Annotated in this window: 52 protein-coding genes and 2 pseudogenes (2 of these 54 cut by a window edge); 28 read left to right on the forward strand and 26 right to left on the reverse strand. The window is 64.2% G+C overall.

Going from position 1 to position 56,403, the window contains the following annotated elements; all coding sequences use genetic code 11:
• Together ABIG06_RS01575 and ABIG06_RS01580 are read left to right on the forward strand one after the other, a co-directional pair.
• Positions 1–462, forward strand: the 3' portion of a protein-coding gene (locus ABIG06_RS01575) for a pentapeptide repeat-containing protein (RefSeq protein ID WP_370133616.1). The gene continues 333 nt to the left of window position 1, outside the view; 462 of the gene's 795 nt are visible here — the last part of the coding sequence; its start codon lies off the left edge, out of view; its stop codon occupies positions 460–462.
• Between the two features lie 26 nt (positions 463–488).
• Positions 489–836: a hypothetical protein gene (locus ABIG06_RS01580; RefSeq protein WP_124161823.1), complete on the forward strand. Its 348-nt coding sequence runs from the start codon at positions 489–491 to the stop codon at positions 834–836.
• 20 nt (positions 837–856) lie between these two features.
• Here the strand turns inward: ABIG06_RS01580 and ABIG06_RS01585 are convergent, their stop codons facing one another.
• The 5 genes from ABIG06_RS01585 to ABIG06_RS01605 form a co-directional block, all read right to left on the reverse strand.
• Complete coding sequence (locus tag ABIG06_RS01585) at positions 857–1,066, reverse strand: hypothetical protein (protein ID WP_124161824.1); 210 nt, start codon at positions 1,064–1,066, stop codon at positions 857–859.
• Positions 1,067–1,253: 187 nt separating this feature from the next.
• Positions 1,254–2,123: a hypothetical protein gene (locus ABIG06_RS01590; protein WP_370133619.1), complete on the reverse strand. Its 870-nt coding sequence runs from the start codon at positions 2,121–2,123 to the stop codon at positions 1,254–1,256.
• A gap of 222 nt (positions 2,124–2,345) precedes the next feature.
• On the reverse strand, positions 2,346–2,426 hold the full coding sequence (gene pqqA, locus ABIG06_RS01595; RefSeq protein WP_012029362.1) for a pyrroloquinoline quinone precursor peptide PqqA: 81 nt from the start codon (positions 2,424–2,426) through the stop codon (positions 2,346–2,348).
• A gap of 218 nt (positions 2,427–2,644) precedes the next feature.
• The gene (locus tag ABIG06_RS01600) at positions 2,645–2,989 is read right to left on the reverse strand and encodes a hypothetical protein (protein WP_124161826.1); all 345 of its coding nucleotides are present in this window, start codon (positions 2,987–2,989) and stop codon (positions 2,645–2,647) included.
• Between the two features lie 139 nt (positions 2,990–3,128).
• Positions 3,129–3,521, reverse strand: coding sequence for a calcium-binding protein (locus ABIG06_RS01605; protein ID WP_370133622.1), 393 nt, complete (start codon positions 3,519–3,521; stop codon positions 3,129–3,131).
• Positions 3,522–3,862: 341 nt separating this feature from the next.
• On the opposite strand from ABIG06_RS01605, the gene ABIG06_RS01610 reads away from it, so the two are divergent.
• The 5 genes from ABIG06_RS01610 to ABIG06_RS01630 all read left to right on the forward strand — a co-directional run bounded on the left by ABIG06_RS01610 (position 3,863) and on the right by ABIG06_RS01630 (position 8,643).
• Positions 3,863–5,527 (forward strand): methanol/ethanol family PQQ-dependent dehydrogenase, encoded by a 1,665-nt coding sequence (locus ABIG06_RS01610; RefSeq protein WP_370133625.1) that lies wholly within the window; start codon positions 3,863–3,865, stop codon positions 5,525–5,527.
• A gap of 10 nt (positions 5,528–5,537) precedes the next feature.
• Entirely contained in the window at positions 5,538–5,894 is a 357-nt protein-coding gene (locus ABIG06_RS01615; protein ID WP_370133628.1) for a c-type cytochrome, read from the forward strand.
• 44 nt (positions 5,895–5,938) lie between these two features.
• The gene (locus ABIG06_RS01620) at positions 5,939–6,820 is read left to right on the forward strand and encodes a substrate-binding periplasmic protein (protein WP_370140758.1); all 882 of its coding nucleotides are present in this window, start codon (positions 5,939–5,941) and stop codon (positions 6,818–6,820) included.
• Between the two features lie 270 nt (positions 6,821–7,090).
• Positions 7,091–8,092 carry a Bug family tripartite tricarboxylate transporter substrate binding protein gene (locus ABIG06_RS01625; protein WP_124161830.1) on the forward strand — a complete coding sequence of 334 codons (1,002 nt, stop codon included), beginning with the start codon at positions 7,091–7,093 and terminating at the stop codon, positions 8,090–8,092.
• Positions 8,093–8,217: 125 nt separating this feature from the next.
• Entirely contained in the window at positions 8,218–8,643 is a 426-nt protein-coding gene (locus ABIG06_RS01630) for a hypothetical protein (RefSeq protein ID WP_124161831.1), read from the forward strand.
• Positions 8,644–8,682: 39 nt separating this feature from the next.
• Here the strand turns inward: ABIG06_RS01630 and ABIG06_RS01635 are convergent, their stop codons facing one another.
• Complete coding sequence (locus ABIG06_RS01635) at positions 8,683–9,651, reverse strand: helix-turn-helix domain-containing protein (RefSeq protein WP_370133631.1); 969 nt, start codon at positions 9,649–9,651, stop codon at positions 8,683–8,685.
• Between the two features lie 514 nt (positions 9,652–10,165).
• Here ABIG06_RS01635 and xoxF5 point away from each other — a divergent pair.
• From xoxF5 to ABIG06_RS01670, 7 genes are all read left to right on the forward strand, one after another.
• A complete protein-coding gene (xoxF5, locus tag ABIG06_RS01640; protein ID WP_124161903.1) occupies positions 10,166–11,971 on the forward strand; it encodes a lanthanide-dependent methanol dehydrogenase XoxF5 in 1,806 nt (601 codons plus the stop codon).
• A gap of 81 nt (positions 11,972–12,052) precedes the next feature.
• Positions 12,053–12,574, forward strand: a complete 522-nt coding sequence (locus ABIG06_RS01645) for a c-type cytochrome, methanol metabolism-related (RefSeq protein ID WP_370133634.1) — start codon at positions 12,053–12,055, stop codon at positions 12,572–12,574.
• A 60-nt stretch (positions 12,575–12,634) separates the two neighbouring features.
• On the forward strand, positions 12,635–13,744 hold the full coding sequence (locus tag ABIG06_RS01650) for an S-(hydroxymethyl)glutathione dehydrogenase/class III alcohol dehydrogenase (RefSeq protein ID WP_124161833.1): 1,110 nt from the start codon (positions 12,635–12,637) through the stop codon (positions 13,742–13,744).
• A gap of 33 nt (positions 13,745–13,777) precedes the next feature.
• Positions 13,778–14,341: an S-(hydroxymethyl)glutathione synthase gene (gene gfa / locus ABIG06_RS01655; protein ID WP_028177984.1), complete on the forward strand. Its 564-nt coding sequence runs from the start codon at positions 13,778–13,780 to the stop codon at positions 14,339–14,341.
• 606 nt (positions 14,342–14,947) lie between these two features.
• Complete coding sequence (locus ABIG06_RS01660) at positions 14,948–15,400, forward strand: (2Fe-2S)-binding protein (protein ID WP_124161834.1); 453 nt, start codon at positions 14,948–14,950, stop codon at positions 15,398–15,400.
• A gap of 1 nt (position 15,401) precedes the next feature.
• Positions 15,402–17,714 (forward strand): xanthine dehydrogenase family protein molybdopterin-binding subunit, encoded by a 2,313-nt coding sequence (locus ABIG06_RS01665; protein ID WP_370133640.1) that lies wholly within the window; start codon positions 15,402–15,404, stop codon positions 17,712–17,714.
• A gap of 54 nt (positions 17,715–17,768) precedes the next feature.
• Positions 17,769–18,029: a hypothetical protein gene (locus ABIG06_RS01670; RefSeq protein WP_124161836.1), complete on the forward strand. Its 261-nt coding sequence runs from the start codon at positions 17,769–17,771 to the stop codon at positions 18,027–18,029.
• Positions 18,030–18,134: 105 nt separating this feature from the next.
• On the opposite strand, the gene ABIG06_RS01675 is transcribed toward ABIG06_RS01670, so the two are convergent.
• The 4 genes from ABIG06_RS01675 to ABIG06_RS01690 form a co-directional block, all read right to left on the reverse strand.
• Positions 18,135–19,859, reverse strand: a complete 1,725-nt coding sequence (locus ABIG06_RS01675) for a methanol/ethanol family PQQ-dependent dehydrogenase (protein ID WP_370140759.1) — start codon at positions 19,857–19,859, stop codon at positions 18,135–18,137.
• A gap of 127 nt (positions 19,860–19,986) precedes the next feature.
• Complete coding sequence (locus tag ABIG06_RS01680) at positions 19,987–20,640, reverse strand: ubiquinol-cytochrome c reductase iron-sulfur subunit (protein WP_370133643.1); 654 nt, start codon at positions 20,638–20,640, stop codon at positions 19,987–19,989.
• 244 nt (positions 20,641–20,884) lie between these two features.
• Entirely contained in the window at positions 20,885–21,349 is a 465-nt protein-coding gene (locus ABIG06_RS01685; protein WP_124161838.1) for a group III truncated hemoglobin, read from the reverse strand.
• A 136-nt stretch (positions 21,350–21,485) separates the two neighbouring features.
• Positions 21,486–22,337, reverse strand: a complete 852-nt coding sequence (locus ABIG06_RS01690; RefSeq protein ID WP_370133646.1) for a 3-hydroxybutyryl-CoA dehydrogenase — start codon at positions 22,335–22,337, stop codon at positions 21,486–21,488.
• A 474-nt stretch (positions 22,338–22,811) separates the two neighbouring features.
• Between ABIG06_RS01690 and ABIG06_RS01695 the strand changes: the two genes are divergently transcribed.
• On the forward strand, positions 22,812–23,510 hold the full coding sequence (locus ABIG06_RS01695) for an ABC transporter permease (protein ID WP_370133649.1): 699 nt from the start codon (positions 22,812–22,814) through the stop codon (positions 23,508–23,510).
• Here the strand turns inward: ABIG06_RS01695 and ABIG06_RS01700 are convergent.
• On the reverse strand, positions 23,484–24,293 hold the full coding sequence (locus tag ABIG06_RS01700) for an extracellular solute-binding protein (protein ID WP_424578062.1): 810 nt from the start codon (positions 24,291–24,293) through the stop codon (positions 23,484–23,486). The genes ABIG06_RS01695 and ABIG06_RS01700 overlap by 27 nt on opposite strands.
• Positions 24,294–24,461: 168 nt before the next feature.
• Between ABIG06_RS01700 and ABIG06_RS01705 the strand changes: the two genes are divergently transcribed.
• From ABIG06_RS01705 to ABIG06_RS01720, 4 genes are all read left to right on the forward strand, one after another.
• Positions 24,462–24,749, forward strand: a complete 288-nt coding sequence (locus ABIG06_RS01705; RefSeq protein WP_370133654.1) for a hypothetical protein — start codon at positions 24,462–24,464, stop codon at positions 24,747–24,749.
• Positions 24,750–25,028: 279 nt separating this feature from the next.
• Entirely contained in the window at positions 25,029–26,138 is a 1,110-nt protein-coding gene (locus ABIG06_RS01710) for a hypothetical protein (protein ID WP_424578063.1), read from the forward strand.
• Positions 26,139–26,199: 61 nt separating this feature from the next.
• Entirely contained in the window at positions 26,200–26,478 is a 279-nt protein-coding gene (locus ABIG06_RS01715) for a Plug domain-containing protein (protein WP_370133659.1), read from the forward strand.
• 291 nt (positions 26,479–26,769) lie between these two features.
• The gene (locus ABIG06_RS01720; RefSeq protein ID WP_370133661.1) at positions 26,770–28,779 is read left to right on the forward strand and encodes a putative bifunctional diguanylate cyclase/phosphodiesterase; all 2,010 of its coding nucleotides are present in this window, start codon (positions 26,770–26,772) and stop codon (positions 28,777–28,779) included.
• A 2-nt stretch (positions 28,780–28,781) separates the two neighbouring features.
• On the opposite strand, the gene ABIG06_RS01725 is transcribed toward ABIG06_RS01720, so the two are convergent.
• The 8 genes and pseudogenes from ABIG06_RS01725 to ABIG06_RS01760 form a co-directional block, all read right to left on the reverse strand.
• A complete protein-coding gene (locus tag ABIG06_RS01725) occupies positions 28,782–29,501 on the reverse strand; it encodes an ABC transporter ATP-binding protein (RefSeq protein WP_370133664.1) in 720 nt (239 codons plus the stop codon).
• Positions 29,494–30,250, reverse strand: a pseudogene (locus ABIG06_RS01730) (ABC transporter ATP-binding protein). Before ABIG06_RS01730 ends, ABIG06_RS01725 begins: the two are co-directional and overlap by 8 nt.
• Complete coding sequence (locus tag ABIG06_RS01735) at positions 30,247–31,245, reverse strand: branched-chain amino acid ABC transporter permease (protein WP_370133667.1); 999 nt, start codon at positions 31,243–31,245, stop codon at positions 30,247–30,249. Before ABIG06_RS01735 ends, ABIG06_RS01730 begins: the two are co-directional and overlap by 4 nt.
• Positions 31,242–32,117, reverse strand: coding sequence for a branched-chain amino acid ABC transporter permease (locus tag ABIG06_RS01740; RefSeq protein ID WP_370133668.1), 876 nt, complete (start codon positions 32,115–32,117; stop codon positions 31,242–31,244). The genes ABIG06_RS01735 and ABIG06_RS01740 overlap by 4 nt, the downstream gene beginning before the upstream one ends.
• Before the next feature lie 11 nt (positions 32,118–32,128).
• Positions 32,129–33,370 (reverse strand): ABC transporter substrate-binding protein, encoded by a 1,242-nt coding sequence (locus ABIG06_RS01745; RefSeq protein WP_370133670.1) that lies wholly within the window; start codon positions 33,368–33,370, stop codon positions 32,129–32,131.
• A gap of 23 nt (positions 33,371–33,393) precedes the next feature.
• A complete protein-coding gene (locus tag ABIG06_RS01750) occupies positions 33,394–35,769 on the reverse strand; it encodes a xanthine dehydrogenase family protein molybdopterin-binding subunit (protein WP_370133672.1) in 2,376 nt (791 codons plus the stop codon).
• Positions 35,766–36,287, reverse strand: coding sequence for a (2Fe-2S)-binding protein (locus ABIG06_RS01755; RefSeq protein WP_370133674.1), 522 nt, complete (start codon positions 36,285–36,287; stop codon positions 35,766–35,768). Before ABIG06_RS01755 ends, ABIG06_RS01750 begins: the two co-directional genes overlap by 4 nt.
• Positions 36,284–37,144, reverse strand: coding sequence for an FAD binding domain-containing protein (locus tag ABIG06_RS01760; RefSeq protein ID WP_370140760.1), 861 nt, complete (start codon positions 37,142–37,144; stop codon positions 36,284–36,286). Before ABIG06_RS01760 ends, ABIG06_RS01755 begins: the two co-directional genes overlap by 4 nt.
• Positions 37,145–37,398: 254 nt before the next feature.
• On the opposite strand from ABIG06_RS01760, the gene ABIG06_RS01765 reads away from it, so the two are divergent.
• Positions 37,399–38,034, forward strand: coding sequence for a TetR/AcrR family transcriptional regulator (locus ABIG06_RS01765; protein ID WP_199751854.1), 636 nt, complete (start codon positions 37,399–37,401; stop codon positions 38,032–38,034).
• A 6-nt stretch (positions 38,035–38,040) separates the two neighbouring features.
• Here ABIG06_RS01765 and hutU read toward each other — a convergent pair whose 3' ends face one another.
• From hutU to hutI, 3 genes are read right to left on the reverse strand one after another with little or no spacing between them, the layout of a single operon-like run.
• Entirely contained in the window at positions 38,041–39,711 is a 1,671-nt protein-coding gene (gene hutU / locus ABIG06_RS01770; protein ID WP_370133676.1) for a urocanate hydratase, read from the reverse strand.
• A gap of 10 nt (positions 39,712–39,721) precedes the next feature.
• The gene (gene hutH / locus ABIG06_RS01775) at positions 39,722–41,281 is read right to left on the reverse strand and encodes a histidine ammonia-lyase (RefSeq protein WP_370133677.1); all 1,560 of its coding nucleotides are present in this window, start codon (positions 41,279–41,281) and stop codon (positions 39,722–39,724) included.
• Positions 41,278–42,492: an imidazolonepropionase gene (gene hutI, locus ABIG06_RS01780; protein ID WP_424578064.1), complete on the reverse strand. Its 1,215-nt coding sequence runs from the start codon at positions 42,490–42,492 to the stop codon at positions 41,278–41,280. Before hutI ends, hutH begins: the two co-directional genes overlap by 4 nt.
• A gap of 85 nt (positions 42,493–42,577) precedes the next feature.
• On the opposite strand from hutI, the gene ABIG06_RS01785 reads away from it, so the two are divergent.
• From ABIG06_RS01785 to ABIG06_RS01820, 8 genes and pseudogenes are all read left to right on the forward strand, one after another.
• Complete coding sequence (locus ABIG06_RS01785; protein ID WP_370133680.1) at positions 42,578–43,936, forward strand: formimidoylglutamate deiminase; 1,359 nt, start codon at positions 42,578–42,580, stop codon at positions 43,934–43,936.
• A complete protein-coding gene (gene hutC / locus ABIG06_RS01790; RefSeq protein ID WP_370133682.1) occupies positions 43,933–44,658 on the forward strand; it encodes a histidine utilization repressor in 726 nt (241 codons plus the stop codon). Before ABIG06_RS01785 ends, hutC begins: the two co-directional genes overlap by 4 nt.
• Before the next feature lie 105 nt (positions 44,659–44,763).
• Complete coding sequence (locus tag ABIG06_RS01795; protein ID WP_370133685.1) at positions 44,764–45,708, forward strand: ABC transporter substrate-binding protein; 945 nt, start codon at positions 44,764–44,766, stop codon at positions 45,706–45,708.
• Between the two features lie 63 nt (positions 45,709–45,771).
• On the forward strand, positions 45,772–46,545 hold the full coding sequence (locus ABIG06_RS01800) for an ABC transporter permease (RefSeq protein WP_124161858.1): 774 nt from the start codon (positions 45,772–45,774) through the stop codon (positions 46,543–46,545).
• Complete coding sequence (locus ABIG06_RS01805) at positions 46,542–47,327, forward strand: ABC transporter ATP-binding protein (RefSeq protein ID WP_199751857.1); 786 nt, start codon at positions 46,542–46,544, stop codon at positions 47,325–47,327. The genes ABIG06_RS01800 and ABIG06_RS01805 overlap by 4 nt, the downstream gene beginning before the upstream one ends.
• Positions 47,320–48,553, forward strand: a pseudogene (locus tag ABIG06_RS01810) (Zn-dependent hydrolase). Before ABIG06_RS01805 ends, ABIG06_RS01810 begins: the two are co-directional and overlap by 8 nt.
• Positions 48,554–49,599: 1,046 nt before the next feature.
• Positions 49,600–50,760: an MFS transporter gene (locus ABIG06_RS01815; RefSeq protein ID WP_124161861.1), complete on the forward strand. Its 1,161-nt coding sequence runs from the start codon at positions 49,600–49,602 to the stop codon at positions 50,758–50,760.
• 265 nt (positions 50,761–51,025) lie between these two features.
• Positions 51,026–53,869, forward strand: a complete 2,844-nt coding sequence (locus ABIG06_RS01820; RefSeq protein WP_370133688.1) for an ATP-binding protein — start codon at positions 51,026–51,028, stop codon at positions 53,867–53,869.
• Between the two features lie 122 nt (positions 53,870–53,991).
• Here ABIG06_RS01820 and msrA read toward each other — a convergent pair whose 3' ends face one another.
• The 4 genes from msrA to ABIG06_RS01840 all read right to left on the reverse strand — a co-directional run.
• The gene (gene msrA / locus ABIG06_RS01825) at positions 53,992–54,510 is read right to left on the reverse strand and encodes a peptide-methionine (S)-S-oxide reductase MsrA (protein WP_370133691.1); all 519 of its coding nucleotides are present in this window, start codon (positions 54,508–54,510) and stop codon (positions 53,992–53,994) included.
• Positions 54,511–54,650: 140 nt separating this feature from the next.
• Positions 54,651–55,073 carry an OsmC family protein gene (locus ABIG06_RS01830; protein ID WP_124161864.1) on the reverse strand — a complete coding sequence of 141 codons (423 nt, stop codon included), beginning with the start codon at positions 55,071–55,073 and terminating at the stop codon, positions 54,651–54,653.
• A gap of 114 nt (positions 55,074–55,187) precedes the next feature.
• Positions 55,188–56,036, reverse strand: a complete 849-nt coding sequence (locus tag ABIG06_RS01835) for an enoyl-CoA hydratase/isomerase family protein (RefSeq protein ID WP_370133694.1) — start codon at positions 56,034–56,036, stop codon at positions 55,188–55,190.
• A gap of 32 nt (positions 56,037–56,068) precedes the next feature.
• Positions 56,069–56,403, reverse strand: the end of a protein-coding gene (locus ABIG06_RS01840; RefSeq protein WP_370133697.1) for an epoxide hydrolase family protein. The gene runs 979 nt beyond the window's last position; 335 of the gene's 1,314 nt are visible here — the last part of the coding sequence; its start codon lies beyond the right edge, outside the window; its stop codon occupies positions 56,069–56,071.

Here is a 56,403-nt window from a genome sequence, read left to right on the forward strand (position 1 = left end):
GGCGCGAGCCTGAAGGGCGCCAACTTGTTCGCGTCAGAGATGGCACGTGCTCGCCTCGACGGCGCCGATCTGACTGGTGCGCGCGTCACGGCAGATCTCACCGGCGCGAGCATGGTCGGCACGTCGATCGCGAATGCGCATCTCGGTGCCGACATGCGCAACCAGTCGATGGGGCTGATGCGCGCGGTGCTGAGATCCGCAAATCTGGAACGGCTGAACGCGCGCAACGCCGATTTGTCACGCGTCGACCTTGAATTCGCGGTCCTCAGGGGTGCCGACCTGAGCGGTGCATCGCTGAAGAACGCCCAACTCGGCGGAGCCGACCTGACCGGCGCCATCGTCACCGACACCGATTTCGACGGCGCCGATCTCGCCTCGGCGAAGCTGATCGCGCCGAAGGGCCTTGACCGCGCCAAAAATTTCGACAAGTCAAAGAACCGCGAACGCCTGATCAGGGAATGACGGCGCGCCTGTGGGAGGACTGCTTGATGCGTTTGGTTCTGGCATTGATCGCGTTGTTGACGCTTGCCGGCGACGCCGCCGCGCAGGCCAAGGGCAAGGGCGTACGGCTCTGGAACCTGACGACCGAGACGATCTCCGGTTTCCAGCTCGCGCCGGCCGGCAAGACCGACTGGGGTCCGAACCAGTGCTTGAACGACAAGGACAAGGAGGTCGACCACGACGAGCGGCTGCGCATTACCGGCATCGAGCCGGGCCGCTATGACGCGAAGGTCAGCTATCCCAATGCGCGGCAGTGCATCGTCCGCGACATCGAGATCAAGGCGGATGCGGTGTTCTCGATCGCCGACAAGGATCTGAAGGACTGCACGAAGTAGCTCGAACCGATCCCTGCGCCTTATGCCCTGTCGTTCCGGTGTGGATATTCGCAGCGCCACCGCACCGCTTGCCACTTCGGATGCTCGCCGACCCATTGCGCGATATACGGTGGCGCGGCCATCACGCATTGGCGGGGCGACCCGGAATAGTTGAACACCAGATGCTGCTCCTCGCAGGTCGCAGGCGAGAGCACCGCACACACAGTCACCACCAGGTCAATCGGGTTCATGCCAGGATCCTCTCGCAAGGGGCGCTGGAGATTAGCACGAAAGATTACGTTGCAAAGGAGGGGAAGTTTCAGGCGGACGTGAGGAATGGCGACGGGAACTGCTTCCGCTCCTCGCTGCTCTGGCGAAGCAAAACGCCGAATTCTCCAGAGTCATGGCCGTGCTGTCCCCACCATGACGATCCCGCAGCTAGAAGTTGATCCCGAACACCATCCGGGCCTGGTGCCGCTCGAAATTGACGAGGTCGAGATTGCCGCCCGATCCGGCCGGACGCCCCCAAGCCTGCATGCTCCAGCTCAAGGTCAGCCGCGAGCGCTCGGATAGCTGAAAATAGGCGGTGGGGCCGACGAACAGGGCCTGGCCTGCAAATTCTCCGAGGCCGATCCCCTCATATTGTCGGAAATAGCGCAACTCCCCACCGAGCAGCACATTCGGCCGCACGCGCATCAAGCCGGCAAATGCCGCACCGATCGTTGAGCTCTTTTCGGATACCCCTCCGACCTCGAAGCGCGCCCATTCCGGCTGATAGATCAGGTTGAGGGCGCCGATGGCGAAGTTCGGGATAAGCTCGCGGTCGAAAGCTAGCGTGAACTCGGTGCCATACATTCGCCCTTTCGCGCCGCTGGTCTCGTCAGTGCGGTCGCCGTGCAGCTCGGCCGCGATGGTGAGGCCGAACGGCGCGCGGCGGCGATCCAGCAGGCGATAGCGCAGGTCGAGCGAGGCGCCCTGGAAGTTGAACTGGCGGCGGTCGTCGATATCAGGGACGCCGGTGATGTCGTGCAAGCTGGCGGTGCCGCCGAGCTCGATACGAAAATTCGGCAGTGGCACGATCTCGATCTCGACCTCGTGTTCGAGTGCGCGATAAGCCGCCCCGCCTTTGCCGACGCGCCCTGTCGTTTGGGTCTGGAATTCGCGCTCGCCGACATTGCCGACATCGGTGCCGATCATGAAGCCGAAGATATGCTCGGTATCGAAGCCTTCCTCGGCGCTGCTGCGTGCCGGCGCCAGCGCCAGCGCGCACCCGATCACCATCCAGAACTTACAGGTTCTTCCGCCCATCCCGTGCCCCGAAGGCGCGCGCCGCTCTAAACGGCAGCAACGCTCGCCGAGCATCAGCGTAACACACTGCCGCGGAGCATGGTCGAGATTCTCGTGGGGATTGAAGCCTGCACGTGCGGCTGCGCGTCAATCGCGAGGCACGGAGCGCCAGGTCGGGGCCGAAACCAACACTGCCGCGCCTTCGACGGCCTTCGCCATCGAAGCCGCGGCAGGTCGTCAGTCTTACTTGCGCGCAGCGCAGGCGTACATGTTGATTTCCATGCCCACCGGCACTTCCACGATCTTCGGAGCTTTCCAAGCCATTCGGGGTCTCCCAAGGTATTGAGCGCGACATCGCGCGGCGCAAAACGTAGGGCTGCCTCAGGTGCAGTTCAAGCCTCGATTCGACTGCCGAGCGCGTCTGTGTCGATTCTTCGCGGCTGCATTTCTCTCCCGGACAAAGCCACTTCCCTCTTGGTCAAACACGACCAGCGAGACAATAACTTGTGCAACGCACCGCGCGTCGAACGACAACGGCGCCGTCAGCAGCCCTTGTCGGCCATTTCGGCATTCGGCTTGGCGCCTTCGGCGCGCTGTGCCGCCGTCGGCTCACTCTGCATTTGCCGCTGCGCATCCTCGGACGAAGCCGGCGTTTCACCGCTCGCCCGATTCATCGTGCTGGTCGGCGGATGCTGGCTGGTATCGCTCGTCGAGCTGGACGAGTGCGATTGAGCGGAGCCCACGGTGACCGGACCAGAACCAGCATCCTTGTCGGTCTTGTCGGTGCTGGCGCTTCCGGTGTTGCACGGGCCGGCGATGGCAACGCCCGCGCTCAATGTCAGGATCGCGCAGGCGGTAAGAACGGAACGTTTCGTGTTCATCTGCATCTCCTCTTCGCCTGCCGCGCAGCCCCGGCGCCAGGCAGGACGTTGCGGAGAAAACAGGCCGAGCAGCCCGATGTTCCCGAGCGTCAGGCCGGAATGATCGCAAACACTGCCCTCGTCACGTCAGTTCCGATTGCGGCGCTCACCGCAGCAATTTCAGCAGGGCGCGACCTGGGCGCGAGTTCAGCTCCTTCGCATCCAGCGTTCCGTCCTTGTCGGGATTCGCCGCATTGAAGCGTTGCTCGACCACGGACAGATATTCGTCGATCGTAAGCGTGCCGTCATTGTCAGGATCGGCGGCGGCAAGTTCTTTCGTCGTCAGCCGCCCTCGCAATTCGCGTGCATCGAGCGTGCCGTCACGATCGGGGTCGAGCTTTGTGAACAACGCGGACGCCGCCTTCTTCACCTCGGCAAGATCGAGCGTGCCGTCATTGTCAGGATCGAACATCTTGATCGCGTCTCGGGGAGCCGGCCACGCCGGACTAGACAAGAATGCAATCGTGAGGGCAAGCGCAACTGGGCGAAACGAAATCATCAAGACCTCCCACACAGAGAGCCCCGGGTCGGGGCGGACAGAAACAAGATAAATCCACAAGCGCACGCCGGTTCAAGTCCAATTGCAACTTGCACGCGCCACAACTCGCGGAACACCTAACGTCCACCAAGGCCGCCGGCGTCCAGAGCCGCTTCATGTCGCGGAATTTCGCAGCGTCTCCGCGCAAGTTGGCGTTCCGTTGCGGTCAGGTTCTTGTAGAAGTGACTCGCTCCCCCGCCCGATATCGGCACGGCACTTACGACTTTCGTATTGACGAGTTTTGCTTTCGGGCGGAGTGTTGCAATCGCAGCGTCAAAAGGCGCGCATATTGGGAGGAACGGATGAAACGCTTTGCGATGGCCGCAGGCCTCGTCATGCTTGCGTCGACTTGTGCAAGCGCACAGACCACCGAGCAGCTGGTCAAGGGCGCGACCGACACATCGAATGTTCTCAATTACGGTATGGGCTACCATCTGCAGCGTTTCTCGACGCTGAACCAGATCAACAAGGATACGGTCAAGAATCTCGTCCCGATCTGGAATTACAGCTTCAATGACGATCGTAGTGAGGAATCCCAGCCCATTGTCTATCAGGGCGTCATCTACGTCACCTCGCACAATGCCACCATGGCAGTCGATGCCAAGACCGGCAAGCAGATCTGGAAGAGCAAGATCGAATATCCCGCCGAGACGCCCCGGATCGTCTGCTGCGGCATCATCAACCGCGGCGCCGCGATCCATGAAGGCAAGCTGTTCCGGACGACGCTCGATGCGAACGTGATTGCAATCGACGCGAAGAACGGCAAGGAGCTGTGGCGGCAGAAGGCGGCCGACATCAAGGAAGGCTATTCCATGACGGTGGCCCCGCTGGTCGCCGACGGCGTCGTCATTACAGGCGTCTCAGGCGCCGAGTTCGGCACCCGCGGCTTCATCGACGGCTGGGATCCGGCAACCGGCAAGCACCTCTGGCGCACCCACTCGATCCCTTCGCCGGACGAGCCCGGCGGCGACACCTGGAAGGGCGACACCTGGAAGCTCGGCGGCGGCTCGACCTGGATCACGGGCTCATACGATCCCGAGCTGAAGACTGTCTATTGGGGCATCGGCAATCCCGGCCCGTTCAATTCGGCGGTACGGCCCGGCGACAACCTCTATACCTGCTCCGTCCTGGCGATGGACCCCAAGACGGGCAAGATCAAGTGGCACTACCAGTTCTCGCCGAACAATCCGTTCGACTACGACGCGGTCGCAGAGATGGTCCTCGCCGACATAAACGTCGAGGGTAAGCCGACCAAGGTGCTGATGAATGCCAACCGCAACGGCTTCTTCTACGTGCTCGACCGCACCAACGGGAAGCTGCTCGCGGCCAATCCTTACGTGAAGGTCAACTGGGCGACCGGCATCGACATGAAGACGGGGCGCCCGATCGAGACCGACATTTCCAAGGACGCGCGGGAGGGCAAGAAGGTGACGGTCTATCCCTCCATCCTCGGCGGCAAGAATTGGGAGCCGATGTCGTTCAATCCGCAGACCGGCCTCGCCTATGCCAACACGCTCAATTTCGGCGGCAAGTACAAGGCGGAGCCCGTCACCTTCAAGCAGGGTGAATGGTATCTCGGCATGGACCTGACCGATCCCTGGGAGTTCGGGGACGGACCGCGCGGCTACCTCAAGGCGATCGACCCCATGACCGGCAAGTCGAAATGGGAAGCGCCGAGCGACATTCCACGCTTCTCGGGCGTGCTGTCGACGGCCGGGGGCGTCGTGTTCTCGGGCGCACTGACCGGTGAGTTCGAGGCCTTCGACGCCGATACCGGCAAGAAGCTCTGGCAGTTCCAGACCGGGTCCGGCATCGAGGGACAGCCAGTGACCTGGCAGCAGGATGGCGTGCAGTATGTTGCGGTGACGAGCGGCTATGGCGGCGTCTACTCGTTGTTCTCCGGTGACGAACGGCTGGCTCAGGTGCCGCCCGGCGGCTCGCTCTGGGTCTTTGCGGTCAAGCAATAACCACGACACGATGCTGAGAGAAGTATCACACAGGACGGTGGCGACGATCGCCACCGTCGCGGTGCTGACGGTCGCGCTTGCGGCGACCGTTTGCGCCGCGGATGACGCAACCGGCAATCCACTGCAGGCGCAGATCGACCACGGCAAGTCGACCTATGCCGCGAAATGCTCACACTGCCATGGCCCCAACCTGATGAACTCCGGTACCATCACGCCAGACCTGCGCGTCTTCCCCGACGACAAGACGCGCTTCGTGACGACGGTCAAGAACGGCAAGAACAACAAGATGCCGCCCTGGGGCGACATCCTCAGCGACGACCAGATCGGGGACCTCTGGGCCTTCATCTCCAGCCGGAGGAAGCCTTGAGGGGCCGGCGCGTTGCATGGAGCGTTGCGGCCTTTCTATCCACGATGGCGTCGGGCGCTTTTGCGGCAGACGATCCCCTGAAGATCTGCCTCGACGAAGACCGGCCGCCGCTCTCGGTGCATCACCGCGGTCAGCCGGAGGCCGGCTTCGACGTGCTGCTGGCCAAGGCGATGGCGGAGCGGCTCGGACGGCCGCTGGCGATCCAGTGGTTTGAGAGCAGGCTGGACGAGGATTCGAGCCCGCAGCTCGAAGCCAACGCGCTGCTCTCGGATGGGCGCTGCTCGCTCGTCGGCGGCTACGCGCTGACGCAGGATTCGCTCATCGCCCCCGGGATGAAGACGGCGCGCTTGCCGGATTTCGCCGGGGCCACACGCGACGATCGGCGGCGCCGCGTCCCGCTGGGCGTGCTCGCGCCGAGCCGGCCTTACGTCTATTCCCCGATGACGGTGGTGCTTGGGCCGAAGGCCCGCGGCCGCAAGATCGGCGACATCGGCGATCTCGCCGGCCTTCGTCTTGCCATAGAAAGCGGGTCGCTCGGCGACGCCATCCTGATGAACTTCGACAAGGGCCGATTGATCGACAGCATCACCCACCTCGTCCCCGGTCGCGACGACCTCCTCGGCGCGCTCCAGCGCGGCGACTATGACGCGACGCTGATCGATCTTGCCCGTTTCGACGCCCATCGCGCCGCGCACCCCGACACGGCGATCACGGCGTCCGGCTACTACTACCCGATCGGCGCCAATCGCGGCTATGTCGGGCTCGCCAGCGATGGCGCGCTGATCGAGGCCGTCAACAAGACGCTCGGCCAGCTTGCTGCCGAAGGCAAGATCGCCGAATTCGGCAAGCAGGCCGGCCTCACCTATCTGCCGCCGCGGGAGCCAGCGATTCTGGGCGACGTCTGGACGCAAATCATTCAGCGGTGATTGCAAGGGCGCTCATGTCCCGGACGGCAGGCAGTGACGCTCCGCAGGGCCTGCGGCGTCACGCTACGCATTTCGCTGCGGCCGACGCCACGCGCAGCAGCACACCGTCGTAGTCGCGTTGCGCCGGGTCCCTGCGGGCACGAATTCCCTGTGCGCTGCGTCCGCATCCCGGAGTGAAAGATGGATCCGATGCGCCAATCTGTCTCGCCTGCCGGGCATGCCAGGCGCCAGCATGATGCAGTAGGTTCCGCAAAAATCCGGGAGAGAATCATGTCCGCCAAACTCGATCGCCGCCACTTCATCGCCGCCGGTACCACCGCACTGGCGATGCCATTCGTCGCACGCGGCGCCTCGGCGCAAGGCACATCACAAGGCACCTGGCCTGCGCGGCAGATTCGCATGATTTGCAGCTATCCCGCCGGCGGACAGACTGACCTGCTGGCGCGCGCCTATGGCGAATTCATCTCCAAGCAGACCGGCAAGACCGTCGTCGTCGAGAACAAGCCCGGCGCCTCCGGCGCAATCGGCACGGCCGAGGTCGCCCGCGCGGAGCCCGACGGCCACACCATCCTGTGCTCGATCTCGACCACCTACATCATGAACCGGGTGGTGATGAAGAATCCCGGCTACGACATGGACAAGGATCTGATGCTCGTCAGCGTCATTCCGGGCGCCGGCCTGTTGCTGGTGGCGAACCCGAAGACGGGGATCAAGACGCTGGAGGATTTCGTCGCCTTCTCGCGCAAGAGCGGCAAGGTGAATTTCGGCACCTACAGCGCGGGCTCGGCTCCGCACATGACGATCAACGAGCTCAACAAGCAGTACGGCCTCAATATCGAGCCGGTCCATTATCGCGGCGAAGCGCCGATGTGGACTGGCATGCTCGAAGGCACGCTCGATGCCGCCATGGGTAGCTACACGGCCGCGCAGTCGGTCCTGCAAAGCGACCGCGGCACCGTGTTCGCCGTGCATTCGAAGAAGGTCGACGCGATCCCGAACGTGAAGACGTTGCCCGAACAGGGCGCGACGTCAAAGTTCTTCACCGTCAGCGGGTTCACCGGATGGGCCGTGCCGAAAGCGACGCCGCAGCCGGTAGTCGATCGCATCGCCGAGCTCTGCGTCGCCGCCAACAACGATCCGAAAGTGAAGGAGGTTCTCGCGACCTTCGTGCTCGAACCCGCAATCGGCTTCAAGGAAACCAATGCGCTGTATCAGCGCGAGCTGCCGATCTGGATCGAGAGCGCGAAGTCATTGGGCCTTGAGCCGGCCTGACCTTCACGCCATGGCCGGTAGGCCGGTTGCTCGCTTTCCGGCCCGGAGTCCGACCAAAGCCCAGTGTCGGAAGCGCGTTTTCCCGTTATGATTGTACCCTTCTGCGGACAAGGAGGGCCGATCCCATGACACCGGATGCCGTCGCCGTCGCCGTTATGATCATCCTGCTCTTTCCGATGAGCTATTTCACCCTGGCATCGCCGGCCTTCCTTCTGGTGAGGCTCGATATCCAGCCTGTCGCCCAATTGCTGCGCGGAATGTTCAACGCTCATTTTCTGGTCATGCGCGCCGTCGGCATCATCGGGACGGTGGCTCTCCTCCTCGATGGCCGCCCGCTTGCTGCCGTTGGCGTCGGCATGATAGCAGCCCTGGCGATTTGGGGACGACGCCGCTTCATGCGACGGGTAGACGACCAGCTCAGAGCGAGCGACGCCGGGGATGCCGATGCTGCACGACGGTTGCGCCGGCTGCACTGGAGCGTGATGCTGGGGAACGCGGTGCTGCTGGTCGCTTTGGTGGCCGGCATTCCCTACATCGCAACGTCGGCGTGAGCTTCAGCCTGCACCGCGCGCGTGGTTCGCTCAAGACGTCTAATGCCCGCCCGAATTCACGGTACCCTGCTGCGACTTATGGATCGAGGACGGCACCACGCCGAAATATTTCCGGAACACCCGGCTGAAATGCGACGAGCTGGAGAAGCCCCAAGAGAACGCGACGTCGGTGATGGTCTTGCCGGCGTGGGCCTCGAGTTCCTGGCGGCAGTTCTGCAACCGGGCCTGCCAGATGTAGTCGCTCACCGTGGTGCCGCGCTCCGAGAACAGCATGTGCAGATAGCGCTTGGAGCAGCCGAGCTCGGCCGAGATCTGGTCGATGCACAGATCCGGATCGCGCAAGTGCTCGCGGATGAAGAACTGCGCGCGCACATACATCGCCTCGGGCCCGACACGATCGAACATCGTGTCGGCTTCGCGCAGCGGCAGCAACAGCAGGTCGATCAGGGAATCAGCGACGCCGACCGCGCTGTTCGCTGACAGCTTTGCCGCCTCGTCGAAGGTCGCATGGACGAAATCATGGGCGATCCGCCCCGTGCCTGTCTTCGAGGACAGCTTGCAGGCGGGCATCCGCTGCGATGGGAAGCCGCGGTCGCGCAGCAGTGCCTTCGGCACGATCACCACGTCGTGACGCGTGAAGGCCGGGCTGATGATCGAATGCGGGCAGGAGACATCATAGGCGATGATGTCGCCGGGGTTGATTTCGATGTGGCGGCCTTCTTGTTCGAAATAGGACACCCCGTAGGTCTGGAAGTGGATCTTGATGTACGGGTGTTCGTTGGCCTTGGCGCGCGCCAGCGTGTGCGCGATGCGATGCTGGCTCACCTCGATTTGGCAAAGCTTCAGGCGCGAGACGCTGGTGTAGTCGATGCGACCTTCCAGCGAGGACGCTTCCAGTGGATCGACGTCGAAATGCCCACACAGGCTCGTCAGCCCGTCGATCCAGCTCTGGATCTGCCGCTTCGGCGTCATTCCGGTCGTCGAGAGCGTGTGAATTGTGTCGGACATTAATCCAGCCACTGGTTTGATCCGGAGATTCGACGCGAATCGCGACCAGCGCTGCCGGAGCCCTCAGCCGTGATTGCGCGACGTTTACCTCGAATTTGAGCGATCTTGTGGAACAAGCGCCACCGTTCCATTGCCACCCTTGAAGCCATAATCCTCCGCCTTAGTTGCAGCGCCGTCAAGGGGAACCTGAGCGTTGAGCGCGGCCCGCCGCGGCGCGGAAACAACTGAATTCGCTACTGCAAAATCAAAATCTTTGTCGCCGTGCGCTGTCGAGCAAACCGGCTTCTCTCTTGGGCAAGTTTCCCAATGGCGAAGGCGTTAGGGATTGCGGCAGGAACAACAAGAACGGGCCGCTCCTGCACGTGGACCCGTGGCTCTCATCAGGAGGAGGAAACAGCCCAGCATCGTTTCTGGTCCCAATCGTGACCGCCCTGCACGAGCAGAACGCCGGACGAGGAGCCCGGTGATTGAACAATGGTTCGGAAACAATAAACGAGACCAACGGAGGATGACTATGCGCAAGGTGCTACTGGCGACCTATCTCGGCTCCGCGGCGGCTCTCGCCGCTGGCAGCGCTGCAGCCAATGACGAGCTGATCAAGATGTCGCAGAACCCGAAGGACTGGGTGATGCCGGCAGGTGACTATGCCAACACCCGCTATTCCAAGCTGAACCAGATCAACGCTCAGAACGTCGGCAAGCTCCAGGTCGCGTGGACGTTCTCGACCGGCGTGCTGCGCGGCCATGAAGGCGGCCCGCTGATCATCGGCAACATGATGTACGTCCACACGCCGTTCCCGAACAAGGTCTACGCTCTTGACCTTTCCAACGAGAACAAGATCGTCTGGAAGTACGAGCCGAAGCAGGATCCGAACGTCATCCCCGTGATGTGCTGCGACACAGTCAACCGTGGCCTGTCATACGGAGACGGCAAGATCATCCTGCATCAGGCCGACACCAACCTCGTCGCGCTCGACGCCAAGACCGGCCAGGTGGCATGGTCGGCGACCAACGGCAACCCGGCGAAGGGCGAGACCGGTACTTCGGCGGCGCTGGTCGTGAAGGACAAGGTCCTCGTCGGCATTTCGGGGGGCGAATTTGGCGTGCAGTGCCACGTCACCGCTTACGACCTCAAGAGCGGCAAGCAGGTCTGGCGCGCCTACTCCGAAGGTCCCGACGATCAGATCAAGCTCGATCCCGTCAAGACGACCTCGCTTGGCAAGCCGGTCGGCCCCGACTCCTCGCTGAAGACCTGGCAGGGCGACCAATGGAAGATCGGCGGCGGCTGCACCTGGGGCTGGATCTCCTACGATCCCGCTCTGAACATGGTCTATTACGGCTCGGGCAACCCCTCGACCTGGAATCCGAAACAGCGCCCCGGCGACAACAAATGGTCGATGACGATCTTCGCGCGCGATGCCGACACCGGCATGGCGAAGTGGGTCTACCAGATGACGCCGCACGACGAGTGGGACTATGACGGTGTTAACGAGATGATCCTCACCGATCAGCAGATCAACGGCCAGAACCGCAAGCTGCTGACGCACTTCGACCGCAACGGCCTCGCCTACACCATGGACCGCGAGAACGGTGAACTGCTGGTCGCCGAGAAATACGATCCGAAGGTGAACTGGACCTCCGGCGTCGACATGAACAAGAGCTCTCCGACATATGGCCGTCCGAAGGTGCTCGACGCAGCTTCGACGGACAAGGCGGGCGAGGACGTCAACGTGAAGGGCATCTGCCCGGCCGCGCTCGGCACCAAGGACGAGCAGCCGGCAGCCTACTCGCCGGACACGCAGCTGTTCTACGTTCCGACCAACCATGTCTGCATGGACTATGAGCCGTTCAAGGTGAGCTATACCGCGGGCCAGCCCTATGTGGGTGCGACGCTCTCGATGTACCCTCCCCCGGGTGAAAGCCACATGGGCAACTTCATCGCCTGGGACGGCAAGACTGGCAAGATCGTGTGGTCGAACAAGGAGCAGTTCTCGGTCTGGTCGGGTGCGCTCGCAACGGCAGGCGGCGTGGTGTTCTACGGCACGCTCGAAGGCTACCTGAAGGCGGTCGACGCCAAGTCCGGCAAGGAGCTCTACAAGTTCAAGACTCCCTCCGGCATCATCGGCAACGTCACCACCTATGAGAACAATGGCAAGCAGTACGTTGCCGTGCTCTCCGGCGTCGGTGGCTGGGCCGGTATCGGTCTGGCGGCGGGTCTGACCGACCCGACCGCAGGTCTCGGCGCAGTCGGTGGCTACGCCGCCCTCAGCAACTACACGGCGCTCGGCGGCACGCTGACCGTGTTCTCGCTCCCGAACTAGGCCCTTCAGCATCGCTCCGGCGCGTGGATCACTCCACGCGCCGGCTCGTCTCCACCGAACGCCTGCCGAGGAAACAATCTCTTGCGTAAAATCTGCTTTGTCATTGCTGCCACGATCTTGGTCGCGTCCGGAGGACTTGCGGTCGCGGACGGCCCGGGCGACCCCACCGCCGTGAAGAAGGAAGACGACGGGAAGTGGCTCGATAAGGAGGGCAATCCCACCTACAAGATTTCGGCCGATGGCACCGTGGACTGGTTCACCTATTCCGGCTACCGCCGCTATCACTCCGACTGCCACGTCTGCCATGGCCCCGACGGCATGGGCTCCACCTACGCGCCGGCGCTCAAGGATTCGGTCAAGAGCATGAGCTATGGCGACTTCCTGGGCGTGATCGCCTCCGGCCGCAAGAACATCTCGACCGCGCAAGAGAACGTCATGCCGGCGTTCGGCGACAACCCGAACGTCGCCTGCTACATGGATGATCTGTACGTCTATCTGCGCGCCCGCTCCACCGAAGCATGGGGCCGGCAGCGTCCCGCCAAGAAGGAGGAGAAGACAGAGGCGTACAAAAAGGCGGAAGACGCCTGCATGGGTAACAAATGAACGTTACGAGGACTGCCGAGACCACGTCTTGGCTCCCTTCGAGATCTGAGGAGTCTGACTATGAAAACACGTGCCGCCGTCGCCTTCGAGGCTAAGAAGCCGCTCGAAATCGTCGAAGTCGATCTGGAAGGCCCAAAGGCCGGCGAGGTCCTGGTCGAGATCAAGGCCACGGGCATCTGCCATACCGACGCCTACACGCTCGACGGCTTCGACAGCGAGGGAATTTTCCCGTCGATCCTGGGACACGAAGGAGCGGGCATCATCCGCGAGATCGGCCCGGGCGTGAGCTCGGTGAAGCCGGGCGATCACGTCATCCCGCTTTACACGCCGGAATGCCGGCAGTGCAAAAGCTGTCTTAGCCAGAAGACCAATCTCTGCACCGCGATCCGTGCGACACAGGGCAAGGGTGTGATGCCTGACGGCACCAGCCGTTTCTCCTACAAGGGCAAGCCGATCTACCACTACATGGGCTGCTCGACCTTCTCGAACTTCACCGTGCTGCCGGAGATCGCGGTTGCCAAGATCCGCGAAGACGCGCCGTTCGACAAGAGCTGCTACATCGGCTGTGGCGTCACCACCGGCGTTGGCGCCGTGGTCAACACCGCCAAGGTCGAGCCCGGCGCCAACGTGGTCGTGTTCGGCCTCGGTGGCATCGGCCTCAACGTGATCCAGGGCGCCAAGATGGCTGGCGCCGACAAAATCATCGGCGTCGACGTCAACGACTCCAAGGAGGAGTGGGGCAAGCGGTTCGGCATGACCCACTTCGTGAACCCGAAGAAGATCACCGGCGACATCGTCCAGCATCTCGTCGGCCTCACCGACGGCGGCGCCGACTACACCTTCGACTGCACCGGCAACACCACGGTGATGCGCCAGGCGCTGGAAGCCTGTCATCGCGGCTGGGGTACCTCGATCATCATCGGCGTCGCCGAAGCCGGCAAGGAGATCGCCACCCGCCCGTTCCAGCTCGTCACCGGACGCAACTGGCGCGGCACCGCCTTCGGCGGCGCGCGCGGCCGCACCGACGTGCCGAAGATCGTCGACTGGTACATGAACGGAAAGATCCAGATCGATCCGATGATCACCCACGTGCTCAAGCTCGAAGAGATCAACAAAGGCTTCGATCTCATGCACGAGGGCAAATCCATCCGTTCAGTCGTCGTGTTCTAGCTCGAAAGACATCACACCAAGGAGGATCGACCCATGACTGTTGCACTCCATCCCTCGATCGACAACGGCATCAAACAAGGCAGCGGCAACTTCGCAGGCGGCACGCTGGTCTGCAAATGCACGGACCACCCGGTCAAGGTCGGTATCAAGGGCGACGTCGCCCACAACCACGCATGCGGCTGCACCAAGTGCTGGAAACCGCAGGGCGCGACCTTCTCCGTCGTCGCCGTAGTACCGCGCCAGAACGTCACCGTGCTCGAGAACGGCGATAAGCTCCAGATCGTCGACCCCTCAGCGGTGATCCAGCGCCACGCCTGCAAGGCCTGCGGCACGCACATGTACGGCCGCATCGAGAACAAGAACCACCCGTTCTACGGCCTCGACTTCATCCATCCCGAACTGTTCCAGGAACAGGGCTCGCAGGCGCCGCAATTCGCCGCCTTCGTCTCCTCGGTGATCGAATCGGGCGTGAAGCCCGAGCAGATGGCGGGCATCCGTTCGCGGCTGAAGGAGATCGGCCTCGAGCCCTATGACTGCCTGTCGCCGGCACTGATGGACGCGATCGCGACCCATGTGGCGAAAGCCAAAGCCGCCTGAGTTGGGCCGCCGAACCTTCGCCGGTCTCCCTATCCGCTCGCTGGCGCCTGTCGCTGCCAGCGAGCCGGACCGGTCGCCGTCCCGGGACCAGCGCGGCTATGCCGCCACCCGTATATATGAGGGCCGTCAGTTCCTCAGTCCTGGTCTCTGAATGACTGCGCAGGGCCGCTTCGTGCTTGAAGTTCGCGGTGCTTGCGTTTCTCCCTCTCCCTCGACTGAGGCATCCTGCTTCGTCCGCGCGGTCTTCCTGGCGGACGAAGCTTTTTTGGTTGGGCCCGTTGCGCAAGCGTGCCGCGCGATGACCGCGCCCTGCTTTTGACAAACCATCGATGCAATCTTTTCCCGGTGAGAACACTCGGCTGTGAACGCCGGGCCGGAGCGATCTCTGTTACGATCGCGCCGTCACGATGCCGCGCGAAATACAATCAATGAAGAACAAGACGGGAGGTATCGAAGACATCCAGACATCGCCATTGGCGTTCCTGCCCCTCCGGGATTTGCCCGCGCGGGATGACGGCGGAATGCGGCGAGACGACGCGCGAACCGTCGCCCACCGGCGTCGGCGAACTTTGAATTTGGCATGCTTATGAAGAGCGAGGGACGATCATGATCAAGGTGAAGATCAACGGCCAGGAACAGAGCTGGGACGGCGACCCGGATCTCCCGCTACTCTGGTTCCTGCGTGACGAGGCCGGGCTGACCGGCACCAAATACGGCTGCGGCCAGGCCCTGTGCGGCGCCTGCACCGTGATCGTCGACAAGGAGGCCGTGCGGGCCTGCATCACGTCGGTGAATGACGTCGCCGGACGCGAGGTCACCACGATCGAGGGATTGCATCCCAATGGCGATCACCCGGTGCAGAAGGCCTGGCGCCAGGTCAACGTGCCCCAATGCGGCTTCTGCCAAGCCGGCCAGATCATGCAGGCCGCAGCCCTCCTGATGGAGAACCCAAAGCCCTCGCACGACCAGATCCGCGAGGCGATGTCCGGCAACATCTGCCGCTGCGGCTGCTATCAGCGCATCGAGAACGCCGTCCATCTCGCATCGACGGGAGTGTGACATGAACTTCATCGACAATCACCGCAAGCTTCGCGGCTTCGAGAAGCATATCAGGGTCGAGAAGGTCTCGCGGCGCAGCATCCTGAAGGGGCTCGGCGTCACCGGCGGCTTCGTCCTCGCCGCCCCCGTGATGTCGCGCCAGGCGTTCGCCTATGAGACCGGCGCCGGCAAGATGCCGCACGGTGTCGTGGTCGATCCGCGCGTATTCGTTTCGGTCGCCCCGGATGGCATCGTCACCATCGTCGGGCACCGTTCGGAAATGGGCACCGGCGTGCGCACCAGCCTGCCGCTGATCGTGGCCGAGGAGATGGAAGCCGACTGGTCCAGGGTCAAGGTGCAGCAGGCTCATGGTGACGAGGTCAAGTTCGGCAACCAGGACACCGACGGCTCTCGCAGCACGCGGCACTATTTGATGCCGATGCGCCAGATCGGCGCCTCCGCCCGCACCATGCTGGAGCAGGCCGCGGCCAAGCGCTGGGGCGTACCGGCAACCGAGGTCAAGGCGGTCAACCACGAGGTCGTCCACAGCGCCAGCGGCCGCAAGCTGGGCTTCGGCGAGCTCGCCGCGGACGCAGCCAAGGAATCGGTGCCGAGCATCGAAGGTCTCAAGCTGAAGGACCCCAAGGACTTCCGCTATCTCGGCAAGGGGCAGGTCGGCATTGTCGATCTTCATGACATCACTACCGGCAAGGCGCATTACGGCGCGGACGTCCGCTTGCCCGGTATGAAATACGCCGTGATCGCGCGGCCGCCGGTGACCGGCGGCAAGCTGGTCAAGTTCGAGCCGGACGAGGCGCTGAAGGTGCCCGGCGTCGAGAAGGTGATGCAGGTGCGCGGCTGGCCGTGGCCTTCGAAGTTCCAGCCGCTCGGCGGCGTCGCCGTGATCGCACGCAACACCGGCGCGGCGATCAAGGGCCGCGATGCGCTGAAGCTGACCTGGGACGACGGCCCCAACGGCAAATACGAGTCCGTCGCCTATCGCAAGGAGCTCGAGGAGGCCTCGCGCAAGCCCGGCCTCGTCCTGCGCCAGGAGGGCGATGCGGACGCCGCCCTGAAGGGCGCCGACAAGGTCATCGTCGGCGAGTACTACATCCCGCATCTCGCCCATGTCAGCATGGAGCCGCCGGTGGCGGTTGCCGACGTCAAGGGCGACAAGGCGGAGATCTGGGCGCCAGTGCAGAGCCCCGGCGGCACGCGCGAGGACGTCGCCAAGACGCTGGGCATCCCCGAGGCGAACGTCACCGTCAACGTGACGCTGCTCGGCGGTGGTTTCGGCCGCAAGTCGAAATGCGACTTTGCGCTCGAAGCCGCGCTCCTGTCGAAGGAGCTCGGTGCACCGGTGAAGGTGCAATGGACGCGGGAGGACGACATCCATAACGGCTTCCTGCACACCGTCTCGGTCGAGCGGATCGAGGCCGGCCTCGACAAGAGCGGCAAGGTGATCGCCTGGCGCCACCGCAGCGTGGCTCCCAGCATCGCCTCGACCTTTGCCGCCGGCACGGTGCATCAGGCGCCGTTCGAGATCGGCATGGGTCTCGTCGATATGCCCTTCGAGATCGCCAACATCTCTTGCGAGAATCCGGAAGCGGCCGCGCATACCCGCATCGGTTGGTTCCGCTCGGTCTCCAACATCCCGCGCGCCTTCGCGGTGCAATCGATGGTCGGAGAAATCGCGCAAGCCACCGGCCGCGACCAGAAAGACATGCTGCTCGAGCTGATCGGCTCGCCTCGCATCGTCAAGCCGAACGTAAAGGACCTCTGGAACTATGGCGAGCCCCAGGAGAGCTACCCGATCGATACCGCGCGCCTGCGCAAGGTGGTCGAACTGGTCGCCGAGAAGGGCGAGTGGGGGCGCAAGGTGCCGAAGGGCCACGGTCTCGGCATCGCCGTTCACCGCAGCTTCGTCAGCTATATCGCGACCATCGTCGAGGTCGCCGTGGACGACAAGGGCAAGCTGACGGTGCCGCGGGTCGACACCGCGATCGATTGCGGCACCTATGTCAACCCCGAGCGCATCGCCTCGCAGATCGAGGGCGCTGCGATCATGGGGCTCAGTCTCGCCAAATACGGCGAGATCACCTTCAAGGACGGCAAGGTGCAGCAGAAGAATTTTGACGACTTCCAGGTCGTCAGGATGGACGATTCTCCTGTCTTGACCAACGTCTACATCGTGCCGCCCGGACCCGATACGCCGCCGAGCGGCGTCGGCGAGCCCGGTGTTCCCCCGTTCGCGCCGGCCCTGATCAACGCGATCTTCGCGGCGACGGGAAAACGCATCCGCGCTTTGCCGATCGGCAAGCAATTGGAGGCGTGAGACGGAACACAAGCGGCCTCACGCCGTTTGCATCGATCTGACAGGAGCAGTTCGATGACCAACATCTCAAAGGCGCTCGCAGTCTCATTGCTGTCGGGCGCCTTTCTTTTGCCGGCTGCGGGCGCATTCGCCCAGAACAATACCAGCCCGCCGACAACAGCGACGCGCCCCACGGGACCGGATCAGAACTCGCTTCCCAACGCCAATGCTCCGCCCGCGTCGACCACCCAGACCACGGGGCAGCACAATCCGGATCCGAAGGTTCGGGAGATGAACCAGAAGGAGAAGGACAAAGTCGAGCGCGCGGGCAAGTAGTGGTTTCGCGCCTGCGCACGACGCCCATACAAATACGGCGGACGTTTCCGTCCGCCGTATTCGCCACCCCCCTGCTGCTCCGCTTCTTTCGATCCGCCCGCGGAGCTATTTCTTCAGGGCGAACACCCAGATGACGCCACCCTGCGGCACGTTGGCTTCGATGCCGATATTGTTGGTCACGAGTGCATCCTGGATGCGCTGCGCGTCCACACCCCAGCCCGACTGGATCGCGATGTACTGCGTGCCATCGATCTCATAGGACACCGGCATGCCAACGATGCCGGAGTTGGTCTTCTGCTCCCACAGGAGCTCGCCGGTCTTGGCGTGAAAGGCTCGGAAGTTGCGGTCGTTGGTGCCGCCGACGAACACGAGATCGCCCGCGGTCGCCGTCACCGAGCCGAACAGCTGCGACTTCGGGAAGTTGTGCTGCCACACCTTCTTGCCGGTGGCGGGATCCCAGGCCTGAAGCTCGCCGAAATGATCCGCGCCCGGCTTCGTCTTGAGGCCGATGTCCTCCGGCTTGGTGCCGAGCCAGAGCTCGCCAGGCTTGAGCGGGACCTTCTCGCCGGTGAATCCGCCGCAGAAATTCTCGTTGGCGGGCACGTAGACGAGACCGGTCTTCTGGCTGTAGGCCGCCGACGGCCAATCCTTGCCGCCCCACAGCGACGGACAGAACTCGACGCGTTTCCCGATGACTGGCTTGTGCGCGGGATCCACGATCGGCTTGCCGGTCTCGTCGATGCCCTTCCAGACGTCGGTATAGACGAACGGCCAGCCTGCGACGTAGTTGATCTTGGTCGGCGTGCGCTCGAGCACCCAGAAGATCGCGTCGCGTCCCGGATGGACCAGGCTCTTGATGGTGCGACCGTTGCGTTGCAGATCGATCAGCATCGGCGCCTCGACCTCGTCCCAATCCCAGGAATCGTTCTGGTGATACTGGTGATAGGCCTTGATCTTGCCGGTGTCGGGATCGAGCGCGAGCACCGATGCAGTGTAGAGATTGTCGCCGGGATGGGTCTCGCCGGGCCACGGTGCCGCATTGCCGACGCCCCAATAGATCGTCTTGGTCTCCTTGTCGTAATTGCCGGTCATCCAGGCCGACCCACCGCCGTTCTTCCAGTCGTCGCCCTGCCAAGTGTCGTGACCGGGCTCGCCTTCGCCGGGAATGGTGTAGGTCCGCCACAACTCCTTGCCGTCCTTGGCATCGTAAGCCACGATATAACCGCGCACGCCGAACTCGCCGCCGGAGCCGCCGACGATGACCTTGCCGTCGACGATCAACGGCATCAGGGTCATGTACTGGCCCTTCCTGTAGTCCTGCACCTTGGTATCCCACAGCACTTTGCCGGTCTTGGCATCGAGCGCGACCACATGGTCGTCGGTGGTGGCGAGGTAGAGCTTGTCCTCCCACAGGCCGACGCCCCGGTTGGTCGGATGCAGCTGGAACAGATCGTCAGGAAGCTGCCGCTTGTAGCGCCAATATTCGTCGCCGGTCTTCGCGTTCAGCGCGATCACCTGCCCCATTGGGGTCGTCACGAACATCGCGCCATTGTTGACGATCGGCGGCGCCTGATGGCCTTCGACCACGCCGGTGGCAAAGGTCCAGACCGGCGTGAGGTTCTTCACGTTCGAGGTGTTGATCTGGTCGAGCGGACTGTAGCCCTGCCCGTCATAGGTGCGCCGATAGAGCATCCAATTGCTTGGCTCAGGATTTTCTAATCGCTGCGCGGTGACCGGAGAGTAATTCTCGATCGGACCTGATACGGCCGCGGTCGAGGCAAGACACGTGAAGGCGACGAAGCCGGACAGTAACCATTGCTTCCTGGTCATGGAAGTTTTCATGGACGTTCCCCTTTTTCATCCGTTTGAATTCTTGTTGTGAATTCTTGTCGTTCTTGTCGTCCGCCCATCGGCGGAGGCGGCCTCTCGTGACGCGGGCATGGCCCGCAACCGTCCATCATCCTGGCTGCGCGCCACCTACCTTTCCGACGAAATTGCCGGCGACCCTGAGCGATCCGTCAGCCAGCGTCAGAGGCAACGCCGCGAGCCGTCGCGGCGCCGGTCCGAACACGACCTGCGCGCCCGCGCGCGGGTCGTATTCGGAATTGTGGCACATGCACTTGAACACCTCCTTGTCGCCGACATCGCTCTTCACCCAGGCGGTGACAGGACAGCCCGCATGCGAGCAGATCGCCGAATAGGCGATAATGCCGTCGACAGCACGCGCGCGGGTCTTCTCGTCGAGCTCGGCGGGATCGAGCTTGATAATCAGGATCTCGTTGAGCCGCGAGGCGCTGCGCACCACCGATGTGTTGGGATCCTTCGGCCAGGCATGGAGCGGTGGCCCGCCGGCCTTTAGATCGGTTACGGTGATAATTTTCCCCTCTTGCTCGCCTTCGGAGAAAACGAGCAGATCGCCCTTCTGCGGCCGTTCGTCGGAGCCGGGCGGATCCTCGCCTGCACGCGCCGGCGGGGAACATCCGAGGCACGCGGTGGTCGCAAGGGCGCCGAGTAGCAGCGTCCGCCGCGTTTGCTCGGTGCCCGCGTCGGCTTCAGCTTCCGCAATGCTCTCGGATCGTGATGAATTGACGTTGAACTGTGCGCTTGACATGCCCGCTAGCAGGCGCTGGAACTCTGCCGAAAACAAGGCAAAGAATTGGCACTGCAGTGCATCAATATGGCTTTGCTCGCAATGATTGAGCGATACTGAACGCGTTCAAGCGCGTTTTCGCAAATTCTACATCGCATCACGCGAACAGCATGATGATTTTGCAGATCAGACCGATGACGTTGGAATTGGTGCAGCGCGCCATCGCGAATGCGAAGCGCACGTTTCTCAGGCAGGCATTTTGTATTCACGACCTGAGCACGTGACGCGGCGATGCGATACGACCCGCGACAGTCGCCGAAGCCATCTCGAAGCTGTCGGCGATACGACGCGCCCTGTCGATGAACAGCGCAGCCGCCGCGGGCGGGCAGACCTCGCGCGCGGTCTGCTCGAACAGATCAAGCCAGCGGTCGAAATGATCTCCCACCAGATTCAGCGGCAGATGCGCCCGCATCGGCGAGCCATGATAGCGGCCGCTCATCAACACCACCGAGGACCAGAAGTCCTTGAGCCTGGCGAGGTGCTCGTCCCAATTCTGCACGATGGCGAAGACCGGACCAAGTATCGCGTCCTCTCGCACGCGTCCGTAGAAGCGGGTGACGAGTTCCCCGATCATTTCATCGCTGATCCCGGTGCGCTCCATCGCATCCTGGGTCAACAGGTTCCGCCGCGCAACCGCAGCCTCGCGCTCGGCCTTCAGTCGATCCGACATGTCCCTTGCTATCCGTTCTATGTTCCCGCAGGCCGGTCGTTCAACAATGTCGGACAATTGCGCACGGCGTCTTTGTCGCAGCGCAAATTGCGGGATCTGGCGGCGGACGCTCGAGTGTCCGCCGCCGATGCCTTCATCAGGCGCTATAGGTGTAGAAGCCCTGCCCGCTCTTGCGGCCGAGATGGCCGGCATCGACCATCTCCTTCAGCAGCGGGGCTGGCCGGTATTTAGGATCGTTGAAGCCTTTGTAAAAGACCTCCATCACCGAAAGCATGGTGTCGAGCCCGACGAGATCGGCCAGCGCCAGCGGCCCGATCGGATGGTTGCAACCGAGCTTCATGCCGGCGTCGATTTCTTCCGCGGTTGCGATCCCCTCCTGGAGCGCGAAGATCGCCTCGTTGATCATCGGGCACAGGATGCGGTTGACGGCGAAGCCCGGGCTGTTCTTTGCCGTGATCGCCACCTTGCCGACGCGCTTGGCGAAATCCAGCGCCTTGGCATGGGTGTCGTCCGAAGTCTGCAAGCCCCGAATGAGTTCCAGCAGCGCCATCACCGGCACCGGGTTGAAGAAGTGCATGCCGATGAACCGGTCGGGACGGTCGGTCGCCGCAGCGAGCTTGGTGATCGAGATCGACGACGTGTTGGTCGCGACCAGTGTGCGCGGCGACAGCGTGGCGCAGAGATCCTTCAGGATCTTGACCTTGAGCTCCTCGTTCTCGGTCGCGGCCTCGATGACCAGATCGCAACCCGACAGCTTCGACCGGTCGGTGGTGCCGGTGATGCGCTTGAGTGTCGCCTCGCGGTCAGCCGCCGACATCTTCTCCTTCTTGACCAGCCGCTCGAGGCTGCCGCCGACGGTCGAGAGGCCGCGGTTCACCGCCGCATCGGAAATATCGACCATCACGACCGAAAGCCCGGCCGCGGCGCAGACCTGCGCGATGCCGTTCCCCATGGTCCCGGCCCCGATGATGCCAACGGTTTGGATCATTGCGTCACATCCTTCATCTTTGCGGGCGAACCAGGAGCGGCCCGGCCCATTGTTCCTGCATCAGGGTCTAGCACCACCACCTGGCGGGTGCGACCTGATCCTGCCCTTTCCTTAGTGCATCCACGGGCGGAATAAAGCCGTCCACCGCCGCGTCGCGCCGGGATGTGGGCTCTCCTGCCCGAAAGTGCCGGATTCTGCGCCCTGCGGCCCCAAGGCCCAGCGAAGGCCAGGCATCGGGCGCCCGATTCAGGGGGACAAAAGCGCACCCTGAGCGCCCCCCTGAATTGCAACCTCTTGATTGTGGCGACCGCAGCGGCCAGAACCGGCGCAGTTGCCATCCGAGGATTCCCGTGGAGGATCCGGCCTGCCGGCAAGGCGGGTCGAAGCTGTCAGGGGCAGGCTGCCGAGGAAGGATTTCGCGATGGACGTGACCAGGACCACCGGCATCGAGCCGACGCAACAGCGTCAGGCCGGATGAACGATTTCGCACGATCCATCGGTGCCGCTTTTACGCTGATCGGCGAAGCCGACGCCGAGCTGCTGGGCATCGTCGCATTGTCGGTCCGGGTCAGCCTGACCGCCAGCATCGTCGCGCTCCTGATCGGCGCACCGTTCGGAGCCCTGCTTGCGATCACCCGTTTCCGGGGGCGTCAGGTTATCATCATTCTGACCAATGCATTGCTCGGCCTTCCGCCGGTCGTCGTCGGGCTCGCCCTCTATCTCCTGCTGTCGCGGTCCGGCCCGCTCGGGGCTGCGGGCTTGTTGTTCACGCCGGCTGCCATGGTGATCGCACAGACGCTGCTGGCCACGCCGATCGTGGTGGCGCTGGTGCATCGGCCGGCAAGCCTGCTGTGGGCGGAGTATGGCGACCTGGCGCGGATCGACGGACTGTCGGCGCTGCGCAGCATGGCCCTGCTGTTCGCGCTCGGCCGGACCTCGTTGCTGACGGCCTTTCTCGCGGCGTTCGGGCGCGCCATTGCGGAAGTCGGCGCGATCATCATCGTCGGCGGCAACATCCGCGGCTTCACCCGCACGATGACGACGGCGATCGCACTGGAAACAAGCAAGGGCGACCTGCCGCTGGCGCTCGGACTGGGGCTGATCCTGCTCGCGCTCAGCGTTGCAGTCTCGACCATCGCCTTCGTGCTAGTGGGACGCGTTGGGGAAAAATAGCTGCTCGCCGCCGACCTTGTACCCGGCGATCGCTTCCTGCCCCTTCGGCGAAACCAGCCAATCGACGAAGGCCTGTCCGTCCTTCGCCTTCACACTCGGATGCTTTTCGGGATTCACCAGCATGACGCCGTACTGGTTGAACAGCCGCTTGTCACCCTCGGTCAGGATAGCGAGCTCGCCACGGTTCTTGAACGATAGCCAGGTGCCGCGATCCGACAGGAGATAGGCGTTCGACGAGGACGCCATGTTCAGCGCCGGGCCCATGCCCTGACCGATTTCCCGATACCAACTGTCCTTCCCGGCGCCGAGGTCAACGCCCGCCTCTTTCCAGAGCCTCAGCTCGGCCGCATGCGTGCCGGACTTGTCGCCGCGCGAGATGAAAGTCGCCTTTGCCGCCGCGATCTTGCGCAGCGCCTCGACCACATCCTTGCTGCCTGATATCCGCGCCGGATCGCTTCTGGGCCCGATGATGACGAAGTCGTTGTACATGACGTCGAACCGTTTTACGCCCTGCCCTTCGGACATGAACTTGTCCTCGGCGGGCCTGTCATGGACGAACACCACATCGGCATCCCCGCGCCGTCCGATATCCAGCGCCTGGCCGGTGCCGACGGCGACGACCTTCACGCTGATCCCCTCGGCCTTCGAGAACAGCGGCAGCAAATGGCCGAACAGCCCCGACTGTTCCGTCGAGGTGGTCGAGGCCACGGTGATGGTGCGATCCTGTGCGAATGCGATGGTGGACCAGAGCAGAACCGCTCCAATTGTGGCAAGCTTCCTCATGCGCCGTCCTCGACCAGACAATGACAGTTCTGAATAGCCGCTGGCGACGACGACGGGAACCCCTTGGACAGGTCCGCAACGAATATTGACGCGAGGGGCTGCGCGCGTTGCCAGGAACGTCGGCGGCGCGGGCCGGCTGTCCGGAGATGTAACGTCAAGGAGAATCCGATGAAGAAGATCATTCTGGCATCCGCATGCATCATGGTGCTGGCGACAGGTGGCGCCTTCGCGCAGACACAACCCGTCCCCGGCGCACCCGGTCAGAGCGACGTCGGCCCCTCGTCGCGAGGCCCGGCGACCAAGGGAATGACGACCGGACGTGCATCGAACATGCAGAACGAGGCCAGCGACAGCAAGGGCGCGCAGTCGCCATCCGCCGGTGGCAGCAACAGCAACAATATGGGAAGCCAGGCCGGCGGCAGCGCAGGCTCCGGCGGCGCCGGCTCCGGCAAATGAACCAAGGATCGAATATCCCGGGAGCGGAGGGCTATCCCTTCTCCAAGCAGCGCGTCGATTGGAGGAATCGCGAACCGCATTCACAAGGCGGGGTGCAAGTCACCCCGCAGAGCGGATGCGTGATGTTCTGCAATTGGTCCTCCCTACATTGACACGGGCGTGACGGCCGGGGCAGGTTTTCTCATTGCTGGCGAATCAGCGATTGCCTCACGCCGAGTACCTCTTGGACAACTCCCAGTGCTTTCGAGACTGATATCGCTGCTGCGCCGCATCCCCGCGGTGAACTGGGCGTTTACCCGGCTTCGGCCCTTGCCGCACGGCGGCAGCAGTGACGTCGCTCCGATCACTACAGACGCTTCGCCCGCCATCATCGAAGAGGTCGCGGCCACTGCTCAAGCTCCAATTGCCGAGATCAGTACCGTCCCGGGGCGCGACGACGCTGCCCCCGCCACCCAAGCTCCGGTCGCGGAGAACGATACGGCTGTGTCGGTCGTCGCGGAGAATTCGTCCGACGATATCCGTACCAGCGACGGCTCATCTCCGGAGAGAGTGGCGGACATGGACGCGCCCGCGCCGCCGCCCGTCGCCGAGGAGGTGTTGGCTTCATCGCCCGACGCGGAAAACGAGCCGGTTGCGGACGCTGATCTCGCCATCATTGACGATGCATCGCCTGCCGAAATCGATTCCGTCGCCGCGGAAGAGGTTGTGGTTTCATCATCGGACGTCACGACCGCTTCGACTGACGTACCTGATGCCGTCATCGAGGCTGCCCCCTCGTTCAACGTTTCCGCCGAGGTCGAAACGGTCGCCGTCGATGCAATCCCGGTCCTCCTCGGCGATGCCAATGGCGTCGCGCCTGACGTTTCTGAAACCAGAACCGACAGCGACCCAGCGCTCGTCGTCGAGGTCGCGCCAGCCCCTGTAAACGGTGTTCCACTCGTCACAGCCGTTGCACCGGCGGCCAACGAGTCAGGCAGCGTTGTCATCGAGATCGAACCGGCTCCGGCGCTCGGGTCTCCTGCTCTGGAGATCCGCAGCGCACCGAAAGCTCGCGCGAGAGCCCCGGAACCCGGCGATCGCGCCGCGCTGATCCGGCAACGCTGGGCGGAGACCGGAATCAGGATGTGGAATCCGCGACTTCACGGCACCGGCGAGGCCGCGCTGAACATCCAGGGAAGCGTCGGGCTGCTGCCGCCGGCGCCCGGCGAGACAATGCCGCGCTACGACAAGCTGGAATTCAAGATGCTCGGCGGACAGATCGTCTGTGAGGGCGTCATCGTCGAAGCGCCTGCGCAAGGGAGCCATCGCAGCTTTACGCGACTCGCCGAGCCGCGGAACATCGACCGCGTCCGCGAACCGACGCGGGAGCGTCAGGCCGTTCTCGCCTGATCCTTTCTTCTGGGAACGATCCCGATGTGCTAGGCTGATGTCCCGACATGGGAGATCGCACATGCGCGCAAGGCCGTTGCTTCTGGTCGTGATCGCCTTCTCCATCTCACAGCCAGCGCTCGCCGCGGGCAAACGACCGCGTCCTACAGCGACGGCCGTTCCCACCACCGATCCGGCTGCGCCCTACAAGGCCGATCGGCTCTCTTCCTCGCGCGGAGAGACGATCCTCGACACGCCCGGCCAGACCACCGTGCTGACGCGGCAGGTCCTCGACGACATGAACGCGACCAGCCTGAGAGGCGCCATGCGCTCGACCGCCGGTGTGACGATCGGGCGCTGAAGCATACACGTTCGAGCGACGGCAACGCCCGACCACAACGACAAGCACCTGGACGCGCGCACTAGCCAGCACCATGGTTAGCAGGCTGTAGCAGCGGCGGACAGCTTGGCCGAGAACGCTGCCCTTGGCGCTGATATCCTTAACGCGGCCTCACCAATTGCACGGGCCGGAAAGTCCTGAGGTCGCGCGCAACCTGTGCTGGCACTCCGCGCTTGGCCCGATCTAACGCGCCCTTTACCCGCGCCGTGCAAGATCGCCCGCGTTTTGAAAGGATGCGGGGCTCGTATTTCAATGCCTGTTGTCGATTTGAAGTCTCATCTTGCCGCCGCAACGCGACTGTTTCGCGTACCGGCCGACAACCCCGACCTGACCCGCGCACAGTTCGACGCGTTCTCCAAGCAGATCCCGCTCCTCTACTTCATCCTGATCAGCAACACGATCGCGGTCGCCTACACCTATGTGAACGTAGCGCCGGACTGGCTGACGATGATCGTGCCAAGCGTGCTGACCGTGCTCGCAGGCTTACGGACCTTCTGGTGGCTGCGCCAGCGTCACATCGTGCGCAGCGACGCCGACATCCTGCGCAATCTGCGCACCACCAACTGGCTGACCTTGCCGATCGGCGCCGGCTTCGCCGCCTGGTCCTTCGCACTCTATCCCTACGGCGATCCCTTCGCCAAGAGCCAAGTCGCCTTCTACATGGCGGTCACCGTGATCGGCTGCATCTTCTCGCTGATGCATCTGCGTTCGGCGGCCTTGATCGTGACGCTGATCGTCGACGTGCCCTATGTGCTGTTCTTCTTCGCAACGGGTGAGCCGACTTTGAAGGCGATCGCCGTCAACAACCTCCTGGTTTCCGGGGCGATGGTGACGGTGCTGTTCATCTACTATCGCGACTTCGCCGATCTCGTCGCCAGCCGCAGGTCGTTGCTGGCGCAACAAGCGGCGACGCAGGCGCTCTCGGACGAGAACTTTCGCCTTGCCAATCTCGATTCCCTCACCGAACTGCCGAACCGCCGCCGCTTCTTTGCCGAGCTGTCAAGTGCCTTTGCAGATGCCGAACGCAGGAACGTTCGCGTTGCGGTCGGCATCATCGACCTCGACGGCTTCAAGCCGATCAACGACAATTACGGTCACTCCGTCGGCGACCGTGTCTTGATCGAGGCGGGCCGGCGCATCCGCGAGGTCTGTGAGGGCTTTGGTCCGCAGCGCGTGGAGTTCGCCCGGCTCGGCGGTGACGAGTTCGGGCTCGTCGTGTGCGGCGACCCCGACGACGTGGATCTATTGCGGCTCGGCGAACACATCGGGGGCCAGATCAAGCTGCCTTACCAGTTCGACACCGCCCATACCGGGCTGTCGTGCTCGATCGGATTCGCATCCTTCCCGAACTCCGCGACGACGTCGGAAGAGCTCTACGAGTGTGCCGACTACTCGCTCTATCATGCCAAGCGCCATCTGCGCGGCCGCACTGTGATCTTCTCGAGCGAGCTCGAGGCCGAGATCCGCAGTCGCGTCGTTATCGAGAATTTGCTGCGCACGGCCGATTTCAGCACCGAGATGGATCTGGTGTTCCAGCCGATCGTCGACGCCATGAGCGAGCACACCGTCGGCTTCGAGGTCCTGGCGCGCTGGCGCAGCGCTCGCCTCGGCCTGATTTCTCCGGCCGATTTCATTCCGGCCGCCGAGCGTATCGGTCTGATCCGCCCACTGACGCAAGCGCTGCTGGTGCGCGCGCTCGCCATTGCCAGGACATGGCCCGATCACGTCCGCCTGTCGTTCAACCTCTCCGCTCACGATGTCTGCGCGGCGGAGGGCATTTTGCCGCTGATCTCCATCATCGAGAAGAGCGGGTTGCCGCCGCATCGGATCGACTTCGAGATCACCGAGACCGCCGTGACCTTCGACTTCGTGCGCGCGCAGCAGTCGATCGCGATGTTGAAGGCAATGAGCTGCGGCATTTCGCTTGATGATTTCGGCACCGGCTATTCGTCGCTGAGCCACGTGCATCGGCTGCCGCTCGACAAGATCAAGATCGACCGCAGCTTCGTCTCCGACATCAACGACAATCCCGTCAGCCACAAGATCATCAAGTCGCTCACCGGCTTGTGCGACGACATGGAGATCGCCTGCGTCGTCGAAGGCGTCGAGACCCGAGCCCAGCTCGACAGCTTGCGCCGGCTCGGCTGTGACTTCATCCAGGGTTACTATTTCGCAAAGCCGATGGCGGCCGTTGCGATTGGCGACTATCTGGCAAAGGAAGGCCAGCGCCTCGAAGGCACCAGGGCCAAGGTCGTAGCCTAAAGTCACACCGCGCAATAGCGCTCCTGGATATCCTTGTCCGCGAGCAGCGCCGCCGCGCTGCTCTGATGCACGACCTCGCCTTGATCAATAATGACGGCGCGGTCGGCCAGCCGCAGCGCCCATTCGACGTTCTGCTCCACCAGCAGCAGCGTCTTGCCCTCGTCGCGCAGGCGGCGGAACAGCACGCCCATCTCCTCGACGAGGACTGGCATGATACCCTCCGAGGGCTCGTCAAGCAGGATCATTCTGGGCTTTGCGATCAGCGCGCGCGCAATCGCCAGCATCTGCTGTTCTCCGCCCGAGAGCGTCACGCCCTCCTGATCGAGACGCTCCTTCAGGCGCGGGAAGGTCTCGGCGATCTCGTCGATCGCCGCGCGCTCCTCGATATGGGCGCCGGCCGCGACGAGACCGAGCCGCAAATTCTCGCGCACGGACAGGCCGGGGACAATGCGGCGTTCCTCGGGCACGTAAGCGAGGCCGAGATGGAAGCGCTGATGCGCGCGGAGCGGCAACAATTCCCTGTCGGCGAAGCGCACGCGGCCCGTCGCCCTTGGCATCAGGCCCATCATCGCGCGCAAAGTCGTGGTCTTCCCGGCGCCGTTGCGGCCGACCAGGGCGACCACCTCGCCCGGGTCCACATGCAGCGAGATGCCATGAAGGACATGGCTGGTGCCGTACCAGGCATGGAGATCGTCGATTTCGAGCAGCGCGGTCTCAGCCATAGCCTTCACTCTGTCCGAGATAGACCCGGCGGACCTCCGGATTGCTCTCTGATCTCGTCGGGCGCGCCGTCCGCCAGCAGGCGGCCGTGATGCAGCACCACGACTCGCTTACTGAGCCCCAGCACCATCTTCATCTTGTGCTCCACCAGGAGCACGGTGCGCTTGTCGGCGAGGCGCTCGAGCAGAGCGACCATGTCCTTGGTTTCTTCCGGCCCCATGCCGGCGGTCGGTTCGTCCAGCAGGAGCAATTCCGGCTCGGCGACCAACGCGATCGCGATCTCCAGTGCGCGCTGCTGGCCATGCGACAGGAATTTCGCCAGTTCGTTCCGCCTAGCCAGCAGCCCGACTGCGTCGAGCGCGGCGTCTGCGCGCCCATTCAGTTCAACGAGCCGTGCGCGGTTGCGCCAGATGTCGTAGCTTACGATCAGCGCCTGGGCTGCCACGCGCACGTTCTCGTGCACGGACAGATCCGGAAAGATGTTCGTGATCTGGTAGGAGCGCGAGATTCCCTGATGCACGAAGCGATGCTGCGGCAGGCCGTTCAGCTCACGACCCCTGAAATGCAGCTTGCCCGAGGTCGGCGTCAGCGCGCCCGAGAGGATGTTGAAGAAGGTGCTCTTGCCGGCGCCGTTCGGCCCGATGATCGAAGTCAGCTGTCCGGCCGCAAAGGACACGGTGATGCCTTCGAGCGCGACGAAGCCGCCAAAGCGCTTGCCGATGCCTTCGGCGCGAAGCAATTCACCACTCATCGCCGCGCCTTTCCGATGCCGAGCGCATCGAGCAGCGTTCCCCAGATGCCCTTGGGCAGGAACAGCACGAACAGCACGAAGATCGCACCGACGACGATTTGCCAATGCGGCGTCCAGAGCGAGATCACGTCCTCCAGGATCAGGAAGGTGGCAGCACCAACGAAGGGCCCGAAGAAGCTGCGGGCGCCGCCGAGCAACACCATCATCACGATCATGCCCGAGGTCTGGTAGTGCAGGATGTCCAACGGCACGATCGACAGATGCAGTGCCAGCATGCAGCCGCCGAGCGATGAGATCGCGCCCGACAGCATGAACACGACCAGCTTGCTGCGTTCGACGTCATAGCCGCAGGCCCGTGCCCGCTGCTCGTTCTCGCGGATCGCCTCGATGACGGCTCCGAAAGGTGAGTTCAGGATGCGCGACTGGAACCACATCGCGAGCGCCGCGAACGCCATCAGCACGTAATATTTGTTGACAGGATCGAGGAAATTGACCTGAAGGCCGAACAGGCTGATGCGGTCGACCGTGAAGCCCCGCAGCCCGTTCTCGCCGCCGGTGAAGGAGGCCGCCTGGAGCGCGACGTAATAGACGAGTTGCGCCAAGGCCAGCGTTACCATCGAGAAATAGATGCCGCGGGTGCGCGTCGAGACCACGCCGATCGCGGCGGCCAGGCAAGTGCTGAGGAGTACGGCAACCGGTACGGCGGCGAACCAGGGCATGCCGTAGCGTCCGATCGCGATGCCCGTGAAATAAGCGCCTGCACCGAAGAACGCCGCCTGGCCAAACGACAGCAGGCCGGTGTAGCCGAACAGCAGATTGTAGCCCATCACCACCACGCCGTAGATCAGGACGTTGACGGCCAGCGCCTTCGATGGCAGCAGCCAGGGCAGCAATGCAAGCACGGCAATGGAGAGCAGAACACGCTGGTCGAGGAGCCAGCCGAGCCCGCTGGAGGCGGGTTTGGTGAGCGCTTCGCTACTCGAAGGTCCCGTCACGCGGTCCTCCCTCTCACGCCGAACAGGCCTTGCGGGCGGATCAGCAGCACCACCGCCATCAGCGCGAACATGACGATGATCGCCATCTCCGGCGCGAACAGCGCCACCATGCTGATGGATACGCCGACCATGAGACCAGCTACGACTGCGCCAACGATCGAGCCGAGCCCGCCGATGACGGTCACCACGAAGGCTTCCGCCAGAACCAGCGAGCCCATCTCCGGATTCACGCTGCGCATGGGCCCGGCGAGCACGCCGCCGAGCGCGGCAAGCCCAACGCCGAGCCCGAAGGTCGCGAGCCAGACCCGTCCAATATCGACGCCCAGCACCTGCATGATGGTCGGATCGCGCGCGCCGGCGCGCACGATCAGGCCGACGCGGGTCTTCTCCAGCGTCAGCCAGAGCGCCAGCAGCACCACCGCCACGAGCACGATGACGAACAGGCGATAGCGCGGGAAGAAGCCGATTCCGAGATCGAGCACGCCGATCAGCTGCGGCGGCGTCGGAAAAGAAATGCCGTCACTGCCGAACACGATGCGCACGCCCTCGACCAGGATGTAGCTGAGGCCGAAGGTGAGCAGCAGCGGGTCGTCGATCGAGCGTCCATACAGTCTCCTGATCAGCACGAACTCGATCAGCATGCCGAAGGCGCCGATCAAGATGGGTGCGAGCAGCAGCCCCCACCAGAAGCTCCCAGTGAGCGATGCCAGATACAGCCCCGCATAGGCCCCGATCATGAACAGCGCGCCGTGGGCAAAATTCACCACCCCGAGCATGCCGAACACGATCGTCAGCCCAAGCGCAGTGATCACCAGGACCGCCCCAAGGGCGATCCCGGAGAGAAGCTGCATGATGATCAGCGACAGGTCCATCGTGACAGGCTTCAGGTCGCGTGGCCGAGCTCGCTGCAGCTGCGCAGCATGTCGTCGGTCCCCGCGTCGTTGGCCAGGATCGCGAACAGATCGTTCTCGCCGGTCATGGCGGACTTCTTCTTGGACTCCAGGACCAGCACCGACTGCACCGACTGGTGGTCGCATTTCCGATAATGCTGCGGGCCCTTGGTCAGATCATATTGCAGCTTCTCCAGGGCATCGACGACCTTGTCGGTGTCGGTGCCGCCGGCGGCCTGCATGGCGGCCAGCAGGGATCCGACGCCGGAATACCCGTAGGCGCCATAGTCGGTCGGAATCGCGCCGCCGTTGGCGGCCTTGAACGCTGCGTTGAACGCGGCCGCCGACTTGCTCTGCGTCTCCAGGCCCCAATAATAGTTGGCGCCACCGACCACGCCCTCGAACACGTCGGGACCGACCGCGAGCCGCTGGTTGTGCAGGATGACGGGCACGACGATCTTCATCTGCTGCTTGACGCCGAAGTCTACGGCTTGCTTGATCGAATTGGCTTGATCCCGGCCGAAATTGGAGATGCACAGCACGTCCGGCCGCATTGACATCAAGCGGGGCATGAAGGTGGAATAGTCAGCCGCACCGAACGGATGCAAGATCTCGCCGACATTGTCCGCACCGATCGCGGTCTGAGCACGCTTGAAGCCGCGCAGCATCTCGTGGCCGTAGGCATAGTCGGCGACGAGATGAGCGATCTTCATCCCCTTCTTCAGCGTCTGTCGTGCCACGGCCGCGGTCGTCATGTGCGGGTTCAGCGCCTCGTGGAAGGTGTATTTGCTGAAATCCTTGGCCTCGTTGATGGTGTCGGACTGGCTGATCGAGACGTAGATCACGCCGCGAGCGCGGGTGACCTCGTTGACCGCCAGCTGCACCGCGCTGGAGAGCGCACCGACCACGGCATGGACCTTGTCCTTCTCGATCAGCTCGAGCGTGCGGGTCGCAGCCTCGCCGGCGTTGAGCTTATCGTCGCGGACCAGCAGCTCGACCTTGCGGCCGGCAATGCCACCCTTGTCATTGACCAGCTTCACCGCGAGCTCGGCGCATTTGACCTGATCGCGCGCTTCGGCAGCGAACGGCCCGGTCAGCGGCGTGGGGAAGCCGATGCGGATCGTCTCGTCGGCGGCGCGGCCGAGCCGCGGCATGGCGAGCAGGGCCGCGCTGGCTGAGAGGCCGGCGAGCGTGGTGCGGCGGGTTATCTTCGGGGTCGAACCGGATTTGGGCATGATTTCCTCCAACTGTCTTTTTTCTAGAAACGCTTCAAGGCTTTCAGGACTATTGCGGGCGTGATCGGAATCGAATTGATCGTGGCAGCGAACGGCGCGAGCGCATCGTTGACAGCATTGAGCACGCAGGCGGACGCTGCCGCGGTGCCGGCCTCGCCGACTCCCTTGGCGCCGAGCTCGGTATCGGCGGTCGGCGTCTCGACATGGGCAATGAGGATGTCGGGCATCTCCATCGGCATCGGGACGAGGTAGTCGGCGAGCGAGCCGTTCACGAGCTGGCCTGTGTCGCTGTAGCGGCATTCCTCGAACAGCGCCGCGCCCAGCCCCTGCACGATACCGCCGCGCAGCTGCTCGTCCACCAGCATCGGATTGATGACCCGGCCGCAATCCTCGACGATGAAATGCTTCAGGAGCCTGATGAATCCAGTGTCGACATCGATCTCCAGCGAGCAGCCCTGAATGCCGTTGGTGAAGGCGAACGGATAGCCCTGCGGCGCAAAGTGGTGGCTGACGGTAAGCTGTGCCTGCGTGCCCGGCGGTAGCGTATCAGAGCGGAAATAAGCGATGCGCGCGATCTCCGCGATCGGTATCCGCTGGTTTCGCGTGCCTGCGTCGACGACCTCGCCATCGACGATGTCCAGCGCCGACGGTTGCTCCTGAAGGATCAGCGCGGCGATTTCCAGAATGTTGCGCTTGAGCGCGCGCGTCGCCTGGAGCGCGGTCTCGCCGCCGATGCCGGCGCCGCGGCAGGCCCAGGTGGCGCCGCCATGCGGCGTCACCTCGGTATCGCCGGTGATGACCTTGACGTGCTCCTGCGCTAGGCCGAGCTGATCGGCCACGATCTGGCTGATGATCGCCTCGGTGCCCTGCCCCTGCTCGGTGACCGAGATCAGGCAGCGCACCTCGCCCGACGGCGTCAGGCTGACGATCGCCCCGTCCTGCGAAGAAATGCGTGCGCCGCCGACGCCATAGAACGCCGGGCTGGGATTAGTGATCTCGACAAAGGCGGCAATGCCGATGCCTCGGTAGACGCCGCGCTTGCGCAACTCTGCCTGCTCGGCACGCAAGTCGTCGTAGCCCATCATCTCGTGCAGGCGCTTGAGGCACGCCTGATGCGACAGTGCCTCGAAGCGGTATCCGGTAGGCGACGTCTGCGGATAGGCATCATCGGCGATCACGTTCTGCGCGCGGATGGCGAAAGGATCGAGGCCGAGCTTCGCCGCCGCCATATCGACCATGCGCTCGGTGACGGCGCAGGCGATGGGATGGCCGACGGCGCGATACTGGCTGGTCTGTACCTTGTTCTGGAAGATCACCTCCAATGTGGCGCGGTAGTTCCTGAAGCGATAGGGCGCGCCGATCAGGCGGATTACCTGATTGCCCTCGACCACGCTGGTGCGTGGGTAGGTCGAGAACGCGCCGATCGCGGTCAGATCCAGCACGTCCATCGCGAGAATCTCGCCCTTGGTGTCGAGCGCCATGCGGGCGCGGACGCGGTGCTCGCGGGCGTGAATGTCGGAGACGAACGACTCGATGCGGTCGGCGACATACTTCACGGGACGGCCGAGCAGGATCGAAAGGCCGACCACCGCCATGTCCTCGTGATAAACATGCAGCTTCATTCCGAAAGAGCCGCCGATGTCGGTCGCGATCACGCGAACACGGGCTTCCGGGATGCCATAGTGGCGCGAATAGAGGTCTTGGAACTGGTAGGGTGTCTGGGTGCCATGGTGCACGGTCAGCATCCCGGCGGCGGGATCATAATCTGCGACGATGGCACGCGGCTCCAGCGTCACCGCGGTATGGCGGCCGAAGAAAAATTCCTCCTCCACCACATGGGCTGCATGCGCGAAGGCGTCATCGACGGTGCCGCTGTCGAGCTGGCTGCGGAAGCAGATATTGCTCGCGCTGCCGGGATTGACCTGCGGGCCGCCGGCCTCACGTGCGACGTCGATGTCGACGACAGCGGGAAGGTCCTCGTAGTCGACTTCGATCAGCTCCAGCGCATCCTCGGCGATCGCACGGCTCTCGGCGACGACGGCGACCACCGCCTGTCCGGCCCAGACCACGCGATCCAGCGGCAGCGGCAATTGCGGCGCGGATGTCATGCCCTTGAAATGATCGAGTGTCCCGGTCCAGGCCGTGCAGATCTTTGCGAGATCCGCACCGGTCGCGACGAGATGCACGCCTTCCAGCACACGCGCCGCGTCGGCATTGATCGAAACGATCTTCGCGTGGGCACGCGGACTACGCAGGAACGCAGCATAGAGCATGCGCGGCAGACGGAGGTCGCTGACATATCGCCCGCGACCGGCAAGCAGGCGCTTGGCATTCGGCCGCGGCAGGGAACGGCCGATGTAGGAATTCGGGCGGTCGAGCGAGGTCAGAGGCGCCGTCATCTCGCGTCTCCGGCGCTGCGTGCTTTGGCGACAGCGTCGATGGCGTCGACGATGGCTTCATAGCCGGTACAGCGGCAATAATTTCCCGACAATGCATCACGGATCGCCTCGCGGCTCGGCTGCGCCATCTGCGAGAGCAGTTCGTGGGCGTTGACCAGCATGCCCGGCGTGCAGAAGCCGCATTGCAGCGCGTTGCGGCGATGGAATTCGGCCTGGAGGTCGGCGATCGCTCCGCTCTCGGTGAGCCCCTCGATCGTATCGATCCTGGCGCCATCCGCTTGCACGGCAAACATCAGGCATGAGTGCACGGCGCGGCCGTCGACCTGCACCAGGCAGGCGCCGCAGGCCCCCATTTCACAGCCGGCATGCGTACCGGTCAGCTCCAATTCGCCACGCAGGCAGTCGACCAGCGTCTCGCGCGGAGCGACTTCGCAGGCGACCTTGCGGCCATTGACGACGAAGCGAACGCGCACAGTCTCGTCGGCCTCGTCCAGGATGGTTTCTTCAAAACCGCTCATGCTGCCTCTCCGAGACGGCCGAGCAGACGACCGAGCAACACGCGGGCGAGGTGCAGCCGCATGGCCGGCGGCACCTCGTCGTTCTCGGGCGGCGCGAGATCACTCTCGAGCGCCGCCTGCGCAGCAGCGATACGTTCCGCATCGAGGCCGAAGCCGATCAGGGCCGCCTCAGCGCCTTTCACTCGCGTCGGCGTATTGCCGACGGAGAAGAAGGAGATGCGGATGTCGTCGATTCGATCGCTCGTGAAAGTCGCAAGCATGCCACAGCCGACCAGCGCATAATCCCCGCGCCGCCGCGCCAGTTCGTCGAATGCAAAGTGCTGATCGGCCTTGAACAACGGAACGTAAATTGCAGTGATCAGCTCTCCTGGCTGTAGCGCCGTCTCGAACAGGTCGACGAAGAAGTCGTCGGCCTTCACGCGCCGACTGCCCGAGGAACCGGCGATCTCGATCTCAGCATCCAGCGCCAAGGTCATCGCGGGAAATTCGGAAGCCGGATCGGCCAGCGCGACGCTGCCCCCGAACGTGCCGCGGTTGCGGATTGCGGGATGGGCGACGAAGGGAGCCGCGGCATGCAGCAGTGGCGCAAATTCCGCGATCAGCGGCTCGCTCAGCATCTCGCAGTGGCGCGTCAGCGCGCCGATGCGCAAACAGGCGCCTTCGCGCCTGATGCCGCGCAGCTCGGCGATATGCGTGATGTCGATCAGCAGCCGCGGCGCCTGGAGCCGCAGCGACAGCGCCGGCACGAGGCTCTGGCCGCCGGCGATGAAACGCGCATCGTCCCCGGCGCGCGCGTGAGCGTCCAGCGCCTGGTCGATCGTTGCAGCACGAAAATAGCTGAAAGCCCTCGCCTTCACTGCCGTTTCCTCGAAATCCATCGGCTCATCAGCCGGGAGCCAGATTTGTAACCATCTGGTCTCAAAATCCTGACACGCCGCTAGGAGGCGGTCAACAGGAAATGACCATTTGGTTACAAATGCAGCTTGGGCTATGAAGGCACCCAGGCGTACGATTCAGCGACGAAATGGCCCGAAAAGCGCAGAAAACGGCGAAACGACCGGTCCACAAGCGGACCGAGACCGGCAACAAGTCTGCGCCAAAGCGCCGCAATATGCGCGCGGCGGATCGAGAGCGCGCGATCGTGGACGAGGCGATCCGATTCTTTGCGGAGCGCGGCTTCGAAGGCCAGACCCGCGAGCTAGCCAAGCGCATGGGCATCACGCATTCGGCGATCTACCGTCACTTCCCCAGCAAGGAGGCGCTGATCGAGCGGGTCTACCAGGACGTCTATCTCAGCCGCTGGTCACCCGATTGGGGACCGATGATCCGGGACCGAGCCTTGCCACTGGAGGCGCGGCTCACCCGCTTCTATCTCGACTATGTCGAGCGCGTTTTCGAGTACAATTGGGTGCGGATCTTCGTGTTCTCCGGCATGAAGTCGTTCGGCATCACCAGCCGCTATCTCGACATCGTCCGCCGAGAGGTCATCGAGCCGGCGGCCGCCGAGCTGCGCCATGAGCTGAAGCTGCCCGACGCAAGGGATCATGCACTGAGCGAACGCGAGACCGAGCTGTTCTGGGGCCTGCACGGCCGCATCTTCTATCTCGCGATCCGTAAGTTCATTTACGCAACGCCGATCCCGCCTGATCTCGGCGCCATCGTCCGCGACGCCGTCCAGACCTTCATGGACGGCGCGAAGACGACGATGCCAAAACTGGTAAGCAGTACGCCCCGGCTCGGCGCTTGACTTCACCTACTTTGCCAAACTCGGCAGATCGAGGCCGTTGGTGCGCGCGCAGTCGATCGCCGTCTCATAGCCCGCATCGGCATGGCGCATGACGCCGCTCGCCGGGTCGTTCCAGAGCACGCGCTCGATGCGCCGGGCGGCATCCGTCGTGCCGTCGGCGACGATCACCATGCCGGCGTGCTGGGAATAGCCGATGCCGACGCCGCCACCATGATGCAGCGACACCCAGGTCGCGCCGCTGGCGCAATTGAGCAGCGCATTGAGCAAGGGCCAGTCGGACACGGCGTCCGAGCCGTCCTTCATCGCCTCGGTCTCGCGATTGGGGCTCGCCACCGAGCCACTATCGAGATGATCGCGGCCGATCACGATCGGCGCTTTCAGCTCGCCCCGCGCCACCATCTCGTTGAAGGCGAGGCCGAGGCGATGGCGATCACCGAGGCCGACCCAGCAGATCCGCGCCGGCAAGCCCTGGAACTTGATGCGTTCCTTGGCCATGTCGAGCCAATTGTGCAGATGCTTGTCGCCGGGCATCAGCTCTTTCACCTTGGCATCGGTCTTGAAGATGTCCTCGGGATCGCCCGAGAGCGCGGCCCAGCGGAACGGCCCGATGCCGCGGCAGAACAAGGGCCGGATATAGGCGGGGACGAAGCCGGGGAAATCGAAGGCGTTCTTCAGGCCCATGTCCTGCGCCATCTGGCGGATGTTGTTGCCGTAGTCGAGCGTTGGAATGCCCTGCGCGTGGAAATCCAGCATGGCCTGGACATGATCGACCATCGAGGTTTTCGACGCGCGCTCGACTGCCTTCGGATCCGAAGCGCGTTTCGCCTCCCAGTCGGCCAACGTCCAGCCCTTCGGCAAGTACCCGTTGATCGGATCATGCGCGCTGGTCTGGTCGGTGACGATGTCGGGCTTGACACCACGGCGGACCAGCTCCGGGAAAACTTCCGCGGCATTGCCGAGCAAACCGACCGAGACCGCCCGCTTCGTCTTCGCGGCCTCCGCCATGATCGCGAGCGCCTCGTCGAGCGTTGCGGCCTGGCGATCGAGATAGCCGGTACGCAGGCGCATCTCGATGCGGCTCGGCTGGCATTCGACCGCGAGCATCGAGGCGCCGGCCATGGTCGCGGCCAGCGGCTGCGCGCCCCCCATGCCGCCAAGGCCCGCGGTGAGGATCCATTTGCCGGCCAGGCTGCCGCCATAATGGCGTCGACCGACCTCGACGAAAGTCTCGTAGGTGCCCTGCACGATGCCCTGGCTGCCGATATAGATCCAGGAGCCGGCCGTCATCTGGCCGTACATCATCAGGCCCTTACGATCGAGCTCGTTGAAATGATCGAGCGTCGCCCAATGCGGCACGATGTTGGAGTTCGCGATCAGCACGCGCGGCGCGTCCGCATGGGTGCGGAACACGCCGACCGGCTTGCCGGACTGGACCAGCAGCGTCTGGTCGGCTTCGAGCTTGCGCAAGGCCGCAACGATCCGGTCAAAGCTCTCCCAGTCGCGTGCGGCGCGGCCGATGCCGCCATAGACCACGAGCTCGCTCGGGCGCTCCGCCACATCCAGATCGAGATTGTTCATCAGCATGCGCAGCGGCGCTTCCGTGAGCCAGCTCTTGGCGCTGATGTCGCTGCCGCGGGGCGCGCGGATGGTGCGGTCATTGTCCAGTCGGCGGTTCATGCGGACCTCTTCAGACGAGTCTCGGAAACGGATCAGTAGGAAGCTGGGCGAGCGCGGCAGCTGGAAGCGCATCGGCTTCGATCAATGCAGCGGCCTTGGCGAGATCGCCGGCCATGTAGCGATCGGCACCAAGTGCCGGCACCTGCTCGCGCAAGGCGGCGATGACGGCAGCAAGCGGCGCGCTGGTCGCATGCGGCGCGCGCAGCGTGATGCCTTGGGCGGCGACCAAGAGCTCGATGCCGAGGATGGCGGCGAGGTTGTCGGCCATATCGGACAGGCGCCGCGCGGCATGTGCGGCCATCGACACATGGTCTTCCTGGTTGGCACTGGTTGGTGTCGAGTCGATCGAGCAGGCAGCTGCGCGCTGCTTGTTCTCGGCATAGAGCGCGGCCGCCGTCACCTCGGCGATCATGAAGCCGGAATTGATGCCGGGATCGGGAGTGAGGAACGGCGGAAGTCCGAAGTTGAGCGCGGGATCGACCAGCGTGGCAATGCGCCGCTCGCTGACCGCGCCGATCTCCGCCAGCGCCAGCGCAATGGCGTCGGCAGCGAAGGCGACCGGCTCGGCGTGGAAATTGCCGCCGGAGACGATCTCGCCGGTCTCGACCAGCACCAGCGGATTGTCCGTGACGGCGTTAGCCTCCACGATCAGCGTGTGCGCTGCCTGCGTGATCAGGTCGAGCGCGGCGCCCGCGACCTGCGGCTGGCAGCGCAGGCAATAGGGATCCTGCACGCGCTCGTCGCCTTCGAGATGCGAGAGGCGGATGTCGCTGCCATCGAGCAGCGCCGTCAGCGTCGCCGCCGCGGCGATCTGACCGGCATGGCCGCGTAGCGCCTGGATCTCGGGACGGAACGGCGCCGTGGAAGCCATCGCCGCATCGACCGACAATGCGCCGGTCACGAGCGCGGCGCAGGCAAGGCGAAACGCACGCAGCACGCCTGACAGGGCGTAGGCGGTCGAGAACTGCGTGCCGTTGATCAACGCTAGGCCCTCCTTGGGGCCGAGCGTCAGCGGCGAAAGGCCCGCAGCTGCCAGCGCTTCAGCGCCGGACACGGTTTTCCCGTCAACGATCGCCTGGCCTTCGCCGATCATCACGGCGGTCATATGCGCAAGTGGCGCGAGATCGCCTGAGGCGCCAACGGAACCCTGCTGCGGCACGAGCGGCGTGACGCCCCGCGCCAGCATGTCCTGAAGCTGCTCGATCAGCTCGCGGCGCACGCCGGAGGCGCCACGACCGAGAGAGATGATCTTCAGCGCCATCATCAGGCGGACGATCGGCTCCGGCGTCGCAGCGCCGACGCCGCAGCAATGCGAGAGGATCAGGTTACGCTGGAGCCGCGCGGTCTGATCGGGCGGAATGCGCTTCGAAGCCAGCTTCCCGAAGCCGGTGTTGATGCCGTAGACCGGCGCATCGGCCCGCGCCGCCTTCGCGACGATCTCCGCCGCCGCCTCGACGCGTGACCAGAACGACGGATCGAGCACGACGGGCGCACCGTCGAGCATGCGCGCGAAATCATCGAGACCGACCGTCCCCGGTTTGACGATGATCACTGTGTTCCGCTCCGTCATGCTCCCCTCCACACCCGGCGGTGCAGCGGATTGAAGCCGATGCGGTAGACCAGCTCGGCCGGGCGCTCTATGTCCCAGATAGCAAGGTCACACCATTTGCCTGCCTCCAGCGTACCGGCCTCCTCGAGGACACCGAGCGCGCGCGCGCCTTCGCGGGTGACGCCGGCGAGGCATTCAGCCACAGTCATCCGGAACAGCGTAGCTCCCATGTTCATCGCGAGCAGCAGCGAGGTCAGCGGCGAGCTGCCGGGATTGCAGTCGGTTGCCAGCGCCATGGGAACACCATGCTTGCGGAACGTCTCCACCGGCGGCTTCTGCGTCTCGCGAATGAAATAGAACGCACCCGGCAGCAGCACCGCAACCGTGCCGGCCTTCGCCATTGCGGCCGCACCGGCCTCGTCGGTGTGCTCCAGATGATCGGCCGAGAGCGCCGAGAATTTCGCGGCCAGCGCGGCACCGCCAAGATTCGAGAGCTGGTCGGCATGGAGCTTGACCGGCAGTCCAAGTCCCCTCGCCGTTTCGAACACCCGCGCGGTTTGCGCGGCCGAGAACGCGATGCCTTCCATGAAAGCGTCGACGGCATCGGCGAGGCTCGCCTTCGCAACCGCCGGCAGCATCTCCTCGCAGACGAGATCGATGTAGCGATCCTTGTCGCCATCGGCTTCGACGGGCAGCGCATGCGCGCCGAGGAAGGAGGTGCGGATCGCGACCGGCCTCTCGCGGCCAAGGCTGCGCGCAGCCGCGAGCTGCCGCAACTCCGTTTCGGTGTCGAGACCATAGCCGGATTTGATCTCGATCGTGGTTGCACCTTCGGCGATCAAGGCATCGAGCCGAGGCAACGCGCTTGCGACGAGCTCGGCCTCACTTGCCTTGCGCGTCGCTGCCACGGTCGAAACGATGCCGCCGCCCGCGCGCGCGATCTCCTCGTAGCTCGCGCCCTTCAGGCGCAGCTCGAATTCATGCGCGCGATCGCCGCCATAGACCAGATGGGTGTGACAATCGACGAGCCCCGGCGTGATCCAGCGCCCGTCGCAGTCGATCCGTTCGGCCGCATCGGCGTCCACCGAAAAATCGGCCTGCGCACCAGCATAGACGATCCTGCCGCCGCGGGCGGCGATGATGCCGCGTTCGACCTCGCCGAGATCGGGGCCGTCACCTCGCAGCGTGGCGAGGCGGGCATTGTGCCAGATCCGGTCGAAGCGTTCTGCCATGCGGGTATCCATTCGGCGTCGGATGCTTGACTTATATGTCTAGACATATAATCGTAACGCCGTTCTGTCCAGCCGGCGTGTAACCATGACACGACTGCATTTCGCTTCCGCGCTCCTGCCTTCGGGCTGGGCCAATGACGTGCAGGTGGTCATCGCCGCCGGCGCGATCGCGGGGGTGACGGCGGGCGTGCAGCCTGCCGCCGGCGACGAGCGCCATCAGATCGCGCTTCCGGGATTGGCGAGCCTGCACAGCCACGCCTTCCAGCGCGGCATGGCAGGGCTTGCGGAGCTGCGCGGCGACAGCACCGATACCTTCTGGACCTGGCGCGAGACGATGTATCGCTTTGCGCTGGCAATGACGCCCGACGACGTCGCGGCCGTGGCGGCGCTGCTCTATGTCGAGATGCTCGAGCAGGGTTTTACCCGCGTCGGCGAATTCCACTATCTGCACCACGACCGCGACGGCTCGCCCTACGCTGACCCCGCCGAGATGGCCATGCGCATTGCACAGGCCGCCGAAGCCTCGGGCATTGCGCTGACGTTGTTGCCAAGTTTCTATGCGCATGGCTCGTTTGGAGGCGCAGCGCCGCATGCCGGACAGCGCCGTTTCATCTGCTCGGTCGATCAATTCTCCGCATTGGTGGCGGCCTCGCGCCGCGCAATCAGCGCGTTGCCTGGCGCCAATATCGGCATCGCACCGCACAGTTTGCGCGCGGTTACGCCGGACGAGCTCGCCGCGATCATTCCACTCGCCGATGGCGGGCCGGTGCACATTCATGCGGCCGAACAGGTGAAGGAGGTCGAGGATTGCCTCGCCTGGTCGGGCCGGCGTCCGGTGCAATGGCTGCTCGAGCATGCACCGGTCGATCGGCGCTGGTGCCTCATTCATGCGACCCACATGACGGGTGAGGAAGTGACGGCGTTCGCCAAGACCGGTGCGGTGGCGGGCCTCTGTCCGATCACGGAGGCGAGCCTCGGCGACGGCACTTTTTCGGCGCGGGAGTTTGTCGACGCCGGCGGCTTTTTCGGCATCGGTAGCGATTCCAACGTGTTGATCGGCGCCGCTGACGAATTGCGTCAGCTCGAATACGGCCAGCGGCTCAAGCACCGCCAGCGCAACGTCCTCTCCGGCGGCGCAGGTCGCTCCACAGGACGCTCGCTGTTCGACGGGGCACTCGCCGGCGGCGCGCGGGCGCTGGCGCAACCGGCCATCGGCCTCACACCCGGTGCACGCGCCGACATCGTCACGCTCGACACGGCGCATCCATCGCTGGCAGGACGAGCGCACGACGCGGTCATCGACGGCTGGATATTTTCTGCCGGCGGCGCCGCCATCGATTGCGTCTGGGCCGGCGGCCGCAAGGTGGTTGAGGGCGGTCAGCATGGATTGCGCCAAGCCGCGCGCGAACGCTTCAACGCGGCGGTGCGGAGGCTCGTCGCATGAGCCTCGTGACCGATGCCGACAAGCCGACGCTCTACAAACGCATTCGTGCCGACATCGAGAAGCGCATCCTGACCGGCGAGTGGCCGCCCGGCCATCGCATCCCCTTCGAGCACGAACTGGTGGCCCGCTACGGCTGTTCGCGCATGACGGTGAACAAGGCGCTCTCGGAGCTGGCGCAAGCCGACCTGATCGAGCGGCGGCGCCGTGCCGGCTCCTTCGTGCGCCGACCGCAGCATCAATCGGCGGTGCTCAAGATCGCCGACATTCGCGCCGAGATCACCGCGCTCGGCCGCTCCTACGGTTACGAGCTGATCGGCCGCAAGCTGCGCACCGCGACCGCCGCCGACCGCGACCGTCTCGGCGTGAACAAGGCCGGCAAGGTGGTCGCGATCACCTGCCGCCATAGCGCCGACAACGTGCCTTTCGCCGTCGAGGACAGGCTGATCGATCTGTCGTCGGTGCCGGATGCCGCGGCCGCGGACTTCTCGCGCGAGCCGCCCGGTTCCTGGCTGCTTCACCATGTCCCATGGACAGAAGCCGAGCACACGATCAGCGCCATCGTTGCGGACGATCACACGGCGCACGCGCTCGCGATCGCCGTCGGCGCGCCCTGTCTTGTCATCGATCGCTACACGTGGCGCAGCGCACGCACGATCACCGCCGTGCGCCTGCTCTATCCCGGTGACTCTCACCGCCTTGTCGCGCGATTCAAGGGAGGCTGAGAGGATATGTCGGCACAAATCGTGCAACGCTTCGCGGAATCGCCCATATGGGCCGGCAAAGATCAACAGGACGTCAAACCATCGATCGGCAAGAGGACGATAATCATGAGTAGTTCGACAGTATTTGCGACAATCATTGCTCTCGCGGCCTCCACTCCGGCGCTCGCCCAGGACGTCAAGGTCGGCATGGGCATTTCCGGATGGACCGGCTTTGCGCCGCTGACGCTGGCGAAGGAGGCCGGCATCTTCAAGAAGAACGGCCTCGACGTCACCATCAAGAAGATTCCGCAGAAGGACCGCCACCTCGCCATCGCCTCCGGCGACATCCAGTGCGCCGCGACCACGGTCGAGACCTGGATCTCCTGGAACGCCAACGGTGTTACGACCAAGCAGATCTTCCAGCTCGACAAGAGCTATGGTGCCGACGGCATGGCCGTGCGCAACGACGTCGCCGCGATCAAGGACCTCAAGGGCAAGACCGTCGCCGCGTCCGCACCGGGCACCTCGCCCTATTTCGCGCTGGCCTGGATGCTGAAGAAGAACGGCCTCACTACGAAGGACGTCACGGTGGTGAACCTCGAGCCGGCCGCGGCGGCGCAGGCCTTCGTCTCCGGCCAGAACGACGCCGCGATGACCTATGAGCCATATCTGTCGACGGTGCGTGCCGCGCCCGACAAGGGCAAGATCATCGCCACCACGCTCGACTACCCGATGGTGATGGACACCTTCGGCTGCACGCCGAAATTCCTCACCGAGAATCCGAAGGCCGCCAAGGCGCTCGCCGACAGCTATTTCGAGGCGCTCGACATGATCGCCAAGGATCAGGCCAAGGCCTACGAGATCATGGGCGCCGACGTGAAGCAGACCGGCGAGCAGTTCGGCAACTCGGCGAAATACCTGCGCTGGCAGGACAAGGCCGCGAACCAGAAGTTCTTCGCCGGCGACTTCCTGACCTTCAACAAGGAGGCCGCCGAGCTCCTGCTCGAGATCGGCATCATCAAGGCTGCGCCGAAGGTCGAGGACCTCTACGACGCCAGCTTCATCAAGTAACTTTCTTCGAGCTGCCGGTTCCGCCAGAGGCGGAGCCGGCGCTCTATTCGGATTCACAATTTGATGCGTCCTCTGGACCCTGTTACATCGAGGCAGCGCGCCGCCTACGGCCTTGCGTTCTTCGTGCTGTTCGTCGCCCTCTGGTCCTGGGCGACGTTCGGCGGCCATGTGTCGAAGACCTTCCTCGCCAATCCGTTGACCATGGTTCAGGAGGGCATCGAGCTGCTCACCAAGCACGGCTTCCTGTTCGACATCGGCATGACGATATGGCGCGTCGTCGGCGGCTTTGCGCTCGCCGCGATCATCGCGGTGCCGCTCGGCGTGCTGATGGGCGCCTACAAGCCGGTCGAGGCGTTCCTCGAACCGTTCGTGTCGTTCGCGCGCTATCTGCCCGCTTCCGCCTTCATCCCGCTCCTGATCCTGTGGGCCGGCATCGGCGAGCTGCAAAAGCTGCTCGTCATCTTCATCGGCTCGGTATTCCAGGTCATCCTGATGGTCGCGGTGACGGTCGGCGCCACGCGGCGCGATCTGGTCGAGGCGGCCTATACGCTCGGAGCGAGCGACCGCGGCATCATCCGCCGCGTGCTGCTGCCCTCCTCCGCACCTGAGATCGCCGAGATCCTGCGGCTGGTGCTGGGCTGGGCCTGGACCTACGTCATCGTCGCCGAGCTGATCGGCTCGTCCTCGGGCATCGGTCATATGATCACCGACAGCCAGGCGCTGCTCAACACCGGCCAGATCATCTTCGGCATCATCGTGATCGGCCTGATCGGCCTGATCTCGGACTTCCTGTTCAAGGCGTTCAACGCCTGGCTGTTTCCCTGGAAGCTCGCATGACGACGCTCAAGATCGAACAGGTCTCGCGCACCTTCCCGGCGCGCCACGGCAACGCGCCGACCAGGGCGCTGGAGCCGACCGACCTCGTCATCGGCAACAACGACTTCGTCACCATCCTCGGCCCGTCCGGATGCGGCAAGTCCACGCTGCTGCGCATCGTCGCCGGCCTCGACCGCCCGACCAGCGGTCGCGTCACGCTCGACGGGCGCGAAGTGACCGGCCCCGGCGCCGATCGCGGCATGGTGTTCCAGTCCTATACGCTGTTCCCCTGGCTGACCGTGCGCGAGAACATCGCCTTCGGCCTGCGCGAGCGCGGCGTGCCCGAGGCGGAGCGCAACGGGATCGCCGACGCCTTCATCCGCCAGGTCGGATTGTCCGGCTTCGAGAACCATTGGCCCAAGCAGCTCTCCGGCGGCATGCAGCAGCGCACGGCGATCGCGCGTGCGCTCGCCAATGATCCGAAGATCCTGCTGCTCGACGAACCCTTCGGCGCGCTGGACAACCAGACCCGCGCCTTGATGCAGGAGATGCTGCTGGGAATCTGGGAGCGCGACCAGAAGACGGTGCTGTTCGTGACCCACGACATCGAGGAAGCCATCTTCCTCGGCAGCCGTGTCATCGTCATGAGCGCGCGTCCCGGCCGTATCAAGGCCGAAATCAATGTGGACCTGCCGCATCCGCGCTCCTACAAGATCAAGACCACGCCGGAATTCATCCAGCTCAAGGAACGGCTGGTCGAGGAGATTCGCACCGAGGCGCTGAAAGTTGCCGAACATGCCTGACACCCAGCCCCGCGCCGACGGAATTCGCGTCCTCGCCGACCTTCATGCGCTGCGCGCAATGGGCGCCTACAAGACCGGCGTGCACAAGCCGACCTTCTCCGAGCCGCACAAGCTCTCTCTGGAATGGCTCGTCCAGAAGCTGCCCGAGGCCAACCTCTCCGCAACGATCGACGGTATCGGCAACGTTTTCGGAACCAGCGCCAAGCCCGGGCCGAAGCTGCTGGGCGGGCTCGCACCTGGAAAGCCAGAACTACGCCGGCTGGCTCGATGGCCCGCTCGGCGTCGTCTACGCGCTCGAGGCCGCGAGGGTTCTCAATCCGGCCCCCTCTGTGAATGGCGCCGTCGAAGTTGCCTGCTGGTGCGACGAGGAGGGACATTTCGGGCATTTCCTCGGCTCGCGCTCCTATGTCGGCCAGGTAAGCGAGGCCGATATCGACGCCGCGCGCGACCGCACCAGCGGCCGCACCATGCGCGATGCACTTGCCGAGATGGGGCTCGCCGGGCGTTCGCGCATCACCGCTGAGCCCGGACGGCACGTCGGATATCTCGAGGCGCATATCGAGCAGGGCGACACGCTCGAAAGCGGCCGCCTCGCGATCGGCGTGGTGACCTCCATCGTCGGCATCTGGCAATACCAGATCAACTTCGCTGGCGAGCAGAACCACGCCGGCACCACCCGGATGGCAGTACGCAAGGATGCCGGCCTGGCGCTGGCTAAATTCTGCGTCGCCATTGACCAGCGCTTTCCGGCCGTCTGCGGCCCGCGCACGGTCTGGACCACCGGACGCATCACGCTCGATCCGGGCGCGCCGAGTATCATTCCAGGCGCAGCAGAGATGCTGTTCCAGATCCGCGACGACGATCCGGCTGTGATTGCGCGGCTGGAGCAGTTGCTGCGGACCATGGCAGCGGAGGCCAGCGCGAACGGTCCCTGCAGTGTCACCGTCGAAAAACTCCGCACAGGCGCGCCCGCGATGATGAATTCCGCCTTTCAGGACGCGATCGAGGCGGCGGGCAAGGCCGTCGCCGGCGGCCGGTCCATCCGCATGCCGAGCGGCGCGGGGCACGATGCGCAGATGCTCGCAACCGTCATGCCCGCCGGAATGCTGTTTGTGCCATCGATCGGCGGTATCAGCCATCACTGGACCGAGAACACCTCCGATGCGGACATCATCACCGGAGCTGAGGTGTTCGTCGAGGCGTGCCGGCGGATTCTTGGGAGTTAGCGTGGCGCCCGGAGCGCGACCGAGAGTTTGGCACCCGCTCTCTTCAAATCGTCATTGCGAGCCAACGGGTCCGCGCAGAGCGCGGCCCCGTTGGCTCGCAATGACGGAGTACGAGGTAGCAGCATCGCTCTTCCCTCTTGCGTTTCGGATCGCAGACATGCCTTCGATCTCGCGGCTGATTCGCCCGAGCTTTGCGTGGTCACTCCGCCCTCTAAGCCAAGAGGGCACAGGGAAGGCCGGGTGCCGACAGGCACCCGCGGTCCGCTGCGCAAAAGGTGCACGCAGAAAACCGCACAGCAGCATACAGGTGGTGCCGATCACTCGGCCTTCCCTGCGCGATGGTCGGACGGCTTATACCGTGCTCTCCCGAGAGCCGAGTTCCTTCTGGCCTCCCTCGCCCCAGCGAAATTCACCGGCGCCGCGCCGGTTGACGCAACTGCCGCATCCGCAAGAGCTTGACCGTAGCAACGACGGTCAGGACCACACGGTTTTGCCGTACGCGCGGCTCGCTTGACCCCACCGGCTCCGACGACGTTGTGCACGTTGCCATCGAAGACCACCGGGACGAACCTGTCAGCGCCGCTCGTCCGCACGCCGTTCCGGGCTCACGGAGAGCAATCCGCCCCGCCCTTCACCTCTCGTGCACGACGCTGCCGCGTCCACCGCAAGCCCGGCTCGCGAACATGACGACCTCACGATCGCCCCTCAAGGATGAGCCGGGATGGACGACACATACGACAAATCCGAATTTCGGTAAAGTAAAAAATTTTCTGATCGTGGGATTGACATGGGGCGACACAGGTCAAGACGTGGGTGAAGCGGAAGCCCGATGAGCGCAAGGGTGGGCGCGAAACGCCGCTTGAGGACAGGCTTCGTAGCACGGGATCTTCGCAAGCGAGTTCCCGGTGTGACTTCGCTCACCGGGCCATCAGAGCATGCGACGTACATTGTGTCGGCCGCGGCGGTACGGGCACGTCTCGGACATAAAGCCGCGGCATTTGTCGGGTTTGTGCTCTGTCCCGCCTCTGCTTTTCTCCGGAGTTCTCATGTCTTCTGCCGATCGGCCGGCCACCCGCCTTGCGACGAGGCTTGCCTTCCTCGTCGCGGGCTTCGGCATCGCGTGCTGGGCGCCGCTGGTGCCGTTCGCGAAGGCGCGGCTCGCGGTCGACGACGGCGTTCTCGGGCTGCTTCTGCTCAGCCTCGGCATCGGCTCGGTCATCGCGATGCTGCTGACCGGCGTGCTCAGCGCGCGCTACGGCAGCAAACCGATTATCATCGCGGGCGGGCTTGGTCTAACGTTGGTGCTGCCATTGCTGGCCATCGCGGCGTCGCCCGCAACGCTCGCGCTGGCGCTGTTCGTCTTCGGCGCCGCCCTCGGCTCGATCGACGTCGCCATGAACATCCACGCCGTGGAGGTGGAGCGCGCCGCAGGACGCCCGCTGATGTCCGGTTTTCACGCCCTGTTCAGCATCGGCGGCTTCGCCGGATCGGCGCTGGTGACAGTGCTGCTCTCGCTGCAACTCGGCGCACTCGCCTGCACATTGATCTGCTCCGTCCTGATGCTGATCGCCATGTTTGTGGCCTGGCCGCGCCTGCTTCGCTCGGTGCAGGCACAGGAGGGCCCGTTGTTCGTGCTGCCGCACGGATCGGTGCTGCTGCTTGCGCTGCTCGGCGCCATCACCTTCCTCGTCGAAGGCGCAATGCTCGATTGGAGCGCACTCCTCGTCATTGGCGCGGGGCTCGTCACCGAGGCGCAAGGCGGAGCCGGCTACATCGTGTTCTCGATCGCGATGACGATAGGCCGGCTCGGCGGCGACGCGGTCGTTGCGCGCATCGGCGACCGCACGACATTGCTCTGGGGCAGTCTCATAGCGATCGCAGGTTTTGTGGTCCTGCTCACGGCGCCCGTCGCCGCGGTCGCCCTCGGCGGATTCCTCCTGATCGGGCTCGGCGCGTCGAACCTCGTGCCGGTGCTGTTCCGCCGGGCGGCGCGACAAACGGTGATGCCTACCGGGCTTGCGGTCGCGGCGATCACGACTGCGGGATACGCAGGGGTCCTGATCGGGCCCGCCGGCGTGGGCTTCGTCGCACGTCTTGGCGGATTGCCAATGGCATTCTGGCTGCTGGGTGCATTGATGGGCCTCGTCACGCTGTCGGCGCGGATCGTCACGGCGGAGCAGCGCCAGATGTCGCGCGTCGATGCGTGAGCGGCCTTGCGCCCGAATTTATGGACGGCAGAGGCGGGATTGCCACCGGCCGCAATGGTCCCATGCATGTGCGCGTCCAGGGCCATCATCCTGGCATGCCAACCTAAACCCTTCTTTCACAGGCACTATTCCGGCGGACCCAAGCAAACCAAGACCATCTGCGCCGGTCTGTCTGCCATGCGGCTTTCGGCCAGTTTACTGGACGCGTCGTTCTGCTAGATCACAACACGATACCTTTTGACTCCCGTGGAGGGGGCAATGGCACGTGCAGGCTCACAGTAATCACGACTCGCATATTTCGTTCGGGCCATTTCGGCTGTTTCCAAAGTCCCGGCTCCTGGAGAAGGAAGGGGAGCCGCTTCACATCGGCGGCCGCGCGCTCGATATTCTGATCCTGCTTGCCGAGCGCCCCGGTGAAGTCATCGACAAGAGAGAGCTGGTCAAGCGCATCTGGGCCGACGTGAATGTCGACGAGGGCAGTCTGCGCTTCCACGTCGCAGCGCTGCGAAAGGCGCTCGGCGATACCGGCAAGTCGACCCGTTATGTCCTCAACGTGCCCGGCCGCGGCTATTGCTTTGTCGCACCGTTCGCTCAAGAAGCTCCGCCGGTCGCCTCAGCCGCAGCCGAAATCACACGTCCTCGCTCCCTGCCTGCTCAGCTCGCAAAGATGATCGGGCGAGAGGAGGTCATCGAGAAGATTTCGAACGGCTTGACCCTGCATCGCTTCATGACAGTGGTCGGCCCGGGCGGCATCGGCAAGACTACCGTCGCCGTCGCGGTCGGGCATCGCCGCTCGGCGGATTTCGGCGGACGCGTCTTCTTCGTCGATTTCGGTCCGCTGCGGGACGCCGGCCATGTCACAACCACCATCGCCTCGGCCGTCGGACTGACCGTGAACTCGGAGGACCCCACGCCGGCCCTTCTGACGTTCCTGAGGACCGGACCGACCCTGCTGATCCTCGACGGTTGCGAGCATGTGCTGGATACGCTGGCTCCACTCGTGGAGCGCATCGTTCGCGAAGCGCCGCAGCTTCGCGTTCTCGCAACCAGCCGTGAGTCGTTCCGGAGCGACGGCGAGCGGATCTTTCGTCTGTTCCCGCTGGATTGTCCGCCGGAGCGAGAGGGCCTGGATGTCGCCGAGGTTCTCGCCTACCCTGCGGCCCAGCTTTTCGTCGAGCGCATCGCGCAGAGCGCGGGTCCGTTCCAGCTCAGCGCGGAAGAAGCGCCGCTGGTGGCGAGCATCTGCCGGCGCCTCGACGGCATTGCGCTGGCGATCGAGCTCGCGGCGGGCCGTGTCAACGCGTACGGCATCGCCGGAACGGCCTCCCTGCTCGACAGCCGCTTTTCGCTGCAATGGCGGGGGCGGCGCACGGCCGTGCCGCGGCACCAGACCCTCGCCGCGGCCCTCGACTGGAGCTACGACCTCCTGCCTCCGGCGGAAAGCGCCACGTTGCGGCGACTGTCGGTGTTCGCCGGGCCATTCGCGCCGGAGGCCGCCGCCGCGGTCGCGTCCGGCGAGGGCTTCAGCACCTCGGAGACCTTGGAGGCGATCGACAGCCTGGTCACCAAATCGCTGATCTCTCCATCGGGCTCGCGGACGCTACGCTATCGACTGCTCGATACCACGCGCACCTACGCGCTCGGGAAGCTGAACGAGCTCGGTGAATACAGGACGTTTGCGCGGCGCCATGCCGAGCATTTTCACGATTTCTTCGAGCACGCCGAGGCCGATACATCGACGAAGCTGCCCGAATGGCTGAACATCTATTCGGGGGAGCTGGACAATGTGCGCGCCGCGCTGGATTGGGCTTTCGCGCCCGACGGCGATGCAAGGCTCGGCATCGCGCTGACGGCGGCCGCGATCACCCTTTGGGTGCGCCTTTCACTGTTCGCCGAGTGCCGCGAGCGTAGCAGAACGGCACTGGCGGCGCTCGGAGACGGCGGGGACAACGACCGCATCCGCATGCAGTTGCTGTCGGCACTCGGCTGGTCGCTGATGTATGGCGAGGGTCGCGCGCGCGAGGCGCGCCCGATCCTGGAGACGACTCTCGAGCTGGCGGACAGGCTCGACGACAAGGATTTCCGCCTGCGCGCGCTCTGGGGACTGTGTATCGACCAGTTCAACAACGGACAGTTCGGCAAGGCCCGAGCGTTCGCCGATCGTTTTGCGAGCGCGGCGGCGAACTCTCCCGACAAGTCCGATGTCATGCTGGGCGACCGGCTGACGGCTGTCGCGCTGCACTATCTCGGCGACCAGAACGACGCGCGGCAGCGCATCGACCGGGTCAATGCATCGCTGCACTTTCTGGCGGAGAAGCCCAAGATCTTCCCGCTCGATCTCAGGATCTCAACGCAGTATTTCCGGGCCCGCATCCTGTGGCTGCAGGGTCTTGCCGACCAGGCGCAGGCGCTGGCGGCAAGAAACATCGAGGAAGGCCGAGCCAACGGCCACGCCCTGACCTTCTGCAGCGTGCTCGGCCAGGCCGCGTGCCCGATCTCCTTCTGGGCCGGCGATCTCGACTCCGCGGAACGCCACGGCCGCGAGCTGCTCGAGCACACCGATCGGCACGCGATCCGGCTGTGGGGCCTGTGGGCAAGGGCCTTCAATGCGGCAGTCGTCGCCAAGCGCGGCGACGTCGCGATCGGCCTGCCGCTGCTGCGCGAAGAACTCAATCGCGCGGGAGATGCACGCTTCCTGCCGCGCTTTCTTCCCCTGCTTGGCGAGCTTGCGGCCTGCTTTGGCGAAGGCGACCAGGTCGACCGCGGCCTCGACGTCATCGGTGACGTCCTGACCCGTTGCAACGACCGGCAGGAGCTCTGGTACCTGCCTGAGCTGATCCGCATCAAGGGCGAGTTGATGCTCAGAAGCGCACGGCATTCAGGGGACGCCGAGGCTCGCTTTGGCGAGGCCATGGAGATTGCCGTCCAGCAGGGCGCGCGCTTCTGGGAGCTGCGCTGCGCGATCAGCCTCGCACGGCTCAAGATGGGGGCCGGCCGGAGTGCGGAAGCTCTGGCCATTCTGAAGAATGTCTCCGGATCGTTCACGGAAGGCGCCGAGATCGCCGACATGCGCACCGCGCGCGAGTTGATGGCACAACTCCGGAACTGACGGCGCCGCCTCGCCCCCGGCAGCAGCCGAGGGTGCACGTTCACAAGTTGGTCGTCATGCCCGCTTGTCCGACAAGCCCGGCCATGACGTCGTGGAGAGTTCGATTTCTCCAACTCTCTCTATCATAGGCCCTGAGCGGCAGCCGCGCGCCGCGGCAGCTTCCAGTCGGGCCGGATGAAGTGGCAGGTGTAGCCGTCAGGATAGCGTTCGAGATAATCCTGATGCTCCGGCTCGGCCTCCCAGAACTCGCCAGCGGGAGCGACCTCGGTCACCACCTTGCCCGGCCAAAGGCCCGACGCCTCGACGTCGGCGATGGTGTCTTCGGCGACCTTCTTCTGCTCGTCACTGGTGTAGAAGATCGCGGAGCGATAGCTCGTGCCGATATCATTGCCCTGGCGATTGAGCGTGGTGGGATCGTGGATCTGAAAGAAGAACTCCAGCATCCTGCGGAAGCTGGTCTTTGCGGGATCGAAGATGATCTCGATCGCTTCGGCATGACCTTCGTGATTGCGATAGGTGGCATTCTTGACCCGCCCGCCGGTGTAGCCGACGCGGGTGGAGACCACGCCCGGCTGCTTGCGGATGAGATCCTGCATGCCCCAGAAGCAGCCCCCGGCCAAAACTGCGCGTTCTGTCGTCATCTGTCCGCTCCCAATTGATCGCTCTGCCCGTTCTGCATCCCGCCAAATATATGCTTTCGGCCGCCCGGCCGAAAGCCGTGCATTGCGCCCCGTGTCCACCCGGTTCCTGGACCGGATGGACCCAAAGCAAACGCTCGCCTCTAGCCCAGCTTGGCGTCGAGCGTGATGGCGGCATTGAGCACCTTCGACACCGGGCAATTCTTCTCGGCCTCGCCGGCGAACTTCGCAAAGCCGGCCTCGTCGAGGTTCGGCACCCTTGCACGCAAGGTCAGCGCGGACTTGCTGATCTTGAAGCCCTTGCCTTCGGGCTCGAGCGTCACCGCGGCTTCCGTCGACAGCTCGTCCGGCGTGAAACCTGCCATCTGAAGGCCAAAGGCCAGCGCCATCGTAAAACACCCTGCATGGGCCGCCGCGATCAACTCCTCGGGATTGGTCCCCTTCTCGTTCTCGAAGCGGGTCTTGAACGAATAGGGCGTCTGCGCGAGCACGCCGGATTCACTCGTCAAATGGCCGGTCCCATCGCGACCGGTGCCCTTCCAGACTGCCGTTGCCTTGCGGATCATCTCAAATTCTCCTCGTTTGATTTCAGCACCGGCGTTCGGTACCGGTGAAAGGCGACATTGGCACGACCGCCCGTCACCGTTCCAACCGACCGAACGCCGCAGCGGTTCCGTCAGCTAGGTGCCGATCTGCCCGACATGGAAACCGAGCCGGTTCTCGACATCGCCCGCGCGGTGGAAGCCGCGCGCCATCAGCGCCTTGATCCGGCTCTGGCTCGCAGGCCGGCCGAGCGCCGCCAGGAACGCATCCCACTCCGGCTTGATCTCGGCATCGGACGGCAGGCTGGCGACGTCGACGAGGCGCTTGGTCTCGGTGATCGCCTCCTTGTCGAAGGACGCGATGCGCATCGCAAGCGCCTCGACGAAACCGTCGAGCTCGGCATCCGGCAAGGACCGGTTGACGTAGCCATAGCGCTCGGCGAGATCCCCGTGGATGTCGTCAGCGCCGAGCAGCACTTCGAGCGCGCGGCCGCGGCCGATCAGGCGCGGCAACCGCGCCATCGGCCCGCCACCGGGCACGAGGCCCGCGCCGACCTCCCATTGCGACAGGATCGCCTTCTCGCGGCTGGCAAAGCGAATGTCGCTGGCGAGCGCGAGCTCGCTGCCGACGCCGGTGGCGCGGCCTCGGATCGTGGCAATCGAGACCACCGGCGCACGGCTGAGGCGGACCAGCATGTCGGGCAGCGCTTGCAGACCGGTCGGCCCGGGCGGGATGCTCAATGACTCTTCCAGCGGGGCGAGGAAATCGTAATGGGTCATGAAGAAGCCCTCGACGGCGCTGTCGAACACCACAACCTTCACGTCCGGATCTGTCTCGATCGCCGTGACGATGTCGCCCAGCAGCGGAAGCTGCTTCGGCCCGAAAATATTCACCGGCGGCATATCGAAGGTGACGCGCCAGTATGATGGCAGCCGGCGCTCCAGTCGGATGTCACCGGTCGTGAGATTGCGTTCGGGACGATTCATCTCTTGTACTCCCTGATGCATGTGTTCGCGCTTCAGATCGATTGCCGCAGCGGACGGAACGCGGTGCGCATCTCCGTACAGAACAGGGCGGGTTGCTCCCAGGCAGCGAAATGTCCACCCTTTTCGAGACGACTGTAGTGGAGCAGCTTGGGATAGGCCCTCTCGGCCCAGCTCCGCGGCGCGGCGTAGATCTCGTCCGGAAAGACGCTCACAGCGACCGGTATCTTGACGTGCTTGGGCGCGAAGAACACCAGCTTGTTCTCCCAATAGAGCCGCGCCGACGATACCGCGGTGTTGGTGAGCCAATAGAGCGTGATGTTGTCGATGACATCCTCCCGTGACAGACCTTCGGTCTTTCCGTCGAAGA

It is taken from the genome of Bradyrhizobium sp. USDA 326, from assembly GCF_049739485.1.
Classification (GTDB): domain Bacteria; phylum Pseudomonadota; class Alphaproteobacteria; order Rhizobiales; family Xanthobacteraceae; genus Bradyrhizobium.

Bases quoted from the DNA above. Each gene is read 5' to 3' on its own strand.
- hutH (WP_370133677.1), bottom strand. From the start codon at position 41,281: ATGACGGAGCGGAACACAGTGATCATCGTCAAACCGGGGACGGTCGGT.
- ABIG06_RS01600 (WP_124161826.1), bottom strand. From the start codon at position 2,989: ATGCAGATGAACACGAAACGTTCCGTTCTTACCGCCTGCGCGATCCTG.
- gfa (WP_028177984.1), top strand. From the start codon at position 13,778: ATGACTGTTGCACTCCATCCCTCGATCGACAACGGCATCAAACAAGGC.
- ABIG06_RS01795 (WP_370133685.1), top strand. From the start codon at position 44,764: ATGAGTAGTTCGACAGTATTTGCGACAATCATTGCTCTCGCGGCCTCC.
- ABIG06_RS01665 (WP_370133640.1), top strand. From the start codon at position 15,402: ATGAACTTCATCGACAATCACCGCAAGCTTCGCGGCTTCGAGAAGCAT.
- ABIG06_RS01610 (WP_370133625.1), top strand. From the start codon at position 3,863: ATGAAACGCTTTGCGATGGCCGCAGGCCTCGTCATGCTTGCGTCGACT.
- ABIG06_RS01700 (WP_424578062.1), bottom strand. From the start codon at position 24,293: ATGAGGAAGCTTGCCACAATTGGAGCGGTTCTGCTCTGGTCCACCATC.
- ABIG06_RS01615 (WP_370133628.1), top strand. From the start codon at position 5,538: ATGCTGAGAGAAGTATCACACAGGACGGTGGCGACGATCGCCACCGTC.
- ABIG06_RS01705 (WP_370133654.1), top strand. From the start codon at position 24,462: ATGAAGAAGATCATTCTGGCATCCGCATGCATCATGGTGCTGGCGACA.
- ABIG06_RS01630 (WP_124161831.1), top strand. From the start codon at position 8,218: ATGACACCGGATGCCGTCGCCGTCGCCGTTATGATCATCCTGCTCTTT.
- ABIG06_RS01590 (WP_370133619.1), bottom strand. From the start codon at position 2,123: ATGGGCGGAAGAACCTGTAAGTTCTGGATGGTGATCGGGTGCGCGCTG.
- ABIG06_RS01830 (WP_124161864.1), bottom strand. From the start codon at position 55,073: ATGATCCGCAAGGCAACGGCAGTCTGGAAGGGCACCGGTCGCGATGGG.
- ABIG06_RS01650 (WP_124161833.1), top strand. From the start codon at position 12,635: ATGAAAACACGTGCCGCCGTCGCCTTCGAGGCTAAGAAGCCGCTCGAA.
- ABIG06_RS01725 (WP_370133664.1), bottom strand. From the start codon at position 29,501: ATGGCTGAGACCGCGCTGCTCGAAATCGACGATCTCCATGCCTGGTAC.
- ABIG06_RS01685 (WP_124161838.1), bottom strand. From the start codon at position 21,349: ATGTCGGATCGACTGAAGGCCGAGCGCGAGGCTGCGGTTGCGCGGCGG.
- ABIG06_RS01620 (WP_370140758.1), top strand. From the start codon at position 5,939: ATGGCGTCGGGCGCTTTTGCGGCAGACGATCCCCTGAAGATCTGCCTC.
- ABIG06_RS01635 (WP_370133631.1), bottom strand. From the start codon at position 9,651: ATGTCCGACACAATTCACACGCTCTCGACGACCGGAATGACGCCGAAG.
- ABIG06_RS01815 (WP_124161861.1), top strand. From the start codon at position 49,600: ATGTCTTCTGCCGATCGGCCGGCCACCCGCCTTGCGACGAGGCTTGCC.
- ABIG06_RS01835 (WP_370133694.1), bottom strand. From the start codon at position 56,036: ATGAATCGTCCCGAACGCAATCTCACGACCGGTGACATCCGACTGGAG.
- ABIG06_RS01715 (WP_370133659.1), top strand. From the start codon at position 26,200: ATGCGCGCAAGGCCGTTGCTTCTGGTCGTGATCGCCTTCTCCATCTCA.
- ABIG06_RS01800 (WP_124161858.1), top strand. From the start codon at position 45,772: ATGCGTCCTCTGGACCCTGTTACATCGAGGCAGCGCGCCGCCTACGGC.
- ABIG06_RS01740 (WP_370133668.1), bottom strand. From the start codon at position 32,117: ATGGACCTGTCGCTGATCATCATGCAGCTTCTCTCCGGGATCGCCCTT.
- ABIG06_RS01765 (WP_199751854.1), top strand. From the start codon at position 37,399: ATGCGCGCGGCGGATCGAGAGCGCGCGATCGTGGACGAGGCGATCCGA.
- ABIG06_RS01580 (WP_124161823.1), top strand. From the start codon at position 489: ATGCGTTTGGTTCTGGCATTGATCGCGTTGTTGACGCTTGCCGGCGAC.
- ABIG06_RS01675 (WP_370140759.1), bottom strand. From the start codon at position 19,859: ATGACCAGGAAGCAATGGTTACTGTCCGGCTTCGTCGCCTTCACGTGT.
- hutC (WP_370133682.1), top strand. From the start codon at position 43,933: ATGAGCCTCGTGACCGATGCCGACAAGCCGACGCTCTACAAACGCATT.
- ABIG06_RS01720 (WP_370133661.1), top strand. From the start codon at position 26,770: ATGCCTGTTGTCGATTTGAAGTCTCATCTTGCCGCCGCAACGCGACTG.
- ABIG06_RS01750 (WP_370133672.1), bottom strand. From the start codon at position 35,769: ATGACGGCGCCTCTGACCTCGCTCGACCGCCCGAATTCCTACATCGGC.
- ABIG06_RS01805 (WP_199751857.1), top strand. From the start codon at position 46,542: ATGACGACGCTCAAGATCGAACAGGTCTCGCGCACCTTCCCGGCGCGC.
- ABIG06_RS01690 (WP_370133646.1), bottom strand. From the start codon at position 22,337: ATGATCCAAACCGTTGGCATCATCGGGGCCGGGACCATGGGGAACGGC.
- ABIG06_RS01745 (WP_370133670.1), bottom strand. From the start codon at position 33,370: ATGCCCAAATCCGGTTCGACCCCGAAGATAACCCGCCGCACCACGCTC.
- ABIG06_RS01785 (WP_370133680.1), top strand. From the start codon at position 42,578: ATGACACGACTGCATTTCGCTTCCGCGCTCCTGCCTTCGGGCTGGGCC.
- ABIG06_RS01670 (WP_124161836.1), top strand. From the start codon at position 17,769: ATGACCAACATCTCAAAGGCGCTCGCAGTCTCATTGCTGTCGGGCGCC.
- hutI (WP_424578064.1), bottom strand. From the start codon at position 42,492: ATGGCAGAACGCTTCGACCGGATCTGGCACAATGCCCGCCTCGCCACG.
- ABIG06_RS01660 (WP_124161834.1), top strand. From the start codon at position 14,948: ATGATCAAGGTGAAGATCAACGGCCAGGAACAGAGCTGGGACGGCGAC.
- ABIG06_RS01695 (WP_370133649.1), top strand. From the start codon at position 22,812: ATGAACGATTTCGCACGATCCATCGGTGCCGCTTTTACGCTGATCGGC.
- hutU (WP_370133676.1), bottom strand. From the start codon at position 39,711: ATGAACCGCCGACTGGACAATGACCGCACCATCCGCGCGCCCCGCGGC.
- ABIG06_RS01605 (WP_370133622.1), bottom strand. From the start codon at position 3,521: ATGATTTCGTTTCGCCCAGTTGCGCTTGCCCTCACGATTGCATTCTTG.
- msrA (WP_370133691.1), bottom strand. From the start codon at position 54,510: ATGACGACAGAACGCGCAGTTTTGGCCGGGGGCTGCTTCTGGGGCATG.
- ABIG06_RS01585 (WP_124161824.1), bottom strand. From the start codon at position 1,066: ATGAACCCGATTGACCTGGTGGTGACTGTGTGTGCGGTGCTCTCGCCT.
- xoxF5 (WP_124161903.1), top strand. From the start codon at position 10,166: ATGCGCAAGGTGCTACTGGCGACCTATCTCGGCTCCGCGGCGGCTCTC.
- pqqA (WP_012029362.1), bottom strand. From the start codon at position 2,426: ATGGCTTGGAAAGCTCCGAAGATCGTGGAAGTGCCGGTGGGCATGGAA.
- ABIG06_RS01625 (WP_124161830.1), top strand. From the start codon at position 7,091: ATGTCCGCCAAACTCGATCGCCGCCACTTCATCGCCGCCGGTACCACC.
- ABIG06_RS01680 (WP_370133643.1), bottom strand. From the start codon at position 20,640: ATGTCAAGCGCACAGTTCAACGTCAATTCATCACGATCCGAGAGCATT.
- ABIG06_RS01755 (WP_370133674.1), bottom strand. From the start codon at position 36,287: ATGAGCGGTTTTGAAGAAACCATCCTGGACGAGGCCGACGAGACTGTG.